Source organism: Floridaenema fluviatile BLCC-F154 (assembly GCF_041929135.1).
In the GTDB taxonomy this organism is placed as follows: Bacteria; Cyanobacteriota; Cyanobacteriia; order Cyanobacteriales; family Aerosakkonemataceae; genus Floridanema; species Floridanema fluviatile.
Genome location: NZ_JBHFNS010000057.1, coordinates 1 through 57671 on the forward strand (window position 1 = coordinate 1; position 57671 = coordinate 57671).

52 protein-coding genes and 1 pseudogene (1 of these 53 running past the window's edge) are annotated in these 57671 nt (G+C 40.9%); 31 read left to right on the forward strand and 22 right to left on the reverse strand.

The genetic code is table 11. The annotated features are described in order from the left end of the window. The first annotated feature begins 223 nt into the window (after positions 1 to 223). The 7 genes from plsX to ACE1B6_RS13660 all read left to right on the forward strand — a co-directional run bounded on the left by plsX (position 224) and on the right by ACE1B6_RS13660 (position 6492). Positions 224 to 1261 (forward strand): phosphate acyltransferase PlsX, encoded by a 1038-nt coding sequence (gene plsX, locus ACE1B6_RS13630; protein ID WP_413257784.1) that lies wholly within the window; start codon positions 224 to 226, stop codon positions 1259 to 1261. Further along, a complete protein-coding gene (locus ACE1B6_RS13635) occupies positions 1261 to 2277 on the forward strand; it encodes a beta-ketoacyl-ACP synthase 3 (protein ID WP_413257785.1) in 1017 nt (338 codons plus the stop codon). The genes plsX and ACE1B6_RS13635 overlap by 1 nt, the downstream gene beginning before the upstream one ends. A 35-nt stretch (positions 2278 to 2312) precedes the next feature. Further along, positions 2313 to 2867: a Uma2 family endonuclease gene (locus ACE1B6_RS13640; protein ID WP_413257786.1), complete on the forward strand. Its 555-nt coding sequence runs from the start codon at positions 2313 to 2315 to the stop codon at positions 2865 to 2867. 88 nt (positions 2868 to 2955) lie between these two features. Beyond that, positions 2956 to 3837, forward strand: a complete 882-nt coding sequence (gene fabD / locus ACE1B6_RS13645; RefSeq protein WP_413257787.1) for an ACP S-malonyltransferase — start codon at positions 2956 to 2958, stop codon at positions 3835 to 3837. Positions 3838 to 4083: 246 nt separating this feature from the next. Beyond that, positions 4084 to 4722 carry a lysophospholipid acyltransferase family protein gene (locus tag ACE1B6_RS13650; RefSeq protein WP_413257788.1) on the forward strand — a complete coding sequence of 213 codons (639 nt, stop codon included), beginning with the start codon at positions 4084 to 4086 and terminating at the stop codon, positions 4720 to 4722. Between the two features lie 242 nt (positions 4723 to 4964). Next, a complete protein-coding gene (locus tag ACE1B6_RS13655) occupies positions 4965 to 5276 on the forward strand; it encodes a DUF2288 domain-containing protein (RefSeq protein WP_413257789.1) in 312 nt (103 codons plus the stop codon). Positions 5277 to 5448: 172 nt separating this feature from the next. Continuing rightward, a complete protein-coding gene (locus ACE1B6_RS13660) occupies positions 5449 to 6492 on the forward strand; it encodes an AI-2E family transporter (RefSeq protein WP_413257790.1) in 1044 nt (347 codons plus the stop codon). 11 nt (positions 6493 to 6503) lie between these two features. Here the strand turns inward: ACE1B6_RS13660 and ACE1B6_RS13665 are convergent, their stop codons facing one another. Further along, a complete protein-coding gene (locus ACE1B6_RS13665; protein WP_413257791.1) occupies positions 6504 to 7136 on the reverse strand; it encodes a YdcF family protein in 633 nt (210 codons plus the stop codon). Positions 7137 to 7689: 553 nt separating this feature from the next. After that, entirely contained in the window at positions 7690 to 8796 is a 1107-nt protein-coding gene (locus ACE1B6_RS13670; RefSeq protein WP_413257792.1) for a tocopherol cyclase family protein, read from the reverse strand. A 127-nt stretch (positions 8797 to 8923) separates the two neighbouring features. Between ACE1B6_RS13670 and ACE1B6_RS13675 the strand changes: the two genes are divergently transcribed. Continuing rightward, complete coding sequence (locus ACE1B6_RS13675) at positions 8924 to 10777, forward strand: protein kinase domain-containing protein (RefSeq protein WP_413257793.1); 1854 nt, start codon at positions 8924 to 8926, stop codon at positions 10775 to 10777. A 211-nt stretch (positions 10778 to 10988) separates the two neighbouring features. Further along, on the forward strand, positions 10989 to 11240 hold the full coding sequence (locus ACE1B6_RS13680) for a type II toxin-antitoxin system MqsA family antitoxin (protein ID WP_413257794.1): 252 nt from the start codon (positions 10989 to 10991) through the stop codon (positions 11238 to 11240). Between the two features lie 110 nt (positions 11241 to 11350). On the opposite strand, the gene gndA is transcribed toward ACE1B6_RS13680, so the two are convergent. Continuing rightward, the gene (gene gndA, locus ACE1B6_RS13685) at positions 11351 to 12856 is read right to left on the reverse strand and encodes an NADP-dependent phosphogluconate dehydrogenase (protein WP_413257795.1); all 1506 of its coding nucleotides are present in this window, start codon (positions 12854 to 12856) and stop codon (positions 11351 to 11353) included. 154 nt (positions 12857 to 13010) lie between these two features. Here gndA and ACE1B6_RS13690 point away from each other — a divergent pair, with 154 nt between their 5' ends. Both ACE1B6_RS13690 and ileS read left to right on the forward strand, forming a co-directional pair. Further along, a complete protein-coding gene (locus ACE1B6_RS13690; RefSeq protein WP_413257796.1) occupies positions 13011 to 13817 on the forward strand; it encodes a Ycf66 family protein in 807 nt (268 codons plus the stop codon). Positions 13818 to 13984: 167 nt separating this feature from the next. Next, entirely contained in the window at positions 13985 to 17350 is a 3366-nt protein-coding gene (gene ileS / locus ACE1B6_RS13695; protein WP_413257797.1) for an isoleucine--tRNA ligase, read from the forward strand. A gap of 201 nt (positions 17351 to 17551) precedes the next feature. Here the strand turns inward: ileS and ACE1B6_RS13700 are convergent, their stop codons facing one another. The 4 genes from ACE1B6_RS13700 to ACE1B6_RS13715 form a co-directional block, all read right to left on the reverse strand. Continuing rightward, complete coding sequence (locus ACE1B6_RS13700; RefSeq protein ID WP_413257798.1) at positions 17552 to 18484, reverse strand: ParA family protein; 933 nt, start codon at positions 18482 to 18484, stop codon at positions 17552 to 17554. A 246-nt stretch (positions 18485 to 18730) separates the two neighbouring features. Next, a complete protein-coding gene (locus ACE1B6_RS13705) occupies positions 18731 to 21241 on the reverse strand; it encodes a DNA translocase FtsK (protein ID WP_413257799.1) in 2511 nt (836 codons plus the stop codon). A gap of 11 nt (positions 21242 to 21252) precedes the next feature. Beyond that, positions 21253 to 23265 carry an ATP-binding protein gene (locus tag ACE1B6_RS13710; protein ID WP_413257800.1) on the reverse strand — a complete coding sequence of 671 codons (2013 nt, stop codon included), beginning with the start codon at positions 23263 to 23265 and terminating at the stop codon, positions 21253 to 21255. A gap of 15 nt (positions 23266 to 23280) precedes the next feature. Beyond that, entirely contained in the window at positions 23281 to 24105 is an 825-nt protein-coding gene (locus tag ACE1B6_RS13715) for a transcription factor RcaD (protein ID WP_413257801.1), read from the reverse strand. Positions 24106 to 24228: 123 nt separating this feature from the next. Here ACE1B6_RS13715 and ACE1B6_RS13720 point away from each other — a divergent pair, with 123 nt between their 5' ends. After that, positions 24229 to 25455, forward strand: coding sequence for a glycosyltransferase family 4 protein (locus ACE1B6_RS13720; RefSeq protein WP_413257802.1), 1227 nt, complete (start codon positions 24229 to 24231; stop codon positions 25453 to 25455). Here ACE1B6_RS13720 and ACE1B6_RS13725 read toward each other — a convergent pair. From ACE1B6_RS13725 to ACE1B6_RS13735, 3 genes are all read right to left on the reverse strand, one after another. Further along, entirely contained in the window at positions 25445 to 25951 is a 507-nt protein-coding gene (locus ACE1B6_RS13725; protein WP_413257803.1) for a hypothetical protein, read from the reverse strand. The genes ACE1B6_RS13720 and ACE1B6_RS13725 overlap by 11 nt on opposite strands. Before the next feature lie 163 nt (positions 25952 to 26114). Then, positions 26115 to 27173, reverse strand: a complete 1059-nt coding sequence (locus tag ACE1B6_RS13730) for a fatty acid desaturase (protein WP_413257804.1) — start codon at positions 27171 to 27173, stop codon at positions 26115 to 26117. A 314-nt stretch (positions 27174 to 27487) separates the two neighbouring features. Further along, positions 27488 to 27745 (reverse strand): hypothetical protein, encoded by a 258-nt coding sequence (locus tag ACE1B6_RS13735; protein ID WP_413257805.1) that lies wholly within the window; start codon positions 27743 to 27745, stop codon positions 27488 to 27490. 424 nt (positions 27746 to 28169) lie between these two features. Here ACE1B6_RS13735 and thrC point away from each other — a divergent pair, with 424 nt between their 5' ends. After that, complete coding sequence (thrC, locus tag ACE1B6_RS13740) at positions 28170 to 29261, forward strand: threonine synthase (RefSeq protein ID WP_413257806.1); 1092 nt, start codon at positions 28170 to 28172, stop codon at positions 29259 to 29261. On the opposite strand, the gene ACE1B6_RS13745 is transcribed toward thrC, so the two are convergent. Then, on the reverse strand, positions 29206 to 29802 hold the full coding sequence (locus tag ACE1B6_RS13745) for a hypothetical protein (protein ID WP_413257807.1): 597 nt from the start codon (positions 29800 to 29802) through the stop codon (positions 29206 to 29208). The two genes, thrC and ACE1B6_RS13745, sit on opposite strands and share 56 nt — an antisense overlap. A gap of 126 nt (positions 29803 to 29928) precedes the next feature. Between ACE1B6_RS13745 and ACE1B6_RS13750 the strand changes: the two genes are divergently transcribed. Beyond that, positions 29929 to 30414, forward strand: a complete 486-nt coding sequence (locus ACE1B6_RS13750) for a DUF4112 domain-containing protein (protein ID WP_413257808.1) — start codon at positions 29929 to 29931, stop codon at positions 30412 to 30414. 18 nt (positions 30415 to 30432) lie between these two features. Further along, positions 30433 to 31374, forward strand: coding sequence for an alpha/beta fold hydrolase (locus ACE1B6_RS13755; protein WP_413257809.1), 942 nt, complete (start codon positions 30433 to 30435; stop codon positions 31372 to 31374). 66 nt (positions 31375 to 31440) lie between these two features. On the opposite strand, the pseudogene ACE1B6_RS30080 reads toward ACE1B6_RS13755, so the two are convergent. Beyond that, a pseudogene (locus ACE1B6_RS30080) lies at positions 31441 to 31734 on the reverse strand (DUF433 domain-containing protein). A 61-nt stretch (positions 31735 to 31795) separates the two neighbouring features. Next, complete coding sequence (locus ACE1B6_RS13765) at positions 31796 to 33496, reverse strand: CBS domain-containing protein (protein WP_413257811.1); 1701 nt, start codon at positions 33494 to 33496, stop codon at positions 31796 to 31798. Between the two features lie 184 nt (positions 33497 to 33680). Here ACE1B6_RS13765 and ACE1B6_RS13770 point away from each other — a divergent pair, with 184 nt between their 5' ends. Then, entirely contained in the window at positions 33681 to 34709 is a 1029-nt protein-coding gene (locus ACE1B6_RS13770) for a hypothetical protein (RefSeq protein ID WP_413257812.1), read from the forward strand. Between the two features lie 115 nt (positions 34710 to 34824). Here the strand turns inward: ACE1B6_RS13770 and ACE1B6_RS13775 are convergent, their stop codons facing one another. Next, a complete protein-coding gene (locus ACE1B6_RS13775; protein WP_413257930.1) occupies positions 34825 to 35637 on the reverse strand; it encodes a carbohydrate ABC transporter permease in 813 nt (270 codons plus the stop codon). Positions 35638 to 35979: 342 nt separating this feature from the next. Between ACE1B6_RS13775 and ACE1B6_RS13780 the strand changes: the two genes are divergently transcribed. The 3 genes from ACE1B6_RS13780 to ACE1B6_RS13790 all read left to right on the forward strand — a co-directional run bounded on the left by ACE1B6_RS13780 (position 35980) and on the right by ACE1B6_RS13790 (position 39766). Continuing rightward, the gene (locus tag ACE1B6_RS13780; protein WP_413257813.1) at positions 35980 to 36675 is read left to right on the forward strand and encodes an aldehyde oxygenase (deformylating); all 696 of its coding nucleotides are present in this window, start codon (positions 35980 to 35982) and stop codon (positions 36673 to 36675) included. Between the two features lie 196 nt (positions 36676 to 36871). Then, complete coding sequence (locus ACE1B6_RS13785; protein ID WP_413257814.1) at positions 36872 to 37894, forward strand: long-chain acyl-[acyl-carrier-protein] reductase; 1023 nt, start codon at positions 36872 to 36874, stop codon at positions 37892 to 37894. 441 nt (positions 37895 to 38335) lie between these two features. After that, positions 38336 to 39766, forward strand: a complete 1431-nt coding sequence (locus ACE1B6_RS13790; protein WP_413257815.1) for a PEP-CTERM sorting domain-containing protein — start codon at positions 38336 to 38338, stop codon at positions 39764 to 39766. 84 nt (positions 39767 to 39850) lie between these two features. Here the strand turns inward: ACE1B6_RS13790 and ACE1B6_RS13795 are convergent, their stop codons facing one another. From ACE1B6_RS13795 to ACE1B6_RS13805, 3 genes are all read right to left on the reverse strand, one after another. Continuing rightward, the gene (locus tag ACE1B6_RS13795; protein ID WP_413257816.1) at positions 39851 to 40882 is read right to left on the reverse strand and encodes a hypothetical protein; all 1032 of its coding nucleotides are present in this window, start codon (positions 40880 to 40882) and stop codon (positions 39851 to 39853) included. A gap of 105 nt (positions 40883 to 40987) precedes the next feature. Then, positions 40988 to 42073 carry a hypothetical protein gene (locus tag ACE1B6_RS13800; protein ID WP_413257817.1) on the reverse strand — a complete coding sequence of 362 codons (1086 nt, stop codon included), beginning with the start codon at positions 42071 to 42073 and terminating at the stop codon, positions 40988 to 40990. Positions 42074 to 42365: 292 nt separating this feature from the next. Beyond that, a complete protein-coding gene (locus tag ACE1B6_RS13805; protein WP_413257818.1) occupies positions 42366 to 43664 on the reverse strand; it encodes a hypothetical protein in 1299 nt (432 codons plus the stop codon). A 445-nt stretch (positions 43665 to 44109) separates the two neighbouring features. Here ACE1B6_RS13805 and ACE1B6_RS13810 point away from each other — a divergent pair, with 445 nt between their 5' ends. The 3 genes from ACE1B6_RS13810 to folE all read left to right on the forward strand — a co-directional run bounded on the left by ACE1B6_RS13810 (position 44110) and on the right by folE (position 46778). Further along, the gene (locus tag ACE1B6_RS13810) at positions 44110 to 45090 is read left to right on the forward strand and encodes an acetyl-CoA carboxylase carboxyltransferase subunit alpha (protein WP_413257819.1); all 981 of its coding nucleotides are present in this window, start codon (positions 44110 to 44112) and stop codon (positions 45088 to 45090) included. A gap of 204 nt (positions 45091 to 45294) precedes the next feature. Next, complete coding sequence (locus ACE1B6_RS13815) at positions 45295 to 46020, forward strand: SDR family oxidoreductase (RefSeq protein ID WP_413257820.1); 726 nt, start codon at positions 45295 to 45297, stop codon at positions 46018 to 46020. A 47-nt stretch (positions 46021 to 46067) separates the two neighbouring features. Further along, positions 46068 to 46778: a GTP cyclohydrolase I FolE gene (folE, locus tag ACE1B6_RS13820; protein WP_413257821.1), complete on the forward strand. Its 711-nt coding sequence runs from the start codon at positions 46068 to 46070 to the stop codon at positions 46776 to 46778. Positions 46779 to 46909: 131 nt separating this feature from the next. Here folE and ACE1B6_RS13825 read toward each other — a convergent pair whose 3' ends face one another. After that, complete coding sequence (locus ACE1B6_RS13825) at positions 46910 to 47572, reverse strand: phosphoribosylanthranilate isomerase (RefSeq protein WP_413257931.1); 663 nt, start codon at positions 47570 to 47572, stop codon at positions 46910 to 46912. Positions 47573 to 47703: 131 nt separating this feature from the next. Here ACE1B6_RS13825 and psaK (ACE1B6_RS13830) point away from each other — a divergent pair, with 131 nt between their 5' ends. The 4 genes from psaK (ACE1B6_RS13830) (at position 47704) to ACE1B6_RS13845 (ending at position 50484) form a co-directional block, all read left to right on the forward strand. Continuing rightward, a complete protein-coding gene (gene psaK, locus ACE1B6_RS13830) occupies positions 47704 to 47982 on the forward strand; it encodes a photosystem I reaction center subunit PsaK (RefSeq protein ID WP_413257932.1) in 279 nt (92 codons plus the stop codon). 147 nt (positions 47983 to 48129) lie between these two features. Further along, on the forward strand, positions 48130 to 48387 hold the full coding sequence (gene psaK, locus ACE1B6_RS13835) for a photosystem I reaction center subunit PsaK (RefSeq protein ID WP_413257822.1): 258 nt from the start codon (positions 48130 to 48132) through the stop codon (positions 48385 to 48387). A gap of 109 nt (positions 48388 to 48496) precedes the next feature. After that, positions 48497 to 49723: a site-2 protease family protein gene (locus tag ACE1B6_RS13840; RefSeq protein WP_413257823.1), complete on the forward strand. Its 1227-nt coding sequence runs from the start codon at positions 48497 to 48499 to the stop codon at positions 49721 to 49723. Positions 49724 to 49974: 251 nt separating this feature from the next. Next, positions 49975 to 50484: a DUF4278 domain-containing protein gene (locus tag ACE1B6_RS13845; protein ID WP_413257824.1), complete on the forward strand. Its 510-nt coding sequence runs from the start codon at positions 49975 to 49977 to the stop codon at positions 50482 to 50484. Positions 50485 to 50558: 74 nt separating this feature from the next. Here the strand turns inward: ACE1B6_RS13845 and ACE1B6_RS13850 are convergent, their stop codons facing one another. From ACE1B6_RS13850 to glnA, 4 genes are all read right to left on the reverse strand, one after another. After that, complete coding sequence (locus ACE1B6_RS13850; RefSeq protein WP_413257825.1) at positions 50559 to 51287, reverse strand: lipoate--protein ligase family protein; 729 nt, start codon at positions 51285 to 51287, stop codon at positions 50559 to 50561. Positions 51288 to 51405: 118 nt separating this feature from the next. Continuing rightward, entirely contained in the window at positions 51406 to 51894 is a 489-nt protein-coding gene (locus tag ACE1B6_RS13855; RefSeq protein WP_413257826.1) for a YbjN domain-containing protein, read from the reverse strand. Between the two features lie 187 nt (positions 51895 to 52081). Next, complete coding sequence (locus tag ACE1B6_RS13860) at positions 52082 to 52981, reverse strand: ferritin-like domain-containing protein (RefSeq protein WP_413257827.1); 900 nt, start codon at positions 52979 to 52981, stop codon at positions 52082 to 52084. A 282-nt stretch (positions 52982 to 53263) separates the two neighbouring features. Further along, complete coding sequence (glnA, locus tag ACE1B6_RS13865) at positions 53264 to 54682, reverse strand: type I glutamate--ammonia ligase (protein WP_413257828.1); 1419 nt, start codon at positions 54680 to 54682, stop codon at positions 53264 to 53266. A 404-nt stretch (positions 54683 to 55086) separates the two neighbouring features. Here glnA and ACE1B6_RS13870 point away from each other — a divergent pair, with 404 nt between their 5' ends. The 5 genes from ACE1B6_RS13870 to ACE1B6_RS13890 form a co-directional block, all read left to right on the forward strand. Beyond that, positions 55087 to 55392 carry a hypothetical protein gene (locus ACE1B6_RS13870; protein ID WP_413257829.1) on the forward strand — a complete coding sequence of 102 codons (306 nt, stop codon included), beginning with the start codon at positions 55087 to 55089 and terminating at the stop codon, positions 55390 to 55392. 238 nt (positions 55393 to 55630) lie between these two features. Next, a complete protein-coding gene (gene apcB, locus ACE1B6_RS13875) occupies positions 55631 to 56140 on the forward strand; it encodes an allophycocyanin subunit beta (protein ID WP_413257830.1) in 510 nt (169 codons plus the stop codon). Positions 56141 to 56334: 194 nt separating this feature from the next. Further along, positions 56335 to 56673 (forward strand): hypothetical protein, encoded by a 339-nt coding sequence (locus ACE1B6_RS13880; protein WP_413257831.1) that lies wholly within the window; start codon positions 56335 to 56337, stop codon positions 56671 to 56673. Positions 56674 to 56768: 95 nt separating this feature from the next. Further along, positions 56769 to 57209, forward strand: coding sequence for a YtxH domain-containing protein (locus tag ACE1B6_RS13885; protein WP_413257832.1), 441 nt, complete (start codon positions 56769 to 56771; stop codon positions 57207 to 57209). 19 nt (positions 57210 to 57228) lie between these two features. Further along, positions 57229 to 57671 carry the 5' portion of a DUF948 domain-containing protein gene (locus ACE1B6_RS13890; protein ID WP_413257833.1) on the forward strand. It continues 61 nt past the right edge of the window, so only the first 443 of its 504 coding nucleotides appear in the window; its start codon is at positions 57229 to 57231; its stop codon lies beyond the right edge, outside the window.

The window sequence follows — 57671 nt, forward strand, 5'->3', positions numbered from 1 at the left end:
CCCCCCCCCCCCCCCCCCCCCCCCCCCCCCCCCCCCCCCCCCCCCCCCCCCCCCCCCCCCCCCCCCCCCCCCCCCCCCCCCCCCCCCCCCCGCCCCCCCTGCCCCTCTGCCCCCCTGCCCCCCACCTACCCATTCTCTAAAACTGAGAACTTTCTTCCGTAAAGGTTGATTTTTCTAGGGAAAGCATCTGGTAAAATTTTTGATGTTTCTATTACATTGATCAATGGGATCAGCTAGGGCACGAATTGCAATAGACGCGATGGGTGGGGATCACGCTCCCGCCGAAATCGTCGCTGGCGCACTTAGAGCAAGAGAAGAATTAGACGTAGAAATTCTACTGGTAGGTGATGCTTCTCAAATTCAGGCGGCTCTAGGTGAACGCGCAAATACATTTCCAGTGGAAATTGTGCCTTCGGAAGGCACGATCGAAATGCACGAAGAACCACTAAGCGGTTTAAAACGCAAGCCGAAAGCTTCCATCAATGTGGCGATGGATTTGGTGAAGCAAAAACGGGCTGATGCAGTGGTTTCCGCAGGGCATTCGGGCGCAGCAATGGCAGCAGCTTTGTTGCGTCTGGGAAGGCTCAAAGGAATCGATCGACCAGCCATCGGCGCGGTTTTACCCACAATCATGGCTGATAAATCAGTGTTACTTCTGGATGTTGGGGCAAATGTCGATTGTCGTCCCAAGTTCTTGGAACAGTTCGCTGTCATGGGATCGATTTATAGCCAGTATGTTCTCGGTGTGGAAAAACCGAAAGTCGGTTTACTCAATATCGGTGAAGAACCTGGGAAAGGTAACGATTTGGCAATTCGCACTCACCAAATGCTCGAAGAGAATAACAAAATTTCTTTTGTGGGCAATGCGGAAGGTCGAGATGTCCTTTCTGGTAACTTTGATGTGGTGGTTTGTGATGGCTTCGTCGGAAATGTCTTGCTGAAATTTGCTGAGGCTGTGGGCGAAGTGATGTTACAAATCCTCAAGGAAGAGTTACCCCAAGGTTTGCATGGTTTATTGGGTGTTGCTTTGCTCAAACCTAATTTAAACCGGATTAAGCAACGGGTAGATCATGCCGAGCATGGCGGTGGGTTGCTTTTAGGTGTCGCCGGAATTTGTATTATTAGTCATGGATCGTCGCAAGCTCCCTCGATTTTTAATGCAATTCGGTTAGCTAAGGAAGCGATCGATCACCAAGTACTAGAAAGAATTACATCAAACTATAACCAACCTGCTGCACCAGCGGCTGAGGTCGAGTCATAATGTTGCAGCAATTAGGAAAAGGTGTTGTTATTACCGGAAGTGGTGCTGCCACACCAACGGTTTCTTTAACTAATCAGGATCTCAGTCAGATTGTCGATACCTCTGACGAATGGATTGCTAGCCGCACAGGGATTCGGGAACGCCGTTTGGCGGTTCCGGGTCAATCTCTGTGTGACTTGGCTAGTATGGCAGGAGAAAGGGCGATCGCAATGGCTGGGATTGCTCCTGAAGATATCGATTTGATTATCCTGGCGACTTCTACCGCAGATGATTTGTTTGGCACTGCTAGTCAAATTCAAGCCAAAATCGGCGCAACTAAAGCTGTAGCATTCGATCTCACAGCTGCTTGTTCGGGATTTGTGTTTGCTTTGGTCACAGGTGCCCAGTTCATCCGCAATGGGGTTTATCGTAACGTACTGTTAATTGGCGGAGATATCCTCTCTCGTTGGGTAGATTGGTCAGATAGACGTACTTGTATTTTGTTTGGCGATGGTGCTGGGGCGGTAGTAATGCAAGCAGTGGAGTCAGATATAGCTGATTGCGATCGCTTATTAGGATTTGAAATCCGCAGCGATGGCACACTCAATCATTATCTCAACCTCAGTTACAAAGGCGAAGCTAAAGAATTAGTTGCAGGAGTTTCCATTAATCAAGGCACTTTTCAACCAATTACCATGAACGGACAAGAAGTATATCGCTTCGCCGTCAAACGAGTCCCAGAAGTCATCGAAAAAGCCCTTTATCGTGCTAATTTAACAGTAGACCAAGTAGATTGGTTAATCTTGCATCAAGCCAACCAAAGAATACTTGATGCAGTAGCGCAAAGATTGAAAATTCCCCCGGAAAAAGTAATCAGTAACCTGGCTAATTATGGCAACACTTCTGCGGCATCAATTGCGATCGCCTTAGATGAAGCAGTCAGAGCAGGTAAAATTAAACCAGGTGACATCATCGCCACCGCTGGTTTTGGCGCAGGATTAACATGGGGTGCAGCAATCTTTCAATGGGGTAAATAAGCTCAAAAAAAGCTACTCATCCCAGGAGTTTTACTATGACTTTCACTGTCCGGGATTTAGAAAAATTCCAAGCGCAACTCTCCCCAGAATTTGAGGATTACCAACTAGAGTTGCAAGAAGGAAACATCGTCGTCATGAGACCATCAGATATCGAATCCAGTGAAATTGGCGCTGAGTTTATTCGGCTTTTAGGTAACTGGATAAAACCGCGAAAACTAGGACAAATTTTCGATTCTAGTGGTGGGTTTATTATGCCAAATACCGACCTCAGAGCGCCAGATGTTTCCTTCGTTTCGCGAGAAAGACTCAGAGAACCTGTAAGAGCCTTCGGCGAATTAGTCCCTGATTTAGTAGTAGAAATTAAATCCAAGACAGACAGAATCAAAAAACTCCAAGACAAAATTCAAATGTTTTTAGAAATGGGAGCCAGAGTAGGAATATTAATCGACCCAGATGAACAAACAATAACAATTTATCGTTCTGGTAGCGAACCAACCGTTTTAAACAATCACCAAACCCTAACTATTCCAGAATTATTTCCTGACTGGGAATTGTCCATAAATGAATTATGGCCTCCCATATTTGATTAAACTAAATTATGCTTTTTGGACTCATTTATTGAGAGAATAGTTACAAATGACCAACGATCAATAATCAATGACAAAAGACAAACAAACAATGACAAAAACTGCATGGGTGTTTCCCGGACAAGGTTCACAAAAAATTGGGATGGGAGGCGACTTATTAGACTTTCTTCATGCCAAAAATAAATTTTTTCAAGCCGAACAAATTTTAGGTTGGTCAGTTCTAGAAATTTGCCAAAGTCAAGAAGAACAACTTTCGCACACCCTTTACACTCAGCCTTGTTTATACGTAGTTGAAAGCATTTTGGCTGAATTAGTTCGAGAAAAAGGACATCAACCAAACTTAGTTGCAGGACATAGTTTAGGCGAATATGTCGCCCTGCAAGCTGCTGGCGTATTTGACTTTGAAACAGGTTTGCGCCTAGTCAAAAAACGGGCAGAATTAATGGATAGCGCCGCCGGAGGAATGATGGCAGCATTAATTGGGTTTGACGAAAAACAGTTAAGAGAAGTAATTGAAAAAACCCCAGACTTAGTATTGGCAAATGACAATAGTTCTGCCCAAGTAGTAATTTCTGGAACTCCCGAAGCAGTAGAAAGTGCATTATCTCAAATTAAAGCAAAGAAGTCAGTTAAATTAAACGTTTCTGGTGCTTTTCACTCCCCATTAATGGCATCAGCAGCAGCAGAGTTTCAAGAAATTTTAGATGCTGTTACTTTCAACGATGCCCAAGTTCCAGTAATGTCAAATGTTGACCCAACACCAACAACAGAAGCAGCGGTTTTAAAACAACGCCTTGCCCAACAAATGACAGGTTCAGTACGTTGGCGAGAAATTTGTTTAGCTTTACCAGAAACAGGCGTAGAAAAAGTAGTAGAAATTGGTCCCGGAAAAGTTCTCACAGGTTTAATTAAACGTACCTGTCCTAATTTAAACTTAGAAAATATTACTAGCGCCGCCGATTTGCCAACCTAGTAAGGTAGAGGCAGAGAGTTTTGAGTTGTAGGGGCGGGTTTAGTAGACAATTTAGTAATCACAGCAGAAAAACTAACAACAAAACCCGCCCCTACTTATTCCCCCTGCCCCCCTGCCCCTACTTATTCCCCCTGCCCCCCTGCCCCTACTTATTCCCCCTGCCCCCCTGCCCCTCTGCCCCTCTGCCCCCCTGCCCCTCTGCCCCTCTGCCCCCCTGCCCCCCTGCGACCTTAAAATTAAGATATTATGCCGAGAAACCGGGAACCTTTGGTTAGTTTAATGCTTTACCACGCCTTTAAATGGTCAGTGGTGAGTCCGATGTTACACCTCTATTTTCGGGGGAAAATTTATGGTGCGGAACAGGTGCCGAAGGAAGGGCCATTATTAGTAGTGAGCAATCATGCGAGTAATTTTGACCCACCGATTGTTTCTTGTTCTGTGCGCCGTCCGGTAGCTTTTATGGCGAAAGAAGAGTTGTTTGCTGTACCAGTTTTGGGTCAAGCAATTCGATGGTATGGTGCTTATCCGGTGAATCGGTTATCTGCCGATCGCAGTGCCATTCGTTCTGCCCTAGAATATTTAGAACAAGGATGGGCGACAGGCTTATTTTTGCAGGGTACTCGCACTCTCGATGGCAAGATTACTGAACCAAAATTAGGTGCAGCTTTAATTGCTGCCAAAGCAAAAGCACCTCTATTGCCAGTCAGTTTGTGGGGCACGGAAAAAATTGAGCAAAAAGGCGCAAAATTCCCGCAAACTGTGCCTGTCAGCGTGCGAATAGGTGAATTAATTGCCCCTCCCAGTTCTAGCAGTAAAGATGAATTGGTAGCTGTCACCCAAAAATGCGCTACTGTCATTAATGAATTACATGATTTAGGTCGCTAAATTAGGGGAAAGCTCCAAGGCAGAAGGAAATATTGGGTAAAAGGTAAATTTCTCAACATCTCTCCAACCTCCCCATTCCAAGTATGTAGTCAGAGAGAGTTTTCTTTCGGGAATAGCGAGTTAGAATAAACCATAATTAACTGTACTAGTCATTGGTCAACAGTCATGGGTCATTTATTATTTAGACCAATGACAAATGACAAATGACAAATGACAAATCAATCAAGCAATACTTTTAACAGATGCAGGATTTAAAAGCAGAATTAACAGCATCCTTAGATGAAGCAGAATGGCAATGGTTATTGCCTCATCTGAGCCGTGATTCTTTGATTGTTGTTACTCCTGAACTTAATATAGTCGATGTGGGAGTAGCGATCGCAAATAATAACGTTCCTTTAGTCCAAAACTGGATTAGTCAAGAACTGATTCATAAACCCTCTTTAAATCAAATGGCAGACTGGCAAAACAACCTGAACAAAAAATTCCAGGCGCTAATAGTTCAGCCCTTTGTATTAATCCAAGAACCAGCAACAACTAACCAAAATTCTCCTTAAGTCAGGGAAAAAAATACTTGCAGAGATAGAAAATATTTAGTTTAAAAGCTGGTGGGCATTTAACTAGCATATAGGGAAAAATTCTGAAAAAACTTTATTCCTAATTCCTTGACCCCCTCCTCCCCTGCTCCCCTGCTCCCCTGCTCCCAATGGGCATCTAACTTGAAAAAATATGAGTGAACCACCTGCACATAATTTCTGGGAGCGACTTAATAATTTAGTTTTAGTTCGCTTTTTATTACTGTTTGCTTCCGGCTGGGCTTTAGTACAATGTTTAGCATACTTTGAAGCAATCATCGTTATTTTTAGTTTAGCCGCAGTTGTCGCTTTTCTCCTCAGCTATCCGGTAAACTGGCTCAAACGTTTCTTACCTCATGGAGTAGCTGTTAGTTTAGTTTTTTTGTCGAGTTTAGTAATTTTTGGATGGTTTACTGTTACTGTCGGATTAGCAATTGTTTCTCAAGGACAACAACTTCTGGATACTTTACCTGATTTTGTTAACTCCTTCACTCCTATAGTAGGACAATTAGAAAGTTATCTACGTTCTCGGCATTTGCAAGTTGATTTTAGTAGAGTGGAAGAATCGTTGCGAGATCAATTACCCACCTTTATTAATGCTAGTTTTACCACTTCGCAAATCGTTTTAGACTACTTTATAAAGTTGATTTTAATTGAAGTTGTCGCTTTTTTCATGTTATTAGATGGCGAACAACTTTGGTCTTTTGTTTTGCGAGTTATTCCTAAGCATTCAAGGACAAGGTTCACAACTATAGTTAAACGCAATTTTTTGGGATTTTTCCGTGGACAACTATTGCTAAGTTTATTTTTTACCATTGCCGCTTTTATCGCATTTTTAGTACTGCAAGTACCATTAGCTTTAATCTTAGCCGTAATTGTGGGATTGCTTCAGTTAATTCCCGGAATTGGAGCAACTTTAGGCATTGGTTTAGTTTGTTTAATTTTATTACCTAAAAGTGTGGCTTTAGCATTTAATGTCTTGGTAACTTGTATTATACTTCAGCAAATTAAGGACAATTTATTAGCTCCAAGAATCATGCAAAATTCGCTAAATATTAACCCAGTAATCGGCTTTTTTGCCCTATTAGTTGGTTATCGCATAGCTGGGTTACTGGGGATTTTTCTGGCAACTCCGATTGCAGGAGTAGTCCTAAGTTGGTTTGGCATTGAGAACAAAAAAAGAATCAATTGGGATTAAATCGAGAATAGCTATCGAGAAAAATAGCGGCTGAAACTTTCCCCGGTACTCCCAGTAATTACCCATAGTATAGCTCTAGCTCCATCGCGGATTGCTTTTTCAACTGGTTCGGGTGATTTTCGAGAAGGAACTGCAACAGTTTTAAACACAATCCCTCGACTTCCTAAAACTATTTCCCCGATAACTTGCGCCCGACGAATATGATAATCAGAGGTAATTAAATAAACACTAGTCACGCCTCTAGCCTTTAATTCATCTACTAAAGTTGTAAAATTTGTTACTGTATCTACAGCTTGCTCATCAAAATGAATTTTTTCTAAGTTAATACCCGCTTTAATAAAAATTCTCCTAACATAATTATTATATTTTCCCGAACCACCGGAAGAAATCCAAATATCTAAATTCTCTAAATCCGGGTGTTCACTGACGAATTTTGCAGTAAACTTTTCGCGTTCCAAGGCAGAGGTTGAACCACCTAACATTAAAACTGCTTGAGGTGTTTCCCAACTTCTAATTTGTTTGTAGCTAAACCAAAATAATAAGGGAGAAATTAACGTCAGTAACTTTAAGCTGGTGTTGAAATTACGAGAAGATTTACCTCGTAATTTCTTTCTGCGGCTGGTGGGTTGAATCTTTAGAACCATGAATCGATACAATAATATGCTAAGTTTTCGCAATCACGCAGCAGATGATACCCCACTCAAGGTTTAGCTTCAACCCTAGATGCAATCTGCTGAAAAAGTATGATTCGAGAGTATCAGACATGGGACGTTTTCTAGATACCTGACTTCTTGAAGAAGTCGGGTATCTAAATCTAGAAAATCTAAAATTGAAAACGGGACTGATGGGATTTGAACCCATGACCTAGCGCTTCAGATTTGTGTGAGTTTCCCCACTCTCTGGACTATACCTTCACCATCAGCTAAAAGCTATTAGGTGGTGGCCGTCTTGTCTCTACACCTTCCTGACTCGAACCTCTTTTTTATAGTTTGTCGGAGGGAGTCAGGCTTGGCTCGGTATTGCCATGAAGTGTAAAAAGATTAAACAATTCGATAAGCTTCTTTTCACTTTTTAGGTTTCACCGACTTTGACCACATTCACGCATAGAGTTTCCTGCTATGGTGCCCGATATTTCAGGAGGCGCTCGCTCTATCCAGCTGAGCCACAGCCCCAAACACAAAGCCATGATAGCAAAAATTAATCGGATTTAGACATCCAGGGTTGTTCCCAAGGACTACCGCCAATTTCTAATCCACAAAGGGAACTGCTAGCTTTTAAGATTGTTTGGGATTTTTCGCGCAATTCTAAGGTGAGATTTCCCAGCATGGTATCTCGACAAACAAATTGCATTCCGTCAAGTGTTGGGGCACGCAAGGGTGTTCCGGGTAAGTCGGTAGTTCCGATTAATTCGACTTCGTATTGGGAGTTTTTGGCTTGCATTTGCCATTTTCCCCAAGGTTCGATTTGCCAACTGACTTGGGAGTTCCAGGGAACGAATTCGTAAAATTTGCCTTGGTAATGAATTCCTACCATTGCGACTGACTCCATCCACCAGAGAATGCCACGTCTACCGCCTCCGGCTGTTAAGGCGAGGTCGGGTTGGTCGTCGAAGCAATTACAATTTAGCCAAAACCATTTTTGGGGAAATGCGCCACCCCAGTTTTTTTCGGCGTAAGCTGGGGCGTTGGTGAATTGGTAGCGTTTGCTATTCCACTCTATCCAGCCTGTGGCTAAACCGTGTGCCATTAAGATTTGCCATCCGGGTTCAAATATTTGCAGGAAGGAGAAGAAGCCTGCGGTTGATTGTTGCGGTTGTCCGGGGTTTCCCCAACCGTAAATGGGTTGGATCTCGTATTGCCAATGGGCTGTGTGACCTGTGCCGGGGTCGTGAAGGCTTCCTTGGTGGAATTTTGCTGTTCCTTGGTATCCTTGCTGGATGTGGCGTGTAAAGTCTTCTGGTGGGAGAAGGCGGGGTTTTAAGAGATCTCCCTCTTGTCCCTTTTCAAAGTTCGTTTTTCCCCAATGTCCTAGTCCTAAGCTGTCTCGCCATGCCCAAAATTTGTTCATGTTGGGGAAACTGCGGCAAATGTATTGGTCGTTGGGGCCGAGGATTTGGGCGCTACCTCCACTGTGCAGTTTACCTCCCTTGGGATCTTCGATCGAATACATGAAGGCGAATGTTTGGCGATGTTGGGGTAGGGTAACTCGATAATACCAGCCTTCAAAAAAACGCCTTTCGCTTCCGTCCCAATGATAGCCACTGTGAGGTGTTTGTAGAGTTTTGTCAACCGGGGATTTGAACATAAGCTTTGGCAGCAGAATTAGAAGATAATTAAGGAATCAGAATTGGGAATTAGGAGGAATTATTTAACGATCGAGATCAATTTTCCGGATCTATTTTGTCCTAATTTTTTATTCCCCTGTTTCTAGTATGAGCTATTGTCTTAATCCTCAGTGCCAGCACTTGGTTAATCCTGCTGAGACAAAATTTTGTCTTTCCTGTGGTTCGAGGCTGCTTTTGGGCGATCGCTATCGGGCGATAAAGCCTTTAAGTCATGGTGGTTTTGGCAGAACTTTTTTGGCTGTAGATGAGTTTAAGCCTTCTCGACCTTATTGTGTGATTAAACAGTTTTTTCCGCAATCCCAAAATGCGGAAACTGCTCAGAAAGCGGCCCAGATGTTTCACAATGAAGCTAGACATTTGGAGGAATTGGGCAATCATCCCCAAATAGCGGAATTGTTGGCGTATTTTGACCAAGATAATCATCAGTATTTGGTGCAAGAGTTTATTGAGGGAAAAAATCTTGAGCAGGAATTAGCTGAAAATGGGGTTTTTACTGAAAGGCAAATTTGGGAATTACTCAACGATCTGTTGTTGGTGTTGCGGTTTGTTCACGATCGCCAGGTAATTCACCGAGATATTAAACCTGCTAATATTATTCGTTGTAGTCGCGATCGCCAATTAGTTCTAGTCGATTTTGGGGCGGCTAAGTTAATGACTGGTTTAGCTTTAGAATTAACGGGGACTGTAATTGGTAGTGCTGGTTATATTGCGCCAGAACAAGTTTTAGGTAGGGCGATTTTTGCTAGCGATTTATATAGTTTAGGTGTGACTTGTCTTCATCTGCTAACGCAAGTTCATCCGCTGCAATTGTACGATACTGGTGAGGCGGTTTGGGTTTGGCGGAACTATCTTAAAAATCCGATTAGTGATGAGTTAGGCAAAGTTTTAGATAAGTTATTGGAAACGGCGACGGCAAAACGTTATCAATTTGCTGAAGAAGTCCTTAAAGATTTAAATTCTCATCTATTTGCCGCCGATACAAAATTTTTAGTTCCCACTATTAGTTTGCTGCCGAATTCTCCATCTTTAAGTCGAAATTGGAAATATATTGGTACTATATTTGGGCATTCTACAAGGGTGCTTTCTCTGGCGTTTAGTCCTGATGGGAAAACTCTGGCTAGTAGCAGCGAAAATGGTAGGATTAAGCGGTGGTCTTTGGATGCGGGAAAAATTCAAGCTGGGTCAATTTCTGTGCCATCGCAAACTTTTTTTGGGGGGACGGGTGCAATTAATACGATCGCTTTTACTCCCGATGGCAGGTTTCTGATTAGTGGCGATCGAGGGGGTAGAATTGAATTTTGGAATTTAGAAACTGGGGAGTTAAATAATAGTTTTTGCGGACATTCGGCGGCGGTTAAGCTGATTAAAATCAGTGATGATGGTTATTTTCTTGCTAGTACGGGTGAGGATAAAAATGTTAAAATTTGGCAGTTTACTAATCAAGAATTAGTTTACAGTTTTGGGGAAAAGAGCAATATGAATGCGATCGCTTTTTGCCCCAAGTGTCCGATAATTGCTAGTGCTGGGGAAAGCCAAGAAATTAAATTATGGAGTTTAAGAACTGGGAAGTTAATTCAAAGTTTAGGATGGTCTTCTGGTGCAGTTTATGATTTGGCTTTTAGTCCAGATGGTAAAATTTTAGCTGTTGGTGGTTATGGGAGAACAATTCGGATTTGGAATTGGGAAACTGGGGAATTAGTTAATAGTTTGAAAAGTAATTTGTACTCGGTGCGATCGCTTTGTTTTAGCCCAGATGGACAAACTCTTGCTAGTGGTGGAGAAGACACGACAATTAAAATTTGGGATTGGCAAAATGAGAGATTAATTGCTTCTTTTCCCCATCATTTACAGTTAGTTTCCTGTTTAGCTTTTAGTCTTGATGGAGAGTTTTTAGTTAGTGGTTCTCATGATAAAAGTATTAAGTTTTGGCAAGGGATTTGAACCGCGAAGACGCGAAGGACGCAAAGGAAGAAAGCGAAGGGGTTATCTGTTAGTATCAACCATTTTTGGGGAACACTAAAAATGTCGTTCAATTTACTTTAAAGTTAACCATGCAAGACTTAATCTTTGTAGACTCTCTCGAAGGTCATTCTTCTACTTTACATTCCCAGTCCACCAAATTTTATTGACCCTAGAACCAGAGGATAAACTAATGAGAGAAATTCAATGTAATACTTGTGGTAGTCATGAGTATGAAAAACGCCGAATTAACTATCTTTACAGTCATCAAGGCAAATATTTATTAGTTCCTAATACTCCAGTAGAAATTTGTATTGATTGCGGAATGGTTTATTACGATGCAGCAGTTCTTAAAGAAATCGAGCAACATTTTTTCGCTATTCATCAGCAGAATGAAGAACCTGATGCTTACATTCAAATGCCAACAAAAAGTTACACCAATTAGGGAACATACAGCATTTTTAAATGGTTACGCACCAGAAGACGAAGGACTTTATGATGATTATCCGTTGCAATAATAAAAAATCAGGGTGGGAATCACCCACCCATGATTAATTATTCTGCTGCGCCTGCGGAAGTGTGGGCAACTTTTTCGGGTTCTTGTGCTTGTAAAGGTCGGGGTGTAGAAGTTTGTACCGACTCTTCAGAAAACTTAGTCCATTCTGTGTGGAAGAAGCCTGATTTATCGACTCTTTCGTAAGTGTGTGCGCCGAAATAGTCGCGTTGTGCTTGAGTGAGGTTTTGGGGTAGACGATCGCGCCGATAGCTGTCAAAATAATCCAAAGAAGCACTAAACGCCGGAACCGGAATACCCAACAGCGCCGCCTGAGACAACACCTCTCGCCACGCACCTTGACGATCCAAAATTGTCTGTTTAAACTCAGGAGCTAACAGCAAATTCGGTAACTCAGGATTATCATTAAACGCTGACTTAATCTTATTCAAAAATCCCGCCCGAATAATACAGCCACCTTTCCAAATCCGCGAGATTTCACTCAAATTCAACTCGTAAGAATAAGCCTTCGATGCCGAACTCAAAAGCGCCATACCTTGAGCATAAGAGCAAATTTTGGAACAGTAAAGCGCATCCCGAATTTGCGTCACAAAAGTGCTAACATCCCCGGTAAATTTAGCAGTTGGACCAGTCAAAACTTCCGAAGCAGCAACCCTTTCCTGCTTGTAAGATGACATAATCCGGGCATTCACCGCTGCCGTAATTGTGGGAATACAAACACCCAATTCTAAAGCACTTTGCACAGTCCAGCGACCAGTACCTTTTTGTCCCGCCGCATCCAAAATCATTTCCACCAAAGCTTTATCTGTATCTGGGTCAATGTATTTGAAAATATCAGCGGTAATCTCAATCAAATAAGAATTGAGTTCGTCAGTAGTATTCCATTCCGTAAATACTTCTTGCAGCTGTTGACTATTTAAACCTGCCGCATTTTTGAGTAGGTCATAAGCTTCCGCAATCAGCTGCATATCACCATACTCAATGCCATTGTGAACCATTTTTACATAGTGACCAGCACCACCGGGGCCAATATAAGTTACACAAGCACCATCATCTACCTGGGCCGCAATTTTGGTAAAAATTGGTTCGAGATATTCGTAGGAACTAGTAGTCCCACCAGGCATTAAACTGGGGCCATTTAATGCCCCTTCTTCACCACCGCTAACACCCATACCAATGAAGCGAAAACCTTCAGGTTCTAACTCACGGGTGCGACGTGCGGTATCTTCATACAAAGAGTTACCACCATCGATGATGATATCTCCTTCTTCCAAGAAAGGTTTCAATTCTTGAATTACTGCATCCACAGGCGCACCAGCTTTCACCATAATCAAGATTCGGCGGGGACGTTCCAAGGACGCAACAAAGTCTTTAATGGTGTAGGTTGCTACGACATTTTTACCTTGGGCGCGTGTCTGCATAAACGCATCTGTTTTTTCGGAGGTGCGGTTATACACAGAAATGGGAAAACCATTACGTTCTACGTTTAAAGCTAGGTTTTCACCCATTACTGCTAAACCGATTACACCAAAACTCTGTAGTGCCATAGGACTTATTACTTAATTCTGCTATGCTTGCGAAAGTTTTCTCCTTCAGGTTAGCGGTAACTTTCTATGTTGTCCTGGAAGAAGAAATTAAGACTGCGATCGAAAAGGTAAAATTAGCGGGTAGAAGCCGTTAAACTAGACGGGAGAAGAGCTTATGCTCGCATACATTTTGGCATTAGTTGTCGGTACAGGTAGTCTTGGTATTTACCTTGCCGCATTTTTCTTACCAGAAATCCACCGCAAGAGTGATTTTTATTGGAGTGGAGTTGGACTGTTTTACGCTTTAGTTTTGTGGATTTGTGCTGGCAGAATTACAGGTGGAGTTTTGCTAGGACAAGTTGCCAGCGTCGCCCTTTTAGGTTGGTTTGGTTGGCAAACCCTGACATTACGCCGAGAACTCATCCCCAAAGCACAACAAACTGAGTTACCCAGTACCGAAGAAGCAACCGAAAAAGTTTTAACTCAAGCAAAAGACCTCACCGAAAACCTGAAATCTCAAGCTTCCAAGGTATCCTTACCAGGAGGAGTTGCCCAACTACCCCAAAAACTCACAGGGTTATTTACTAACCTCAAAGGGAAAGCAGGTGCAAAAGCGAAAACTGCAAAAGCGTCCAAAGTTCCACCAACAGTTGCTAAACCAGCGGAAACTGTAACTCCTCCCGTAATAACCGAGACAACTGGCGACACAACTATTGTCTCAGCAACTTCTTTCGATGAAGACTTTCCCGAACAACTGGCATTAGAAACCGAAACCCCAGAAGCGACAGCAGAAAAATCGTCAGAAGTGGAAGTAACTTTAAATGTTGAAGTAGTTCCCCCAAAAGAAACTACCGACGCAACTCCCCCCAATCCTCCAGATTCTAAACTGGTGGAAGAAGCAGTTGCAGACGCAGAAGACAAAAATCTGCCCAGTTCACCCCCAGAAAGTCCGTTTAACAAAATTGAAAAGTCAGGGAGTTGAGGGCAGAGGGGCAGAGGGGCAGAGGGGCAGAGGAGATAAATATATTTGCCCTTTGACCTTTACCCTTTTCCCAATGACCAATGATTTTTCCCTAATTTTGATACATTGGAAAAACGTAATTCCAAAAATTGCCTCATACTCATAATTGTTTTTCCGGCATTCCGACCGTGACAGAAACTAAAAGCTACAAAGACACCGTTAATTTGCCCAAAACTAAGTTTGATATGCGTGCGAATGCAATCAAGCGAGAACCAGAAATCCAAAAGTTTTGGGCAGAAAATCAGATTTACGAAAGATTGTCCCAAAACAATCCGGGCGATATATTTGTGTTGCACGATGGGCCACCTTATGCCAATGGTTCGCTACACATTGGTCATGCCCTAAATAAGATTCTCAAGGATATTATTAATCGTTACCAGTTGCTCAAAGGGCGCAAGGTGCGCTATGTTCCTGGTTGGGATTGCCACGGTTTGCCCATTGAACTGAAGGTTTTGCAGCAAATGAAACCGGAGGAACGGAAAAATCTCACGCCTTTGGAACTTCGCCAAAAAGCGCAGGATTTTGCTTTGAAAACTGTGGACGAACAACGTCGCAGCTTTATGCGTTACGGTGTTTGGGGAGATTGGGAAAATCCTTATCTGACTTTAAAACCGGAGTACGAAGCGGCGCAAATTGGGGTTTTCGGGCAAATGGTTTTGAAGGGTTACATCTACCGAGGTGTAAAACCTGTTCACTGGAGTCCGAGTTCTAAAACTGCTTTGGCAGAGGCGGAGTTGGAATATCCTGAAGATGATAAGGGCAACCCGACTCATGTTTCGCGGAGTCTTTACGCTGCTTTCCCGGTGGTCAGCGTTGCAGATGATTTAAAGGAAGCTTTAGAACCTTATTTGCCAGAGTTGGGTGTTGCGGTTTGGACTACTACGCCTTGGACTATTCCGGCGAATATGGCGGTAGCGGTAAATCCTGAGTTACTTTACGCTGTGGTAGAACTTGACCAAAAAGGGGAAAAACTCTGCAAGTTTAAGTATTTAATTGTTGCTGCTGATTTGGTGGAACGTTTATCTACTACTTTGGGCGTAAATTTGACGGTTCGTGCGGTGGGCACTGGTAAGTCTTTTGAAAATTGTACTTACAAGCATCCACTTTACGATCGCACCAGTCCCATAGTCATCGGTGGTGACTACATTACTACTGATTCCGGTACGGGTTTGGTACATACTGCACCGGGACATGGGGATGAGGATTTTCAAGTCGGCAAACGTTACAATTTACCTGCATTTTCTCCGGTTGATGCTGATGGGAATTTCACCGAAGAAGCAGGTCAATTTGCAGGTTTGAATGTTCTGGATAAGGGTAACGCCGCTGTTGTTGAGGCGTTGGCGAAGGAAAATGTGTTGCTGAAGGAAGAACCTTATCGACATAAATATCCTTATGATTGGCGGACGAAAAAACCGACAATTTATCGGGCGACTGAACAATGGTTTGCTTCGGTTGCTGGTTTCCGCGAAGCTGCTTTAGAAGCAATTTCGGAAGTAAAATGGATTCCCGCCCAAGGGGAAAATCGGATTACGCCAATGGTAGCGGAACGTTCTGATTGGTGTATTTCTCGTCAGCGTAGTTGGGGTGTACCAATTCCGGTTTTTTATGATGAAAAAACTGGGGAACCGCTGTTAACTGAAGAGACGATTTCTCACGTTCAAACTATTGTTGCTGAAAAGGGTTCTAATGCTTGGTGGGAACTTCCAGTTGAGGAACTTTTGCCGAAAAAATATCGCAAGGATGCGAAGAAGTATCGGAAGGGAACTGACACGATGGATGTGTGGTTTGATTCTGGTTCTTCTTGGGCAGCTGTGGCAAAACAACGCCCGGAATTATGTTATCCAGCGGACATTTATTTGGAAGGGTCCGATCAACATCGGGGTTGGTTTCAATCTAGTTTATTAACTAGTGTGGCAAGTAATGGTATTTCCCCTTATAAAACGGTTTTGACTCATGGTTTTGTTTTGGATGAACAGAACCGGAAAATGAGTAAGTCTTTGGGGAATGTTGTCGATCCAAGTATTGTGATTGAAGGTGGAAAAAATCAGAAGGAAGAACCGCCTTATGGTGCTGATGTTTTGCGGTTGTGGGTGTCGTCGGTAGATTATTCGACTGATGTGCCTTTGGGAAAAAATCTGCTGAAACAAATGGGTGATATCCGCAATAAAATCCGCAATACGGCGCGGTTTTTGTTGGGGAATTTGCATGATTTTGACCCGCAAAAGGATGCGATTCCATATAACGAATTGCCGGAGTTGGATCGTTATATGTTGCATCGAATGACGGAAGTTTTTTCTGAAGTGGAAGCTGCTTTTGAGAGTTTCCAATTTTTCCGATTTTTCCAAACGGTGCAAAATTTCTGTGTGGTTGATTTGTCTAATTTCTATTTGGATGTGGCGAAGGATCGGTTGTATATTAGTGCGCCTGATGCTTTCCGTCGTCGCAGCTGTCAAACGGTTTTAGCGATCGCCCTAGAAAATTTAGCAAAAGCGATCGCTCCCGTATTATGCCACACTGCCGAAGATATCTGGCAATTTATCCCTTATGCAACTCCTTACAAATCTGTGTTTGAAGCAGGTTGGATTAAGGTAGATGAAAAGTGGAAAGATCCGAAGTTGGCAACGAAATGGCAACAATTAAGACAACTGCGCCAAGAAGTTAATAAAGTGATGGAACAGGCGCGGAGTGAAAAGACGATCGGTTCTTCTTTAGAAGCGAAAGTTTTACTTTATGTTGCTGATGAAAACCTGCGGGAACAATTGGCGGAATTAAACCCGGAAATTGTTGAGTTATTAGCAGAAAAACCAGAGGAAACAAAGGTAATTGATGCTGAACCTTACACGACACCTGGGGAAATTGTTAGTACTAAAAAGTACCCGGTTCTGCAAGAATTAAATGTGAATTTTGGAGAATTTATCCGCAATTACAATCAACCTTTAATCACGGTTGGTTTAATTTTGGCAACAGCGATCTCTATCTATGTAATTGGGGGAACTTTAGGGGTAATTAACCGAGTTCCGCTGTTAGAACCATTTTTTACAACTGTGGGAGTTCTTTACTCGCTGTGGTATGCGCGAAGCTATTTACTATTTGCGAAAGACCGGGAAAAATGGGTAGAACAAATTAGCAGTTACAAGTCCGAAATTGTGGGTAAAACTGCGGAAATTGTTGAGCAAAAACTGCTCCCAGAAGCGAGTGAACCTGAAGCAATTACTTTAGAAGTGGAAAGTCTTCCTGAAAATTCAGGAATGATTAAAGGTGTGGATGAATTGCGCTATTTGTTCATTTCTTCTCAAGTGGAATTGTTGGATTCACCTGATGCTTTAGCTGATTTGCAATATAAGTTGCAAACTGATAAGTTGGGAATTGGGATTGTGAATGCTGATGGGGAAAAGTGCGATCGGTGTTGGAATTACTCGATCAATGTAGGTAAATCTTTATCAGATCCCCTACTTTGTGAACGTTGCATTCCGGCGTTACAAGGCAAGTTTTAGAGACTGGGAATTGGGGACTGGGGACTGGGGACTGGGAAATAGTTTTAGGATGAAAATTCCTTTTTCCTGTTTTCAGGTTTCCAATCTTTAAATCACCGCTTCTCCTATTTGTAGGGTGCGTTACGTTAGCACTAAATCACCCTACAAATAGAGGTGAAAAATTCCCCAGTACCTAGTACCCAGTACCTAGTCCCTAGTCCCTTATTCACCAAAATCAATCTTCGCTGGATTCTGTTTCATATTAGAGACAACACTAATTTTTTGGAGAAATTCTTGAGTTAATTGGGTAAAAGCTTTACCTCCTGGTGATTGGGGATTGCACAAAACTACAGGCATAAAAGTATCTACTGCTTTGGAAACATTCACATCAACGGGAATGCGAGTTTTAAACAATTTAGTAGCACTGTAATCTTCATTAACTCTTCGCATTACTTGATTGTAGTATCTGCCTGTTAATAAATTAGTTGACATAGTAAAGACAATTCCTAACATTTGAATTTTCACATCACTATGATTTCGGTGAACTTCTTTTTGTTGAGCAATGCGTCTTTCTAGTAGCTGAATACCAATCACAGATAAAGGTTCGGGTCTAGCTGGTAAAACGTAAAAATCGCTAGCAAGTAAACCGCTACGAGTCAAAAGATTGTAACCTGGGGCGCAGTCAAGAATGATGAAATCATAATCTTTAACCACAGGTTTGAGAATATTTCTTACCAAGTCTCTTTCAAAGTCAATCCAAATTTGCTCAAAGTTACTGCTACCTGCACGAACTGCTTTTTCATAAAGCATTTCCGATACTAAAAATTCATCATATAAATCCAAATCACCTGGTAATAAATCCAATCCTTTGACTGAACAAATATATGGATTGATTACATCTGCGATCGGAATTGAAAGCTTAATATCCGGTTTAATCGCTTTATTTACTAAATGCCTTAATGTCCGTTTATCCCGTCGCCGCTTAGAAAAATCTTGGGGAGACATTAAACTCAAGGTGGCACTAATTTGGTTATCCAAATCTACTACCAAAACTTTTTTGCCGAAATCTTTCACTAATGAAGCCGCTAAATTTACGGTGAGGGTTGTTTTACCCACTCCGCCTTTCATATTTGCAGTTGAAATGATTAATCCCATTCGTTCTAGTCCTCTCAAAATTTTCGCCCTGTGTAAGAAGGCAGAAGGCAGAAGGCAGAAGGAAAGCTTTTGGGTTAGCTTTTTACCTTTTTTCAACTAACTGGTGATTTCTGCCATACTCCTAGATAACACATCGATCGATACGCTTGAATAAATTTAATATGTTTGCCGTGCAAAAGGGCGTTAACTGCGGAAAGTTTCCCCTAAAGATAGACGAGTCAACGAACGATGATTTTCCCATGAACCTTAGCTTTTAGGCAACTGGATTATTGTAGCCAATAAGCTCTGTAATCTTTGCAATTTTGCGCCAACTTGGTACAGCAAGTCTCCTTTCCCCAACAGATAAGCAGCATTTTTTCTGTCGCCGCCTAAAACAATCACTGAATCTGCTTCGCTGGCGGTGCGTAATGCTACTCTTCCTGGTAAGTTCGATCGAATCAAAGGTGTCACAACTTTCGCTTCGGGGCGTTGAGTGGCGATAATTAAATGAATGCCCGCTGCTCTTGCCATTGCGCCAAGTCGTTTGATGCTAAATTCTAAGGTATCTCGGATTTCTTTTTCAGTCATAAAGTCGGCATATTCGTCAAAGATGCAGACTAAGCGAGGTAATGGTTTGTTGCTTTGATTGTAGGCTTTAATGTCACCGCATTTCGCTTTCTCAAATAATTGGTAACGATGTTCCATTTGTGAAACTAATTTTGCCATTAGTTCGATCGCACTTTCCCCATCTTTCACTACAGGAGAATATAACCAAGGTATCTGCTCAAATTCGGGAAATGTTACCCGTTTGGGATCGACTAAGGCAATTTTTAAATGTTCGGGAGAATGGCGATAAAGCAAACTTAAAAGTAAGCTTCTTAAAAATTCGCTTTTGCCACTTCCAGTTGTTCCACCCACTAAGAAATGACAAGTATTTGGATCGGATAAGTCTGCTTCGACTAGTTTTCCGTCTAAGTCAACTCCAATGGCAATTTTTACTGCTGCGGTAGGGGGGAGTTTTGCGCTTTGAATGTAGTCGGTGAAGTGGGCGATTTGGCGATCGCTTCTTGGCAAATCTACGCTAACATATCCTGCTTTCGGTTCAATTAATGGCGGATTTTCTAATCCTAATTGTACTTGCAAATCGTCGGATCTATTTAATATGGAAACTACTTTTACGCCTAAATTTGGTTTCAGTTTAACTCGAATGAATGCAGGTCCGATCGCCGCCCCTTGATAGTCTACATCAATTTTGAACGATCGCAAAATTTCTCTTAAATTTTGAGCAATTTCATCGATCTTGATTTGCGGTTTTTCAGTTCTTGAATCGCTCGGAGACTCAGGATTAGAGGTGTTAAAATAAGTTTGGCACTTCTCTTTTTGTGGGCAAATTTCACATAAATCTGGTTGTGTTGTCAGTGGCGGAATGTTAGGTTTTCCAGGTTCCCATTTTAGCCATTCCTGCATTTGTTGTAGTTTATGAGGAATTACTTGATTAACTGTTTCTTCTAGTTTTTCCCAATCATAATAATATTGGATAAATCTTGGTAAGACGCAGTAAACCGCCGAGTCAACAGGCAAGTTTTTTTTCGCTTTTACTATATAGCTATAAAGTGCAACTTGGGCTAATTGTGCTGAAGGATCGGCAGGAATATAGGTTTTATATTCAACTACACAAAGGCGGCGTTTTTCTGCATCAAAAAGTACGCTATCTAGTCTCCCAGTTATTTTTTGTTGCGTGCCATCTGGTAAAGTTAATGTATCTTCTAAATCAATTTCTCCACTAACTAAAGTCTTACTAACTACGGTTTCTGCGCTAAAATAACGGCGATTTTTAACTAATAATTCCGCCCAATTCCGAATCAGCTTAATTAATCCTTGCCAAATTTGATAAAGTGCTGCTGCTTTGCTAGAATCTTCTTTTTCTAAATAAGGATAAAAGCCTAATTCATAAAACAATTCTTGCATTTGCGCCGCTACAGTTTCTACTTTTAGCTGAGAAAATGAAGGCTTAAATATAGCTTGAAAGTTTGGTTCTTGTTTAGCCAAATTAATAAAACTTTCGGCTAAATGGTGAAAAGCACTACCAATTCCCCCTTCCAGTTCTGGAGGCAAAAACAAAGTTTTACCACCAAACTTTTGATACAAATAAAATAAACGCGGACATTCAAAGGCAATTCTAACTTTAGTAGCATTCAAAGCTATTTGTTCAGAATTATCTATTTTAGATCGGTAATTTAGATTAGTTATTGATAACAAATATTGATGGACATAAGCTAAATAAACCGTGTCCATTTTGGCATATTGTAACTGTTTTTCAGTTAGCGGTCGCTGTCCCCAATCGCTTGCTTGTTCTTCTTGATCTACATTGGTAAATTTGCAGAGTTCTGCGGCTAAAGTCTTTAACTTTAGGTTAGTTACTTTCAGACGTTCTTTACCGATTTTTTGCGATAACTTCCAAGTACAAGTTACATTTTTAGATTCTTTCTTTCCCAAATACTTTAAATCAAAACCTGCATTATGAAAAACTTTTTCAATTTGGGAATCAACCATAATTTGATTCACAAAGTATGTAACTAAATCCGGTTTATCCAATACATCTAACACATAAGCAGCATCACCATTACGATTATTTGCATCTGCTAATACTTGGATTAAAGATAACCTTTTAAAATGAGTATTATAGTCAGCTATTTCTGTATCAGCCCAAAGTATTTTAGCTGTCTTTAAACTATCAATAGCTGCTTTTATTTCATCATCTTTGGTTAAATAGAACATGACTTTTCAACTTATGCTTTCGGAACAAAACAAACTAAGTGATTTTGTGGTTGATCGCTGGGATTAACAACTTTCACTTTTCTTTCCCAAATTAACTGCTGAATTAAATGATCGACTCTCTGATAATTGATTTGGGGAAATTGGGATAATGTATTTTGAATTAAAACATCTTTGCCCATTAAACCTTGAGTTTTAATTAAGTTTAGTAAAAACTCTTTCACTTCTTTGAGATCGTCGGGTTTTTCGTAAGTGAGTTGCCGTTTCTTGGCAATTCCTAAATCTTGTAAAACCTGACATTCATCTAAAACATTAGATTCCTGAATTAAAGCTTCTAAGTTTTCCCTATTAATTGTTTTTCCAGCAATTACTAATTCATTAGCTAAGGCAGAATTTAGTAAACTGTGATAAGTAGCCATGTAGTGAATTGCAGACAAATTTGGTTTAATATGCAAGTTAGGGGAATTGATGAAAATTGAGTTATAAATTTTATTTCCTGCAAGTTGTTTCCCTCCTAGATCTGCCGCCCGAATTAAGTAAAACTTTTGACAAATATTATTGTCAATTGCTTTTTTGCAAGCATTCATCGCACTGAAAAAACTTCTCATATTCGAGTCTTCTGTCCAAATTACTCCTACTTTCCCTTTTTGATTTTGTGCTTGATAACTCAAGGAATAACTAGCAAAATGACCTGTTAACAATTTAGTTTTGACCGCATTTACTTGTAAAGCTTTTACGCTTTCTGCTAACATTTGAATTAATTCCGGTGCAGATAATAAAGTGATTTTATGAATTCTTGCCTGGATTTTTTGGAATTCATCTTGCCATAATAGTTGAAAAGCTGCTAATAAGTTAGTTTCTAAGCTGGGTTTCTTATTACTATCAATGATTTGTTCTTTGTAGCTTTGAAACAGTCTCCGACCTAAATCAAGAACATTTCTAGGGTCGGTTTTACCACCGGGAAATTTTTGTTCTAAGTCTTTTTTGGTTAAGGGGAAAATTGGAGAATTTGGGCGGGGATTGGCTTGAATATGAATCGGATGTAATCGAAAACCCCATAAAGCTTCGGCTTGTTCTAAACTAATCCGTTTTAACAGGATTATTTTGTAAATTCCTGCTTTGTCTGACTGATGAATGCGATTAGAATTTTGTCGCCAAATGTCAGTGGTGATACTAATAATTATTAAAAAGTTGTTCCATTTTTCATTTTGAATTTTTGAATTAACGCTGAATAATGCTTGTAAATCTAAAGTTCCATCGGGTAAACGGGCGATCGCCTCTAATTGATCGAAACATAATACAATTGGTTGAGTTTCCGTGGAAATTCTGCCAAAATTCGATAAAATCTCACAAGCTGCTTCTTCAGTTTCGATCGACCTTTTCACCTTTAAAACTTGCAAAGATTCATCACTTAAATCCTCTCCTCGTAACCATTCACAAGCTAAAGCATAAAGTTCTGGATCGATTAAATCATGCAACACCCCAAAAAAACTATCAGCATTATAAATCCCCGTTTCTCTATAAGTTTGCTTGAAATGTCTGATAAAATTTTGCCGATCGCTACGTAACAAATCCCAAACATTATCATCAAAAATTCGCTGTTTTAAACTCCGCTTTGTAAAAGCTGATAAACTTTTTAACCATAACATTAATTGCGATTCTTTTTGACCCTCCGGCACATACATTAAACTATCAACTGTATAGCGCAAAATATGCCGCCAAATCCCATCACTATCGGGCCAAGGACTAATATAAGCAAAAAAAGCTTTGGCATTTAGATCGGCTTTCAAGCGACCCAAAAAATAAGTTTTTCCCGATCCCGAATCGCCCGCTAACATCACAGTTCGACTACAATGATCTTGAGTGATTTTATCAACAGTCTCTTCAACTTCTAATAATGCTTCTTGATGAATTGACTCAACTTTAAAAGCGGAAACTTGCTTTTCGCGCCAAAAGTGTCCCTGCTTAAAAGTTGTCGGATCGAAAGGATTAACTTCACGTTTAATAATATCGTCGATAGATGCCATGATAAATTTTCCGTACTAAATAACAGAGATAAAAAACAGTACACCACCAATACCTTGAGGAATTCCACTATCAATTTGTTCTGAAGTATAAGGCATTGTATCTACTAAAGAACTTAACTCAATTTGGTCGTCACGTTGTAAGCGATAAAGTACCCGATCTAATTCTTCCCTAATTAAAGGCGGTTGTAACTTCTGCCGTAAATGAAAAATTGGCAAATAATTTTCTGTCCCTAATTCTTGGTCTAATTGCTGAATAACTTGTAAAATGTCTGCATCACTTAGCTGAGTTTCAACTTTATCTGTTGTTGCTACCTTATCTGTTTCAACTAATCGTGATTTCCGCAAAAAACGCAAATAATTAGTTAATAAATCTAAACTAATAATTGGATGAGTACCCTTGGCAGTAAATTCGTCGCGCAAATATTCTTGTCCTCGCTGGGTTAACCAAACTTCTGCTTTCTTTTTTTGCAGTTGAGTTTCTACTTCCACTAGTCCCCGTTTCGCTAAATTTTGCAGTATCTCTTCACGTTCAGCGGCTTTAACTAGGGTGATTTCACTCAGTTTAACTTTTCCAGAGGTTTTGCTAATTTTTTCTAAGACTTTTAGTTCTATTTCCCCGATCGGCAATTGAGAAGCGTCCATTTTCAACAATGCACGACCGGGGGGTAAAATCTTTACAGAGGCAATTTCGCGAGAGTAGTCTATCAGTTCCCGATCGCCTAACACCCGACAAATCTTATCTTTCCCCTTAAAGCTTTTCCAGCTAGCAGCAGCTAATGGCGATCGGTAATTTTGACAACCTAGCAACTTCAAAAGGAACTTTAGCTCATTAGAATCCATAGATAATTTTTTGTTAATCAGTAAGCTGGAAATTTTTCCCATCAGCTTACTCAAGGCTACAATTCTAATGGTAATTGCGATCGTCAAAATGCGAATCTGTAAAATTAATTAAAATTAATCTCTATGAACATCCTCATGCTTTCCTCCACCTTCCCCTACCCACCAACTCGCGGGGGAACCGAAATTAGAACCTTTAATTTACTTAAGTATCTACAACAACGTCATCAAATCACCCTCGTTACTCAGCGTCACTCAGGAGTCACTGACACCGAAGTAGCAGAACTCCGAGAATGGGTGAAAGAATTAGTGATTTTTCCCCTACCACCTGAACCAAAACAGCTAAGTGGAATTAAAGGATTAATTGGTAAAGTTTCTCGCTTTTCGGAATCTTTAATTAAAGCAACACCGCCAAATGTTTTATATCGTTATTCTCCCGAAATTCAAGCTTGGGTAGATGGCTTTGTGAAGGCGGAAAAATGCGATGTCATCACCTGCGAACATAGCGTTAATGAAATTTATGTCCGTCCTGAATTTAAAAATTCAGTTAAAACTATTGTTGATATTCATAGTTCGGTTTATGGTTGGATACGCGATCATTTGGATATGGGTGCTTCACCGAATGCGGTGCGCGATCGCCTTTACCTCAACCTACTTTTAGAACGCTACGAAAAACGCTATTCCAGCAAATTTAATTACTTAGTTGTCACCACCGAAGACGACAAACAACAATTTCTTAAATACCGTTCCGATGCCAAAATTCCCGTAATTCCCAACGGTGTAGACTTAGAATTATTCCCTTATCGAAATAGCGATCCCGGAGGATATAAACTAGCATTTGTCGGCGCAATGGACGCATCACACAACATCGACGCAGTGCGATTTTTCGCCTTAGAAGTGTTACCAGAATTGCAAAAAAATTACCCCGAAACTACTTTTAGTATTGTCGGCGCACGTCCCACCCCCGAAGTTTTAGCACTCGCAGAAACCAAAGGAGTTATTGTTACGGGAAAAGTGCCATCAATGGTAGAATATCTCCACGAAAGTGCAATTTGTGTAGTACCTTTGCGTGCAGGTTATGGGATTAAAAATAAAACCTTAGAAGCAATGGCAGCGGGATCTCCGGTTGTCGGTAGCGATCGCGGATTAGAAGGATTAGCCGTTGACACTCCCAATGTACCATTAAGAGCATTAAGAGCTAACAGCATCCCAGAATATATTAACGCCATCACTCGCTTATTTGAAAATCCAGAATTGCGGCAAGAGTTATCGAAAAACGGGCGAGATTTAGTAGAAACCGAATACACCTGGCAACGCGCCGGAAAACTTTACGAACAAGTAATCACCGATTAAGCCAATTGCGAATTTTGACTTTTACATAAGTATAAAATGGCAATTGGTAACTTTCTGCTAACAGCCAAAGTACCAAAATTAAATGAGATAAAAAAGTCAAACCCAGCCAAACTAAAGGAAAAGCAGATTGACTACTTCCTTCTTCCGGTGGGAAAATATAAGTAGAAACTCCCACAATTAAAGTTGGGAAAATTACTAAAGCCATTCCCAACAGCCACACCACAAAAGATAACTCCGAATCTTTTTGATTTGCTATTTTCCAATTTCTACCAGTCCACCGCCAAGCCATTGGTGGTGTACTATCTGCCATAATCAAAACTTGTTCTTCAATGTTAGCCGTAAAAATATGGCGACAAAAATCACAAGCAAAAGCTTCCGTGAGAGTCAAAACCGAAATATGACCATAGCGACAAACCGGACAACTATAAGCATCATGGTAGTTAAGTTTTCTGCTCTCAAGAACTGGTTTACTCGAATGCTTTGGTATATTCATCATCCCAACTAAGGATTCTCAACCTTTAAAAAGTCTTATTCGCATAGTTTAGCGATTGATGCGGTAATGTCGCTACTCCCAAGTTCGTAGTAGCGACTTCAGTCGTTACCTTGCTTGATAGTACGACTGAAGTCGCCACTACGAACTTTGACGACTGAAGTCGCTACTACGAATCAGTTTCTTTAGCGTGATGATTTTGAAATGATTCGTAGCATTTTTCAGGATCGTACAAGTGACATTCGTCGGTGATTTGTTTCATTAATGACCAAGAAAAACGATATTCTCGGACATACTCTCCCCAATTTTCCTTTAAACTGCGATGCGCTAAACGCAAATTATAAGCAGGAATAGCAGTACAAACATGGTGGGGAATATGAACGTTGATATCGTGACAGAGAAATTCCACCCAGCGAGGATAGTCACAATGAACGCTTCCGGCTAACTGCGCCATTGCTTCGTTCCATTCTGCTTCTGGTTTAAAAGGAATATCAGAATATGTGTGGTGTACCAAAGTAAAGGTACTCATCCAGAAATGGTAAACCAACCAAGGCATTAACCAAAATTTGACAAAACCCCAAATCCCAGTTGTAGCGATTAATGTGGGAAATGCGATCGCCCCAAACCCCAAAACCAATAATACAGAAAATCTTACCTGTTCCCGCTGTTTACCTTCAAATTGGTTCCAATCAAAGTGTAAAACTGCCCAGTGCGCGATCGATCCTACCCACCAAAAACGACCTCGGATCGCTCGATAACCCGATTTTTTTAATGTATCCAAACTATCGTAATACTCTGGTTTAAAAGGTTGCCAAGCATTATCCACATCTAACTTATTTGTATGAGTGTGGTGGTAATTGTGGAGAATCCGCCAACTATGAAAAGGATAAATCAAAGGCAACATCATGACATGACCCAGCAGATCGTTCACCCAACGACGGTTAGCAAATGAACGATGTCCACAGTCATGACCAATAACAAAAAAACCAGTCAGCGCCGTCCCCGTAAAAATCCAGGCGAATGGTAACAAAAACCCAGGAGAAAACACAATGCTGGCATAGCCTAAACCAACCAGCAACACATTAATTATCACCGAAGTCCAAGCTTTGCGGCGATTTTTCAGGAAAACTTCTTTTGGTAAAGTCTGCAAAATATCTCTGAGGCGGAGATTAGGAGAAACTTCAAGGGTAGATTCTAAATCTTCAGGTTTGACAAATGATAGAGTCATGAATTATTTAACTTCAACTTTTTGCGTAACCGTACAGTGCGTAGCAAAATAGACACAGAAAATTAGCCTAGTAGAAATAAATGAGTAATAGGCAATAGAGGAAAATCGTTTCCTTTTTGCTAACTCTAACTAGTAGTCAGGCTGAGGAACAATACTGGTTTTTCCGAAGAAAATACAGAGTTGCCCGTAGCGAAACTTTTCTGTTTATACCATGAGTTAAACCCGCTGGCTAGTTATGAAAAATTAGCCTGAGCCAAAATCAGAGCCAGAGTGTTCATCTATGTATCGCAGAGGAATGACAGTACTGATTTTTACTATCCTTGATGATCCTGATCGCTGATTTCAGAATCTTCTTCTGTCAAACGCTGTTGCTTGAGATTTTGTAGCTGTTGCAACAAAGTTTCTACTTCCGCTTGCAGATTTAACAGCTTAAGTTGCTGATCGGCTTGATACACCGACTTCATTTTTTCCATCATGCGGACTTGATTGCTTAGAGCTACAGACATATTGCTCACTTCTTGAACAGCGATCGCTGGACGTTGAATAGTTGATGCAGATAAACCAGTTGACATTTTCGTTGCTTAGTTATATTTGCTTACTCACACCATCTCGTAAATTCTACCCTGTAACGTTAAGCAAAGTTAAGTTTTTGAAATATTAAATTTTTCTAAAATTGGCGATCGGGGACTGGGGACTGGGGATTGGGGATTAGGGACTGGGGACTGGGGAGGTGGGGAGAAAGTTTTGAGTTTTGAGTTTTGAGCTAAAAATTCCCCTCTGCCCCTTGTCCCCTCTGCCCCTTGTCCCCTCTGCCCCTTGTCCCCTCTGCCCCTTGTCCCCTCTGCCCCTTGTCCCCTCTGCCCCTTGTCCCCTCTGCCCCCCTGCCCCCTGCCCCTCTGCCCCTCTGCCCCCCTGCCCCCCTGCCCCCCTGCCCCCCTGCCCAGAAGGAACCTTACAGGGTAAACTGAGTGTATATTTCGGAGTTATGTTGTATCTGTGAGTGTTAGTCTTTCCCTTGCTGACTCTAAGCTAAAAAGCTGGCCTGGTCTGATAGAAGCTTATCGTCCTTATTTGCCAGTGACATCGGACACGCCTGTAGTGACTTTGTTAGAAGGCAATACGCCGCTGATTCCGGTTCCGGCGATCGCTTCTCGCATCGGCAGACAAGTCCGCGTGTTCGTAAAGTATGACGGACTCAATCCCACGGGAAGTTTCAAAGACCGCGGCATGACTTTGGCAATCTCGAAAGCCAAAGAAGCTGGTGCTAAAGCCGTTATTTGTGCTAGCACTGGTAACACCTCCGCTGCTGCTGCTGCTTATGCGCGACGGGGTGGGATGCGAGCTTTTGTATTAATTCCCGATGGTTACGTTGCTTTGGGTAAATTAGCCCAAGCTTTACTGTATGGCGCAGAAGTGCTGGCAATTAAAGGTAACTTTGATGACGCACTGAAAATCGTTCGGGATATGGCCCAAAGCTATCCCGTCACCTTGGTTAACTCGGTTAACCCTTTTCGGTTAGAAGGGCAAAAAACTGGGGCTTTTGAAGTAGTCGATGCTTTAGGTAATGCGCCTGATTGGTTGTGTATCCCTGTGGGAAATGCGGGAAATATCACAGCATATTGGATGGGTTTTTGTCAATACCATCAGGAAGGAAAATGCGATCGCCTACCGAAAATGATGGGATTTCAAGCAGCGGGAGCCGCACCCATCGTTACAGGTAAACCAGTCGCTCATCCCGACACCCTAGCCACCGCCATTCGCATTGGCAACCCAGCGAGTTGGGAAAAAGCCATAGCCGCACAACAAGCTAGCCAAGGCGCATTCAATGCCGTTACCGACGAGGAAATTTTAGCCGCTTATCGGTTACTGGCTTCCGAAGAAGGAATTTTCTGTGAACCAGCTAGTGCTGCTTCGGTTGCCGGAATGCTGAAAGTTCAAGATCAAATTCCCAACGGTGCAACAGTAGTTTGTGTCCTCACGGGAAATGGACTAAAAGACCCAGATACAGCGATTAAACACTGTGAAAACCAATTTAAGAACGGGGTGGAGCCGGTCTTGTCGGCGGTAGCTGAAGTGATGGGCTTTTAGTTTTAATTGGTAATTGTACAGGTTGTTTAGTTGATGCGGGCAACTTGGCAGGTTCCGGTTGCTTCTCCTCACTTTTAAGTTTTGGTGTAGCTTCTTTAGTTTCGCCACCATGCTTAGTGAGGAGATCTACCATATCGCTTAAAGCCGTAGTTAGACTTTGACGAGTGTTGGCGTGGTTTTCTTGTTCGGTTTTTAAGGCTTTAATTAATTTCTCGCGTTCGATCGCCACTTCCAGCAATTTTCGCTGCAACTCCCCTACACCTTGTAGCTGTTCTACCTCTTGAGAAATAGCCGTTACATCCAGAGAATCATCCGTTTCTAAGGTAATACCAGTCTTTAGTTGCTGGATTTCTGCCTTCAGCGTCTTTATCATTTCCTGTGATAGCTTGGCTTCCGTGCGGCGTTGTTCTGCTTCCGTGTTGTAAAGCTCACTCCACTTAGTCGCAGTTTCTAAAGCTGTGTCGCGATCGCGTTGTGCTTGCGCCACCTGTTCCCGCAAAGCCTGAATTTCCGCTATCCACTGACTAACCTCTTGACTCATATCTTTATTTTTTTCTTATTAGCAGCTGCTTATATTAAAGACACAATGCCCATTTAGCTTTAAATATACTGGATTTTCCCAAACTAAAACTTATTAAATTTAACCTTCTCTTATTTTACTGTCGCTATGATTACAAAATCCCAACGTCAAGCATCCACCCTCAAACGCCTACGGAGGATTAGTCATGTATTAGATAACGCCATTCCCATTCCCGGAACAAAATTTCGTTTTGGTATCGATCCAATTTTAGGATTAATTCCTGGTGGAGGCGACACAGTATCAGCATTCTTTGCCGCTTACATTGTTTGGGAATCAGCAATGTTAGGATTACCAAAACAAATTTTAATGCGAATGTTTTCTAACATTCTCTTTGATACCTTTGCGGGAAGCGTACCCGTAGCTGGAGATTTATTTGATGTTGCTTGGAAAGCTAATGCCAAAAATGTTGCATTGCTAGAAGAGTACTTAAAATTACCAGAGTCAAATGAAAAACCAGATAAATGGTTTTTGTTTCTCTTGCTAATTGGGTTAATTTTGTTCGTTGCAGTTGTCGGTACGATTAGCATTTTAATAGTTAGTTTCTTTTTTAGCCTGATTACAGGTAACAGATAAATAGTGAGGAGTGAGGAAATGCAAGATTGGTGGTCAAAAACCTTTCCCAAAGGTCGGCAAACTGTTACAATTACCGACGCTAATGGTTATCCCGTGAAAATTGCTTATGGGGAAAAAGGTAAAGGCAAACCTTTATTTTTAGTACATGGAATTGGTAGCTGGAGTTATGGTTGGCGACATAATATCGATCGCCTTTCCCAACACTTTCGCGTGATTTGTTTTGATGCCAAAGGTCATGGATTTTCCGATCGACCATTATACACAGAACAAGTAGGACATCAAATCATTGAAATCAAGCGAATTATTGAAGCTTTAAGCGATGAACCTGCGATCGTTGTCGCCATTTCTTTAGGCGCATTAGTCACATTAGGTGCAGCAACTTCATACCCGGAATTATTCGCTGGTTTAGTAGTCATAAATGTACCCATTTTTCCCGAAAGATTACCCAACCGCGCCATGAGATTGCTATCTTATTTACCAATGGACTTAGTGCGAACTGTAGATAACTTAAGACTAACTAAACTCTTTGCGCCAATGGTACAAAGAATCATTGAAATTGAACGACGGGAAGTAGTAGTTAATCCAGAATCCATCACTTCCGAAGAAGTTTACTGGATTTCTTACCCCTATATCAACTTTACCAATGCGATCGCCAAATATGCCGAAGAATTGCGAAACTCTGCCAGAGAGATCGATCGTTTACTAAATAAAGAACCAAATATTATCAGCAAAATTCAAGAAAACTTACCCAAAATTCATTGTCCAACTTTGATTTTGTGGGGAGAACAAGACCGCTGGTTTGATGTTAGTAATGGAAAAAAATTACAACTACGTTTACCCGGTTCTCAATTAAAAATTTTACCAGATTGTGGACACGATCCTTCCGCCAGTTGCCCAGAAGTTGTGAACGAGGCAATTTTAGACTTTTTGCGAGATACTGATTTAGTGAGTGTCAAATAAAGGTTTATTTTCTGAAATCTAATGCTCCTCTGAGTGTGTCTTCATCCAGATACAAACGAATTTGGCTCATTTCTGCTGACTCGCAATATATTCTGCTTCCAATCGTTCATACTCGGCTTTTTCTGCTGCTAAATATGCCTCTATTTCATCAGTATTTGCATGATAATAAGCTAAGGCAGCCTAAACTTGAGCTAAATTTATAAAGCCATATTCTTGAACTATTTCTTTTGGAGTCAGTCCTTGTTTCGTTAAAACAGCTATTTGCGCCACAGAAATTCTAGTTCCGGCAATTCTGGGACGATTTCCACAGGTTTCTGGCGTGCGGATAATGAGAGTTCCAATATCAATATTTGTAGTCATATTTAACTCCTTCTAACTAATTCATATTTTAGTAGTTACATCTAAAAATAGCTATGTTTTTTCAAGCATTTAATGGCAAAATTAGAGTAAAAGTTGTGCCTACACCAATTTCACTGGTGAAACTAATTTGACCTTTGAGTAAGTTTACATAATTTTTGACAATAGCTAATCCTAAGCCAGAACCGGAAATTTTATGGGCATTTTGCCCTCGATAAAACGGTTCAAATAAATTTAATTGATCTTGGGGGAGAATACCAATTCCCCGATCGATAATTTGAAAAATCGCCTGGTCTGTATCAATAGAAAGGCGCAATTTTACAGTAGTACCTGGGGGAGAATATTTCAGGGCATTAGATAATAAGTTGGAGAGAATATAACGCAACCATTGTTCGTCAAAATTAAAAAATGAATCTTGTTTGCCTTGACAAGTAAAACTGAAATCGTGTCCCCTTTCATCAGAAATTTGTAACTCGGCTAATAATTGTTGACAAAAATATGCTAGATTTATCGGTACAGGATTAGCTTGCACTTTCCCTGGCTCAGTTCTGCCTATTACTAAAAGATCTTCAATTAGTCTGAGCATTTGTTGAGCCGAATCTTGGATTTGTTCCAAAAACTTACTTTTTCTCGCTTCTGAAAGTCGATCGTCATGAATTTGTATAGTTTGCGCCGACATAATAATCGCACTTAGCGGGTTACGAAATTCATGGAAAACCATTGAAATAAATTGTGATTTTAGCTTGTTAAGTTCTTGTTCTTTTTCTAAAGCATGATACATTTCTTCTGTTTGCTGACGTAGTTGTTGATTAGCTTGAACTAATTCGGTTGTTTGATTTTCTACTACTTGTTGTAGGGTTTCAACAACGTTGTATAATTCGATCGGGTCGAGCGATCGCAAAATATTACTTTGAGTGAGAATTCCCAACAGTTCCCCAGCAGTATCAACAACTACTAAACGGCGCACTAACCGTTGTTGCATTTGTTGATGTGCTAACCACAAAGAATCTTCTGGATGCAGACAAAATAAAGGCTGACTCATCACAGTTTCCGCCCATGTCTCCGCTAAATCGCCACCGAGAATTTGCAATTGTACAATGTCTCTTTCAGTGACTATTCCCACAGGAATAAACTGGTGATAATTTTGTTGAGAGGTAATAACTATTGAACTTACTTGATGCTGATTCATTAACTGAGCTAAATGCAAAATTGAAGTGCTAGCAGCAGCATGAATCACTTTTTTTGTCATCACATCACCAACGCGGCGCATTGCCAATAAACTGGCAGGTTGTAAAAGGCGACGAATCGTTCCTGGCGTGACAATACCAATTAATTTTTCCTGGTTATCTACAATTGGTAAATGGCGAATTCGATGTTGCCGCAATAGTGTTAAAGCGTCAAAAACATCTTTAAATTCAGATAAAGATAAAGTGGTAAGTTTTTGTGTCATAATTGCGGAAACAGGCACATTTAAGTTTTGCCCTGTTGCCACTAATTTCACAATGTCTCTTTCGGTAACTATTCCTTTGAGATAATCTTCTACAACTACTAAAACGCAACTATTTACTTCATGTTCGGCTAAATCAGAGGACAAAGCAACATCTGGTAAAGTCGAATCTTTACAATTAGTTTCTGTTTGATGATGTAAGATACTGTTTCTACCTCGAACCTGGTTCATCAATGACAGCATTTCTAGTAATGATGTGTTAGGCGATACAGTTAACGGCTGGCAGTCAATGGCTTGTTCTGGGTTCGGAAAGTCCATAGAGGAAGGAATCTCTTAGCACTGGAGTCACTTATACTAGAGTAGCTAAATTTACCTAGCAAGAATTTAAAGAATTAAAGATCTTTTGGGTACTAGGAAAATAAGAAATTCTTTAGTAGTTCACTGCATCTCTCGGTTAATCGTGCAATAATGATCCTTCTGTGACCTAACCGATCGCGCTTCCATGCCTGAATATTCACTGTCCCAAGAAGACCTCGCATCTGCCTTAGAAGGTATCAGCGATATCAACTTTCAACTCCCCGATCCCGAAGACGAACAAATTCCCGACGATCAGTTTCAAGAACAGTTAGATACCGCTTGGCAAGTTTGCGATCGCTTCGATCTGCTAACGGAAATTTGGCGAGGACGCATTTTAAGGGCAATCCGCGACAGAGAGAAGAAACGCGGCGAAGGTAGAGGTAGCGGCTTTTTAAACTGGCTAAAAGACCGAGAAATTAGCAAAAGTCAGGCATATTCTTTAATTGAACTCGCTAATAGCGCCGATACTTTACTGGAAGAAGGAAAACTCGACCCAAATGCGATTAGAAACTTCAGCAAACGCGCTTTTGTGGAAACAGCTAAATCTTCTCCAGAAGTACAACAAATGGTCACAGAAGCGGCACAAAAAGGCGATCGCATTACTAGGCGCGAAGTTCGTCAATTAACTGATGAATGGACAGCAATGAGTTCCGATCTCGTCCCGGAAGAAGTGAAAGCCAAAGTTGCCGATCGCACCCTTCCTTCCCGTTACTTAACACCTTTGGTAAAAGAATTAGGTAAGTTACCCGAATCTCATGTTAGTTTCCTCCAAGAAGAAGTAGCCGAAGAACCAACAGTAGATAAATTAAAACAGGCAACTTCTGATGCCCGGAATTTAGCAAAATATCTTCATGCTGCTGCTCAAGTGCAAGCAATTAATCAATCATCAATTGATGTGGAATTAGCATTAGAAGATGCCTTGCGAGTTGGTTGTTTAAATACGGCTTCTGACTTAGTAAAACAAGCTTCCCAATTAGAACAAACGATCGCTAAATTCTTCACAACTTGGAAACGTTTAGGCAGTTTAGCCGATCGACTTTACGTAGACACAGGCGCGAGTACTCCACATTTGCGATCGCTCCTCTCCTGCATCGAACGTCTCTCCGGCGAAGTCATCGAAGTCTCCTTAGACGACGAAGGACAGCAAATTGTTCGCCTGAGAATTCTTAGTTAAGCAAGAGGGCAGAGGGGCAGAGGGGCAGAGGGGCAGGGGGGCAGGGGGGCAGGGGGAAAAATTAACTATATCTAAGACTCCTCGCCATCTCGCCATCTCGCCATCTCCGCAGTCCTTAATTCTTAATTCCAGTAGTGGCGATACCGCGAATAAATTGCTTTTGACCGATCGCGAATAAAACAACTACTGGCACAGTAGCAATGATGACAGCAGCCATTAACAAAGGCCAATTATTTGTAAATTGTTCTTGAAACTCTGCCAAAGCTAATTGTACAGTTCTCAATTCTGGTCGAGTAGTAAAAACCAAAGGTTTAAATAAATCGTTCCACTCACCAATAAAAGTGAACAAAAACAGAGTTACCAAAGCTGGACGAGATAAAGGAATCATGAGATTCCAGAGAATTTGTAACCTATTTGCTCCATCTAAAGCAGCAGCTTCTTCCAGTTCCACAGGTATAGTTAGAAAATATTGACGCATTAAGAAGATGCTAAAACCGTTAGCAGCAGTCGGTAAAATTAGCGCCCAATAAGTGTTAATTAGATGTCCCCATTTCAGCACCAAAAAGATAGGAATTACTAATAGCTGAAAGGGAATTACTAAAGTAGCCAAAATAAGTAGTAGCAAAGCCTGACGACCACGAAATCGCAATCTAGCTAAAGCGTAACCTGCCAAAGCCGAGGTAACAACCTGAAACGCCGTCACTGCCAAAGCTACCAAAGTAGAATTAGCGAAAGCTAGTAAAAAATTACCCCGTTGCCAAGCTTCCTGGTAGTTTTCAAAAGTCAAATTTGCTGTTAAGCCGCTAGAAAGCGTCCCAGGAGGAGCAAAGGAGGTGAAGAAGACGACTAGCAAGGGTAGTAAGACTAAAGCAGCACCAAACACCAACAAAACTGGATTTAACCATGCCAGGAGAGAGCGATCGAACATCGGTGTAGTATTTGGCTGATTCATAAGTTAAGTCAGTAGAGAAACTTCTTTTAGGTATCGATTTTCTAAACATTGAGCAAAGAAGTGAATAGTTGCCTACAATAACAGACTAGGTATTAACTCCAGTGATCATGCTCAGGCTAGATATCAGTCTGGCAGATTACAGTTAATGATAAAGTAAGTCGAATGAGATGACTTGGCAAGAAAAATCAGTGATTTCTGGTGATTCTGGTAAATTGTATCTAATAATGCAGGGTAGCTTTTTTACCCTAAAATCTCAGACCAGTGTCGATTTTTGCTCGACCAATATCTACCAAATAACGTTGAGGAGACAAGTTACTTATGCCGCAGCTTGAAGCCAGTGCAGCACTAGACTTCCACAGCGAGAAATACAAAGACGCTTACAGTCGCATTAATGCGATCGTGATTGAAGGCGAACAAGAAGCCCACGAAAATTACATTCAACTGGCTAAACTGCTACCGGAGCACGAGGAAGAATTAATTCGCCTTTCCAAAATGGAAAGTCGCCACAAGAAAGGATTTGAAGCTTGTGGTCGTAATCTTCAAGTGACACCGGACATGGTATTTGCCCGTCAGTTCTTCGCCAAACTGCATCAAAATTTCCAAGATGCACTAGCCGAAGGCAAAGTGGTTACTTGTTTGCTGATTCAATCTCTGGTGATTGAGTGTTTTGCGATCGCTGCATACAACATCTACATTCCCGTAGCTGACCCCTTTGCCCGTAAAATTACCGAAGGTGTAGTCAAAGACGAATATTCACACCTCAACTTTGGCGAAGTTTGGCTGAAAGCAAACTTTGCCGCATCAAAAGCAGAATTAGAAGCAGCAAATCGGCAAAACTTACCCATAGTTTGGCAAATGCTCAATCAAGTTGCAGATGATGCTCATGTTTTGGCAATGGAAAAAGAAGCTTTAGTCGAAGATTTCATGATCGCTTACGGCGAAGCTTTAAGTAATATTGGCTTTACCACTGGCGAAATTATGCGGATGTCAGCTTACGGACTGGCAGCTGCCTAATCAATGGCTAAAACTTATCCTAAAAGCTCTCAAACAACCCGTGCTGATAGGAAAAGCAGGCAAAATCAATACTAATGCCGATTAGCTAATCATTCTTCTAATCGGCAATTTTGTGTAAGATTTTTTAACTGCAAATAATTTGATTTCATTTTCACCTCTATTTCAGGCTAAATAATAGGTCTGCTTAAAAGAATTCATGTTTGGTCTCATTGGTCACCTTACCAGTTTAGAACACGCCCAATTAGTAGCAAGAGACTTGGGCTACCCAGAATATGCCGATCAAGGCTTGGATTTTTGGTGTTCTGCTCCACCCCAGATTGTTGATGAAATTACAGTCACCAGCATTACAGGTCAAAAGATTAAAGGACAATATGTTGAATCTTGCTTTTTGCCAGAAATGTTGGCAAATAGAAGGATTAAAGCAGCAACACGCAAAATTGTAAATGCAATGGCTCATGCTCAAAAGCATGGGATTAACATTACTGCTTTAGGTGGTTTTTCTTCGATTATTTTTGAAAATTTCAATCTTAATCAAATCACTCAAGTTCGCAATATTAAATTAGAATTTGAGCGTTTTACTACAGGCAATACTCACACAGCTTACATTATTTGTCGGCAAGTAGAAGAAGCCTCGAAAAAATTGGGGATTGAACTGTCGAAGGCAACAGTAGCCATTTGTGGCGCAACAGGCGATATCGGTAGTGCAGTTTGCCGCTGGCTCAATGGGCGAACTGATGTGGCAGAGTTGTTGTTGATTGCTCGCGATCGCGATCGCTTACAATCCTTACAAGAAGAACTAGGTCGGGGCAAAATCATGGGATTAGAAGAAGCCCTACCCCTAGCCGATATCGTTGTTTGGGTCGCCAGTATGCCCAAAGGCGTAGAAATCGATCCGACTAGCTTAAAACAACCTTGTTTGTTAATTGATGGCGGCTATCCGAAAAACTTAGGCACAAAAATTCAGCATCCCGGTGTCTACGTCCTCAATGGCGGTATCGTAGAACATTCCCTCGATATTGATTGGAAAATCATGAAAATCGTGAATATGGACGTACCAACACGCCAATTATTTGCCTGTTTTGCTGAATCAATGCTACTCGAATTTGAAAAGTGGTACACCAACTTTTCTTGGGGCAGAAATCAAATTACAGTCGCCAAAATGGAACAAATCGGCGAAGTTTCACTGAAGCACGGATTTCGACCATTACTGTCATTTTGATGATGACTTAGCCTTTTTCTATCTGTAGGTTTGGGTTAATAAATATTTAACCCAACCTACGGCTCTCCGGCTCTCCCGTACTCATAGCGATACTCATCGGTAATTACGGAATAAATTCAAGTTATACAGACTAAATTAAATTCTTAGCTAAAAGAAAAATTCAAGTCTTACGTACTATACCTAAAAAACTTGGGTTTTAGGAAAATATTTAAAGACGATTATTGAGATTTATGTTTTATAAATTATGCAAATCCCTAGTGAGAATTAAGTTTCAAGAAACTCCTTAACGTACTCAGTTTTCTCCGAAAATTTACCGAAAGAACCTACAGAAAATTCACATCATTAACAAGTACTTTCCCTCTTAGCTATTGAGATTTTATTTCGTATCTTGGGATCAGATCGGCAATTTTCTTATCTTGAACTCAAAGGAGAGTAAATACTATGAAATCTCGTTTTTACGTTAAATCTTTATTGGCTGTAACTACTACTCTAATTAGTGTTTTAAGTTTCAACAGTCAAGCCAAAGCCGCAGATTTTGGTAATGCAACTCTCTCTATTGGTTTTGAATGCAATAATGATGTAACAACTTTGATTCTTGGTCAACAACCACTAGGAACTTGGCAATATTCTCATGATGCAGTAGGCGATGGAACAGGTGGTAATCATTACGATTTATATGGCATGGGTTTTATGGAAGATGCCAAATACACCTACTTTGCCATTAATACTTACAATATGGGAATAGACGCAGGTATAGACACCGTAAATGACAAAGGAAAAACCGTATACAACATCGGTTGGGGTGATTTATTAATTAACACGACTGGAAAAAATGTAGCTGAAGCGAACGGTAATCTTTTTGGTGTTCACTTTGGCGGTAACACTAGTGGAGTTTCCCAAGTTGGCTTATACGGTAATGTTGTAGGAGCCAGTGTAGCAGGTTTACATACAAGCGGAGTTCACGAAAACTTATCTGCTTATGCTAACAATTTTGCTCAATCTAAACCGATTCCAACATTAGCAGAATACCAGCAATGGAGTTTGGAAACATACGTGAGTTATCAACCAGATAGCACACAACAAGCGTTTATAAATGTGAATTTCAGTTTGGATGATTATGTACAAACTCAATCAGCTAGCGTGCAAAAAGCTTTTAAAGATGTTAATTTAAGTTTTGAAAATTACTTACAACAGCAAAACAATAGTACTAAACAAGCTTTTGTGGATGTTAATTTAAGTTTTGAAGATTACTTGAATCGACAATCCCCAACGACTAAAACCAAGTATCATGATGGTCACTCAAGCACAGTTCAAAGTGTCAATAATAATTATCAGAAATTATTGACCAATGCTCAAACTAAAGTAAATCAGACTCAAAATAATTATGCAACGTTGATTGAAAAGGCGCAAACAACAGTCAACAGTACTACAACCAAATATGAGGAGTTTATTGTTAAAGCTCAAGAGACTGTCAGCAAAACCCAAGAAAATTACACCAAAGATCTAAGTGCAGCTAACGTCAATAACAGTTACAGCAGCTTGGTTAGTAAATACACTAAAATCAACACTCTGAACGATAAAATGTTTGGCAGTTTGTCTCGTGAAGAAGGATTAGCTTACTTTGACCAAAAAGGTGCAAACGTAATTGGTTCGGGAAATTGGTTAGGACAGATTGAAATGCTCAATCTCGATCAATTAACCGCAGCTGGTTACAATAAATCATTATTCCAAGGCGGACAAACGATCGCTTTTCGGATCGAACGTTCCGCATTTGATCCAGAGTCAGTTCCCGAACCTGCAACTTTACTTGGTTTAGCTACTGTTGGTTTAGCTTTGGTTAATCGTAAACGTTTTTGCAAGTCGGTAAACTAATTGCGATCGACAATGATTTAACTTTTTTGCTACCTGTAGGTTGGGTTAAATATTGGTTAACCCAACCTACTATTTTTTAATTTGTTATATTATTGCTCCACTCTCAAATCGCAATTGGCTCTCAATTTGACTTAAAGATGTTACTCCCTCAACGCTGGCAATTAAATCAGAACGGTCTATAGCTTTGATATAACTAAATATATTCAAACTATCACCAGATTGAACAAAATTATAATCACTTGTTGCCCCTGCTAACAGAATTTCATCTTTGCCAATTTCATAATTTTTAATTAGGGCATAATCAGCATCTCCGCCCAATCGATAAAAAGGCAAAGCATAAACTGGAGCATTTGGCAGGTTCGTCAACGGAAGAGATTGACCCAAAACAAAAGTATCTTGTCCATTGCCACCAACAAGGACATCAACTTGGCCAAACCCCTCGCCAAAAAGTAAACGTTGACCTCCAGTGAGAGTACCATTTATTACTTCTGGCACAATATATGTGTCTACTCCATACAGTTTAGTTAATTGGCCAAAAGCAGTAACAGTATCGTTGCCTTTCGTGCCACTAAAAATACCGACTCTGCCCTCAAATTGTCCCTGTGTAATGTAATGTTCTAAACTAGAAGCAAACAAACCAGCTTTTACAGCTGCTTCTACATCCGCATTGACTTTTTCACTAGTAGATAGCCCAAAATAAGCAAATTCATTAAAATTAGTTCCCGAACTTTTTGCCGATTTTCCTATTTTTAAGTAATGGTCTAAACCAGAACTATATCTACCAACTGTGACCGCCGCCTGGACTGATGGATTATTCCGAAAATAAAACTGTTGATCGAACAGTAAACTAGCTTGCCGATCTTCAGTTTCACCAACGAAAATAAAGTGCTGTAATCCAGAACTTAACATCCCAGTAGTAACTGCTGTCGCTACATCAGGATTTTTCTGTAAATAGTAATTTTCGTCATAGAAAGGTGAAACTGAAACTCGTCCCTCTGTCAAACCAAATTTTTGAAAATGTTCTAAACCAGATGAGAAAAATCCGGCATTGATAGCTGCTTGCACATCAGGATTATGGGCGAGGTAAAAAGATTCGTTAAATACTGAGAAGCTCATATTTGACTCCAAAAAAGAGAATACCGTTCTCGTCAACTAGATTTTTTACGTCTGTAGGTCAGGAGGAATAAATTTTTTCTAAACCCACTATTTTGGAATCTTTAATTACACCATTTGCCCACCTGTAAATTGCAATTTATATTGAATTTCATTTAGAGATATTACTCCCTCAACCCTGGCAACTAAATCAGGATTTTCCAAACGCACGAGAGAAGAATTATTACCAACATTAACGCCACTGAGATATATATTCAAATTATCGCCAGATTGAACAAAATCATAATTCCATACTGCCCCAGCTAAGACAATTTCATCTTTGCCGATTTCATAATTTCTAATCCAGGCATAATCAGCATCTCCATTTCCTTGATAAAATGGCACAGCGATCGAATAACTTTCGCTGGGAAAAGATCCGGTAGTAATAGTTTGCCCTAAAACAAAAGTATCTTGTCCATTACCACCAAAAAGAACATCAGCTTCGTTAACTCCAAAGCCTAAATGTAAAGCTTGACCTCCAGTGGGAGTAGCACCCCTTAATTCTGGCCCAATATTTGCATCTACTCCGTAAAGTGTATCTATTTGTCCAAAAGCAACAACTGTATCGTTGCCTGTTGTGCCATTAAAAGTACCACCTCCTCTGTCCTCAAATTGTCCGAATTTAATGTAATGTTCTAAAGTCGAAGCAAATAAACCAGCTTGTACGGCTGCTTCTACATCTGGATTGACTTTTTCTAAATTCAATGTTTCAGGAGATAGCTTAGTTATCCCACTATAAGCAAATTCGTTAAAACTGGTTCCAGAGCGATTTTCCGATTGTCCAAATTGTAAGTAATGAGTTAAACCAGAACTAAGATTACCCGATGTTACTGCTGCTGCCACATCGGGATTTTTCCGCGAATAAAATTGTTCATCAAACAGCAAACTAGCTCGCCGACCTTCAGTTTCACCAGCTAAGATAAAGTGTTCTAAACCAGAACGTAAAAATCCAGAGGTAACTGCTGTACCTACGTCAGGATTTTTTCGCAAATAGTACTGTTCGTCATAGAAAGGTGAGACGTTAACTCGTCCTTCTGCTAATCCGAATTTTTGGAAATGTTCTAGACCAGAAGCGAAATTTCCTGCATTGACAGCTGCTTGCACATCAGGGTTATGTGCTAGGTAAAAAGATTCGTTAAATACTGAAAAGCTCATATTCTTTTATCAAGTAGAACACTTCAATAATACCTTTGATTTAAGAGATATTCCTGATTTTTTTCTGTAAATAATTATCAAGTTATTTGTCCGATCGCCAAAGAAGAATACCATCAATATTAGTTAAAAAATCTGGTAAATTTCCAGCGCAAACTTTACCCGCTAGAGTGGAAAAATTGACTGAGTTTACTGGCAGCAAAGATGGCGATCGCTGCTGTAATTTTGTACCTAAATTAGTCTTTTTTCCATCTCTAGATTGGGTTAATAAATATTTAAGCTCAACTTACTATTTTTACCACATAAATCCCCCCGCAAATTGTAACTTACTCTCAATTTGACTTAGAGAAGTTACTCCCTCAACTTGAGCAATTAAATCAGGAGTAGTTAATGGTTGATTCTCATAACTAGAACGACTGATAATTATATTCAAACTATCGCCAGACTGCACAAAATCATAATTACTTGCTGCCCCAGCTAACACAATTTCATCTTTGCCAATTTCATAATTTTCAATTCTGGCATAATCAGCATCTCCATTTCCTCGATAAAAGGGGCTAGCACTAGAACTCCCTCTGCCCACAATCGCTCGTCCCAAAACAAAAGTATCTTGTCCATTACCACCAACAAGGACATCAACTTCGTTAATTCCATTGCCAAAATATAAAGCTTGACCTCCAATGAGAGTACCAGCCTCTTCTGCTTGACGGATAGTTGTACCTACTCCATAAATTGCACTTATTTGACCGAAACCAGTAACAGTATCGTTGCCGTTTGTGCCATTAAAAATAGCTCTTCGACCTTCAAATTGTCCATATTGAATGTAATGCTCCAAAGCCGAAGCAAAATAACCAGCTTTTATGGCTTCTTCTACATCTGGATTGACTTTTGTATTAGTAGATAGCCCAATATAACCAAATTCGTTAAAATTGGTTCCTGAAAGATATATTGCTTGTCCAACTTGTAAGTAATGCGCTAAACCAGAACTAAATCTACCATTTGCTACCTGCGTCGCTACATCGGGATTATTCCGAAAATAAAACTCTCCATCAAATAGTAAACTAGCTCGCCGACCTTCGGTTTCACCAGCTAAGATAAAATGTTGTAAACCAGAACGCAAAGTTCCCGAAGCAACTGCCGTTTCTACATCTGGATTTTTTTGCAAATAGTACTGTTCGTCATAAAAAGGTGAGATGAAAACTCGGTTTTCTGCTTCACCTGCGGCAAAAAAGTGTTGTATACCAGAACGGAAGTTTCCAGAGGCAACTGCTGTGGCTACATCTGGATTTTTCTGTAAGTAGAACCGTTCGTCATAGAAAGGTGAGACGGAAACCCTTCCTTCTGCTTCACCAGTTAAGATAAATTGTTCTAAACCAGAATGATATGTCCCGAAGGCAACGTCTGTGGCGACATCAGAATTTTTTCGTAAATAGTACTTTTCGTCATAGAAGGGTGAGACGGAAACCCGTCCTTCTGCCAAACCAAATTTTTGAAAATGTTCAAGTCCAGAGGAGAAATATCCGGCATTGATAGCTGTTTGGACATCAGGATTATGGGCTAGGTAAAAAGATTCGTTAAATACTGAAAAGCTCATATTCTTTTGTCAAGTATAATAATTCAATAATACCTTTGGGTTGAGAGATATTCCTGAAATTTTTCGGTAAAGAATTATTAAAATATTTGTTCGATCGCCAAAGAAGAATCCCGTCAATATTAGTTGAAAAATCTAGTAACTTTTCAGTGTAACCCTTACCCGCTAAAATGGAAAAAATTGACCGGATTTATTGTCAAGATGGCGATCGTCCTTAACCCAGATTAACCTTTTTTCTATCTCTAGATTCGGTTAATAAATATTTAAATAAAATTTAATAGTTTGAAAATAAAAATTAGATCGAAAATTCGTATATGTTAGCCTAAGCAAATCTTTATTGAATTTATAGCTTGACTTTGATATATATTCTTCAAGCTTGGTGATAAAGAATTGTCAAGAAAGGTGTACGATCAGAAAGGCACATTATAGTTAGTAGTAATTGAGCAAAGTGGTAACTTCCGAGCGCAAACCTTACCTATTAGATTTTGAAAAGCCCCTGGCTGAGTTAGAAAATCGGATCGAGCAGATCCGCGAGCTAGCTACAGAAAACGGAGTTGATGTCACCGATCAGATTCGCCAGCTGGAATCACGAGCTTTAGAACTGCGTCACGAAATTTTTAGTAATCTGTCTCCCGCCCAAAAGTTACAGTTGGCGCGTCATCCCCGTCGCCCTAGTACTTTGGATTATATTCAAGCGATTAGTGATGAGTGGATGGAGTTACATGGCGATCGCAATGGTAGCGATGACCCCGCTTTAGTGGGCGGTGTCGGTAGTATCGCAGGTCGTCCGGTGGTAATGTTGGGACATCAAAAAGGTCGCGATACTAAAGATAACGTTCAACGGCGCTTTGGGATGGCTTCTCCGGGAGGTTATCGCAAAGCAATGCGATTAATGGAACACGCCGATCGCTTCAGTATGCCAATTATTACTTTTATTGATACTCCCGGTGCTTGGGCTGGTGTGGAAGCGGAACAGTTAGGGCAAGGAGAAGCGATCGCTTACAATCTCAGAGAAATGTTTCGCTTAGAAGTACCGATTATTTGTACTGTGATCGGTGAAGGTGGTTCCGGTGGCGCTTTGGGAATTGGAGTGGGCGATCGACTTTTAATGTTTGAACACTCGGTTTACACTGTCGCTAGTCCCGAAGCCTGCGCTTCTATCCTCTGGAAAGATGCCGCTAAAGCTCCCCAAGCCGCGGAAGCTCTGAAAATTACCGCCTTAGATTTGAAAAATTTGGGAATTTTAGACGACTTATTAGTAGAACCGATCGGCGGCGCTCACTCCGATCCCCTGAAAACAGCTGCTATCCTAAAACAAGCACTGTTACATCACTTAACAGAACTTTGCCAACTCAACAATAGCGAACGTCGGGAATTACGTTATCAAAAGTTCCGTCGTATCGGCGTATTTATGGAATTGTCAGCTTGAAATCTTTTCTTTTAGTTTCAAGTCTGTAACAAATGGTATAATCAAAACGTAACATTTGTTTACACGAACTCTCATACTCAGCAAGCTCTAGGTAAGCTCAGTCTTCGAGAGTACCATCAAAAATTTTGGGAATATCAACTTGTCCCTTGGCAGTTGCCCGGAAGCGATGGGTGTGAAAAGCAAATTTCAAGACAATTCGACTCCATGAGTGCTTCCACTGAAAGACGCGCACTGATTACAGGAGCCAGCAGTGGCATTGGTAAGGCGACCGCTTTAGCATTTGCTGACGCTGGGATTCATGTAGGATTATTAAGTCGCTCTCAAGAAAAATTAGCGACTGTGGTTCAAGAAGCGGCAAAAGCTGGGGTAACAGCGAAAGCTTATCCCATCGACTTAGCTGAAATTGACCAGGTAAAAGCAAAAATCCAAGCGATCGCGGCAGATTTTGGCCCGATCGACATCCTCGTAAACAATGCCGGGATGGGATACACCAAAAACATTCTCGATACACCGCTTTCTGACTGGCAAAAGGTAATTGACCTGAATCTTACCAGTGTATTCCAGTGTATTCAAGGTATATTGCCTCAAATGCGCGATCGCCAAAGCGGAACCATTATTAACGTGATCTCAATCGCAGGTCAACAAGTTTTTCCTGGTTGGGGCCCGTACTGCGTCAGCAAATTTGGCTTGATGGCACTTTCCAAAACTGTAGCAGCTGAAGAACGAGCTCACGGCATTCGAGTAAGTGCGATCTGTCCGGGTGTAGTGAATACGCCAATTTGGGACACAGAAACGGTTGATGCAGATTTCGATCGAAAAGCCATGCTCAACCCAGAAACCGTAGCTCACTCAATTCTAGTCGCTGCACTGCTACCACAAGAAGCAGCGATCGAAGAATTAACCCTGATGCCTAGTGCTGGCAAATTCTAAGGACTTACCCTCCTGAGTTCACTAATTCTCTAAACTTAAGGCTAATCATGACTATCGCTTCCTCCAACGGTTCTAACGGATCTCAATCTCGTCCTGTCAACACTAATACCACAATTAATGTTTCTTCTCGACCCGATCGCAACACCTTAAATGGTCAAGAAGCAAAGTTGCATTCTCCTTCCGAAGAAAGCAACCAAGCAATGATGGATGCTGTACGGACAATGCTTTTGGGAGTAGGAGAAGATCCCGAACGAGAAGGATTGCTGAAAACTCCGAAGCGAGTTGCAGAGGCGATGCGCTTCCTCACCAGTGGCTACAATCAGTCTCTTGAAGAACTGGTAAACAATGCCATTTTTGATGAAGGTCACAACGAAATGGTACTCGTTAGAGATATCAATTTCTTTAGCCTTTGCGAACACCATATGCTACCTTTCATGGGTAGAGCGCACGTTGCTTATATCCCCAACCAAAAAGTAGTGGGATTGAGCAAATTAGCCAGAATTGTGGAAATGTATTCTCGCCGTTTGCAAGTTCAAGAACGTTTAACTCGCCAAATTGCCGAAGCAATTCAAACTATTTTAGAACCACAAGGCGTAGCTGTAGTTATGGAAGCTAGCCACATGTGTATGGTGATGCGAGGTGTCCAAAAACCCGGTTCTTGGACTGTTACTAGTGCAATGGTCGGAGTATTCCAAGATGAACAAAAAACTCGGGAAGAATTTCTCAATTTAATTCGTCACCAACCCGCATTCTTCTAAGAAATTTTTATTTTAGATTTGAGATTTTCACTTGATTGAAACTCAAATCTAAAATTATCTTAATTAATCAAAATCCTTTCGTTGTAATGACTTTAGTCAGATTGCCTAGCTAAAAATTAGGACTGAAGTCCTTACAACGAACTGCTTGTATTTAACAATAACTGTTCTGTTTGCTGTAGTTTGGTAAATAGTTGGGCGACTTTATCTAAGTCTTTGTCTCCTGGCGATCGCTCTACACCACTGGATAAATCAATGCCATTAGGTTTTACTAAACTTAAAGCATTCATAATATTATCTGGTGTTAATCCACCTGCGAGTAACCAAGGCAAACAAGGTTTATATTCTTGTAGTCTCAACCAATCTAAAGTTTTACCCGTACCACCTAATTGAGTCGGATCATAAGCATCTAGCAATAATAGATCTACAGAATCAGCATAGATTTCGGAATTAGTTAAACATTCATTAGTTTTGACTCGTAAAGCTTTGATAATTTCGATTCCTGGTAAGCACTGGCGCAACTCTTGGCAAAATTCTGGGGATTCATTGCCGTGTAACTGAACTCCAGTTAATTTTGTGGCACTTACTGTTTGACAAATTTCCGCCACAGTGGTATTAGCAAATACACCAATGCAGTCAACTTGGTGCGATAGTCTTTGGATAATCGCGGAAATTCCTGCTGCACTAAGGTAGCGGGGGGAGGAGGGGACGCAGATGAATCCTAAAGCTGTCGCACCCATTTGAGCGATCGCATCACCTTGTTCCAGTTTAGTAATCCCGCAAATCTTTACCCGCATATTTTCTCTAATCTCCATCAACTGTCTAGATTTGTATCAAAATTTTGCGACAATGTTAACTCTTAAAACAAAAATCGGTTTTTGGATCGGAGCTTTTTATAATTCTTGATGAAGTTCTGTAATGGAGACGCATCTTGATTAACTCAATTTTACTCGGAGTTGAGTATACTGCTCCCACCACAGCCAGTTGGAGCCCCGCTGTAGGCGTAGTTATGATCCTCTGTAACTTGCTCGCTATTGCCATTGGGCGCTTTGCAATTCAAAATCCCGGACAAAGCCCAGATCTTCCTGTAGATAAACCCGCACTATTCCGTAATTTTACTTTGGCTGAATTGCTGGCAACCATGAGTTTTGGTCATATCCTGGGGGCTGGCGTAATTCTCGGTTTGGGTAATGCAGGTGTCCTTTAATCAATAATTCAGGAAACAGAACCCAGAAGATAGTAAGGATGATTTTTTTTCCTATCTCCTGTCTTCGATCGTCTGAATTGTTCATCAACTGCTAGCTCTCCGTCATATAATCCATCTATTCAGTTTCTCGAAATAGGAGAAAGAATTTTGATCCACTCACTTTTATTAGCCGCACAAGTCCTGAATGTTCGCTCCGAAAATTGGTCTTTGCAGATAGGAGCAATCATGATTGTTTGCAATATTCTGGCACTTTTAATTGTTCGCTATGCTACACAAGATCGAGGCAGCAAACCAGCTTCACCTGTACCCGGATTTGGTTTACCACAACTGATTGCAGGTGCTTGCTTTGGTCACATTTTGGGCGCTGGCGTAATTTTGGGACTAACTAACTCTGGAGTCCTCTAGTTAACTGGATCTTAGAGATCCCCGACTTCTTGAAGAAGTCGGGGATCTGTTCGTCAGAAATTGAATCATACCTTAAATTTAAAGTAGGGAAAGTTCAAGGAAGTTTGTTATGCAGTCAGGTTGGCGAATCGGGTCTATATTCGGTATTCCATTGTACATTGACCCATCGTGGCTAATTATTTTAGCCTTTTTTAGTTTCGCCAATGGAATCAATTTACAACAAGATTATCCGGGTTGGTCTTCGGGAACGGCTTGGTTAATTGGTTTTTTTATGGCACTACTGCTGTTTCTTTCCGTATTATTGCATGAGTTGGGTCATAGTTTAGTTGCTCGATCGCAAGGGATTAAAGTTAGCTCGATTACTTTATTTTTGTTTGGTGGAATTGCCGCGATCGATCGGGAATCAAAAACACCAGGTTTATCTTTTCAAGTAGCGATCGCAGGCCCTACAGTTAGCTTCTGTTTGTTTATATTATTAACTTCGATCGCTCTGCCATTGCCAGAGTTGAGTCCCTTTGGTGTATTAGTCAAAAGTTTAGCAGAAATTAATTTGATTTTGGCTTTATTTAATTTAATTCCCGGATTACCTTTAGATGGAGGACAAATTTTAAAGGCTGCGGTGTGGAAGGTGACAGGCGATCGTTTTAAAGCGATTTATTGGGCAGCTAAATCAGGAAAATTAATCGGTTGGACAGGAATTCTTGGTGGTGTAATTTTTAGTTTCTGGATACCTGGTTTATTATGGATTTCTTTACTTGGTTGGTTTATCTTGCGAAATGCTAACGCTTACGAACAAGTTACCAACGTACAGCAAACTTTATTGAATTTGACTGCTGCTGACGCAATGACTAGAGAATTTCGCGTCATTGATGCCAATATGAATTTACAACAATTTGCTAACGATCACCTGCTCAGGGCTAATCAAACAGAAGTTTATTTTGCCGCTTCTGAAGGTCGATATCGTGGTTTAGTTTCGATTGATGATTTGCGATCGATTGAAAGGAGTCAATGGGAAACCCAAACAGTTCATAGCATAGCTAAACCTCTGCCAGAAATTAACCATGTAGATGAAAAAACTTTGTTGGTAGATGTAATTAACCGTTTAGAAACTGATAACTTACCAAGAATTACGGTACTTTCTCCAGCTGGCGCTGTGTCTGGATTGATCGATCGAGGCGATATTGTCAGAGCTTTAGCCCAAAAGCTAAACGTGATGATTCCTGAAGCCCAAATTAAACAAATTAAAGCAGAAGGTAGCTATCCTCCAGGCTTACAAATTGCCACACTAGCTCAACAAGCCGCAGAAACGCGATCGATAGAGAATAATCAATCTTAAACCTCAAAAGCCTTAGTTTTAACCACCTAATCTTGACAACCAAAGCATAGGTGGCTCATTTTATATTGAGAGTGACGTTATCGTTAAAATTGCAGAAGATTGACAAATCCAACTAAGAATTAAAGATTGTCAAGAAAGGTTAATATTCTATTCTAAATTCCCCATTGTAACAAGTTATAATAATAGGTTAAGAGCTTAAAACCTAAAAAGTTAATCAGCTGAGGCTGACTCATTCAAGAGGTAATAAAAGTATGAACTTCACTTTCATGATTCCACTAACAATTTTCATAGTGGCTACTTACTTTGTCAAAAAATCGTCGGATGAAATAGTTTACCTTTGTGGTCTAATCGCCATAGTAGGTTTGCTTTTGAGCTTGATATTAGCCCCTTGGCAAATTCAGCTTTTCTTATTAGTGATTGCTGGACTTTCGACGCTAAAATTGCGCCAACCAAATCAAACAGTATTAGAGATAGAACCAACCAACAAACTATCTCTACTTTATCGGGGAAGTAACTACGAGCATAGCTCTGTAAGTAATAACCACGAAGTTGCCGAAACGGATTTAACCGGAAAATATCGCGGTCAAGTTTGGCAAAATCACCATTCGGAAGCAGCTAAAATTCCCCAAATTTTCCATCTGAGATATAGAGGTGCGAATCTAGACTGTCAAAAATATGTTGCGCCTTCCGATCGAGAAAAAACTGTGATTCAAGTAAAAGTAGATATAAATTCAGCAACTCCTATTAATCATCAAACTTGAATTATTTATTTAGACTGGTTACTGGCTATAGTTAAGGATTTCCAAGAAATTGATGAACCGTAATCTAAATGAAGTTAAGCCTGAATTGATTGCCATTCTAAATCAGTTAAAGGGTGCATTACTAATTGAGTATTAAAGCAAGTCTCGGCAGCTGAAATTAGTGCTTGCATTACAGTTTCAATTAAACTTTCTCCCTGTTGATTAACAGATAAATTAATCATTGGTGGTGGAGTTTCAGGAAAAACTTGAGAGAACAGAGATCGATCGGGCTGTAAACGCATTGAACCATGTTGCAAAATCGCACCATCTCGATAAACTTGAGCACTACCAATCAGTTTAGAACCATTTTCTAACAATAAATCTGCACCTGTAGCCGTAGCAAAACAATTAGGATTGTGAATGTAACCGCGCCCAGTCGTACCATAGTGTAAGTTTACGCCGAGCGATCGCCAACCCGCAATTAAAAACTCGCATAACTTTTGATAAACTTGGATTCGACTACCAGTAATTCCCGAAGTAATTATCGCATAAGTCAAATCACCTTGATGTAAAACCGCCCTTCCCCCCGTCGGACGACGCACCAAATCTAATCGAGAATTTTCCCAACTTAAATTTTCCCAAAAATCCGGCCAACGTCGCTGATGATATCCTAAAGAAATCGCTGCTGGCGACCAAGTATAAAAACGTAAAGTAGGCGGATGTAAACCCAGTCGATGCTGTTCCAAAAGCCAAGCATCAATAGCCATTTGCACCTTACCGGAAGCCGACAGCAGCGGAATTAAACGGAACTTGTTATTAGTCATATCATGTCCAGTTAAATTGTTTGTAGTTGCGACTTCAGTCGGATATTTTTACAGGAAAAACACTGAAGTGTTTACAACAAACCAGTTTTACCACAAGCGATCGAAGATGATATAACTACTAACAAAACTCTTCTGGCAAAGCTTCATCATTATTATCAGCAATTGTGGCAACAATAGTAATAGCACGAGAGATTTCCCCTGGAGAAAGTTCCGCCACAGTGCGAGTCGTAATCACCACTACTTGATCTTCAATAATCGCAAAACGAGACTCAAAAGTTTCCGTTCCATTCATCTGCAAAAGTTTTCGCATTAACCCTAATTCATCTTTTGCAGGTAGTTTTAGCACCGAAGACCAAACGGTAAAGCTATCATTCTCTGTAGATCCAGTGAGTTGGACAAATACTTCAACAGTACCGTATTTAAACTTCCACAGATGACCCGCCTCAGTAATACTCACCATTGCCGTATCATCTTGTTCCAAGCTGGAGATTACAGTTTCAATCACATCTTGGTAATTAACTGTTTCTTCCACCAACTCATCAGTTAGTTCCTTGCTAGACAAATCTTGAGTCGCAACCGTTTCTGCATCCGGCTGAAAGGTAGTCATACAAATTTCCCTTTATCTTCTGTTGAGGTACTAGACCAACACTATCGTTTCTTGGCACTTTTGTGGAAGTCGTGCCAGTTAATGCCTTTAGATCAAAAATATCCAACTGCTTTTTGTGGGGCAGTTATCTTGCTAGCCATTGTTCCTGGCAGGCAGGATGCCCACCCCACAAAATGAGATTATTTAACTAAACAGTGGCTTTTTTCTGCTTGTCAACAGTGCTCTTCAAGCCATTAAGAAACATCGGCACAAATTTTTCCATAAATGCTTGCGGATCGCGGTTCCAAGCTTTTTGAGCTATTTGAATTCGAGTCATCTGCAATTGAGGTGCTAGCAACGCTTGGGGGAGACGTTCCATCAAGTACTGGGGACGTTCCCACAAAGGCATAGTGTTGGCAACTTCCAGTAAGTTATCTAAGCGGCGCAGTTCTGCACCCAAGGTAATATCCATACCAGATTCATAAGCTGCTTGTTCGATCGCCGCATACTTGCGCTTAGCTTGTTCCACCTTCTGCCGATGTTGCGGGCTTTTTTTGGCAATTTCCGCTAACCAACGATTTCCCCAACGAACGTGCCCAGCTTCTTCAGGAAAAATGCGTTCGATCGTTTCGCGAATCTTAATATTTTCTTCAGTTTGTGGCGCTTCTTTCAAAGCGTAAATATGCGCCGCAAAATATTCACAACCCCGTTTTTCCGTAACGTTAATTGCCGCTAAAGCCGAAATAATTCCATCTTCTAGCTTACTTTCTGAGTTAAAGGAATCTTTATCTAAAAGGCGATCGAATTCGTCAATGTAAGAATTTCCCGGTGGCGTACCAACATCTTCTCCCATATCGACCAACAAATCAGTCAACCACATGGCGTGACGCGCTTCGTCAGCAATGTGATGGGAGAGATCCCGGATCAATCTTGGTTCTTTGCCATTTAGTGATTCAATGACTTCTGTCAGATCTTTACAGCTGCGTTGTTCGCTGTAACGGTAGCGGTTGAGGGTGATGATGTGGATTTCGCGATCAGCAACCACCTGCTTCAAGATTTCCCTTGCACCAATAGAGTTTTGTAATTTCCTTGGGTAAGCAACAGTCATAATTGTTGAGTTTTGTAAAGAGATCTCACAAATTAGATTTTAATACTTATTCCAAAATCAGTGTGGCAGCAGTTCTGAACCAATACTGCTCGGTTAAGAGTAGGGGCGAAGCATTCGGGCGACAATTTATGACTCAAACCCTAGATTTTCTGTCCGAATGCTTCGCCCCTACAAAGGCAAAAAATGCTTAACCGAGAAGTATTGAGTTCTGAACTCACTAACAAAGCACAAAAAAAGCCACCAATTAAGGTGGCTAAATGTTAATTAAACAACAACTGTTTTTTAGCAGTCGTAGTAGAGGGCATACTCGTAAGGATGAGGACGTAACCGCATCGGGTTAACTTCCTTATCAATCTTGTAAGAAATCCAAGTTTGGATAAAGTCTTCCGTGAATACACCACTTTCAGTCAAGAAAGCATGATCTTTTTCCAAAGCTTCCAAAGCACCTTCCAAAGAACCCGGAGTAGAAGGAACCTTACTCAACTCTTCAGGACTCAGTTCGTAAATATCCACATCCAGAGGTTCACCTGGATCGATTTGATTCTTAATCCCATCAATACCCGCACAAAGCATCGCCGCAAAAGCCAGATACGGATTACAAGTAGCATCAGGACAACGGAATTCTAACCGCTTAGCTTTGGGATTACCACCAGACAGCGGAATCCGAATCGAAGCCGAACGATTGCCTTGAGAATAAGCCAAGTTCACAGGCGCTTCAAAACCAGGCACCAACCGCTTGTAAGAGTTGGTCGTCGGGTTAGTCAAAGCCAACAGCGCAGGCGCGTGCTTCAAAATACCACCGATATAATAAAGCGCCATTTGACTCAAACCAGCATATTTGTCACCAGCAAACAAAGGCTGACCATCTTTCCAGATCGACTGGTGAGTGTGCATCCCAGAACCATTGTCATTAAACACTGGCTTGGGCATAAAGGTAACGGTTTTACCGTATTTCTTCGCAACGTTCTTAATTACATACTTGTAAGTCATCAAGTCATCTGCTGCCTTGATTAACTTATTGAAGCGAATACCTAGTTCGCACTGACCCCCGGAAGCAACTTCATGGTGATGCTTTTCGATCGGTACACCGCACTCTGCCATAGTTAGCAGCATCTCTGTCCGCATATCTTGGGAAGTATCGGTCGGGGAAACTGGGAAGTAACCTTCTTTATAGCGAGGTTTGTAGCCCAAGTTTGGCCCTTCGTTTTTCCCTGTATTCCAACGACCTTCAACAGAGTCTACGTAATAGTAGCCTTCGTGTTCGTTTTGGTCGAAGCGAACATCATCGAAAATAAAGAATTCCGCTTCTGGGCCGATGAATACTGTGTCGCCAATACCTGTAGAAATTAGATAATCAACTGCTTTTTGGGCAATTGTCCGCGGGTCACGGCTGTAAGGTTGACCTGTGCGGGGTTCGATAATGCTACAGATAACACTGAGGGTGGGTTCTTTCATGAAGGGGTCAATCCAGGCGGTGGTGGGATCGAGCACCATTGCCATGTCTGACTCATTGATGGCTTTCCAACCCCTGATACTGGAACCATCAAAGGCTACACCTTCGCTGAAACTGCTTTCATCGATTTGGTCATGGTACATCGACAAGTGTTGCCAAATACCAGGCATATCGATGAATTTGAGGTCAATGATTTGGATGTTCTTTTCTTTAACGTAGTTTAAGAACTCTTGCGGGGTCTGGAACATGAATTACTCCGTAACTTTTGATCTCGTAAAGTCTGGATATAGATAATCAGCTGTGGTGAAGGTTCAGGTCAAGGGGCAGAAAACCTAGATTTGAGAGAATTTTACTGGGTGTGCCTGTCTTTTTTGATCTGACACCTAATGCTACTGCCTGGATCTCTCATCATTGTTACTCTGGGATGTCCAGACAGATTTGATTCAAATTAAATAGCCGATTTTGCCGACTCAATAGTATACCTGCATCATCCTAGAGATAGGTTTCAGGATCTTTTGTATTCAGCTTTACAGAATATCCTTGTCTTGGTACGCGATCGCCTAAAGAAAAGGTTAAAAAATGTAGCAACTTTGACAGAAAGCTTGGGCAGCTTAACTTTACTCCGGTAAAATCGTAGCAATAACTACAGTTTATGGCTGCGATAACAATGGCTTTTAAATTCCAGACCGATTTAACAACACAGGAAGCACAGCAATATCGTGCGGGATTGCGGGTTGAGTTAAAACAGCGTCCAGGGGTGGTGGATGTAATTGCCGAGTATGACCCGATGATGGTGCCGCCAATTTGGTTGGTGGGCGATCCCCAGCCTCGCTATCCTGAAGAGTTAATTTTGTTGTCTGAGCCGTTGACAGACTGGTTTAAATCAGCTATTAATTTCCAGCCGGAATATCCTTCTTGTCACTTAAAAAATCGCCCCAAACAAGAAGTTTTAGTTTAATGTTTCTCTCCGATTACAAAAGCTGTCAAAGGTAACTTTTGGGGCATGATTTTGTTGTAAACTACAATCGGCTATCTACGCCACAGGTAAAGGTTTGTGTTTCTTGGTTAAACTTTGTTAACTTGAGTTTTAACCTAGAAGCAGGTGTCTCTGTCCGATGTTGTCATGCGGATGAGATGCAACCAGATTTCAGCAATAGTAAAACCCCAATAGTAACATTCACTGGGAGAGCAATTTCATGCGGGACGCAGTTACAAATTTAATTAGAAATTACGATGTTAGTGGTCGTTATTTAGACCGGAATGCTGTTGATGCGCTGAAAGCCTATTTTGAAACGGGTACGGCTAGAGTAGCTGCTGCTGCGGTGATTAATGCTAATGCAGCGGAGATCGTTAGACAGGCTGGATCGCAATTGTTTGATGAGTTGCCAGAATTGATTCGCCCGGGTGGAAATGCTTATACGACTCGTCGTTATGCGGCTTGTCTAAGGGATATGGATTATTATCTCCGTTATGCTAGCTATGCGCTGGTGGCTGGGGATAATTATGTTTTGGATGAGCGGGTGTTACAAGGGTTGCGGGAGACTTATAATTCTCTGGGTGTACCCATTGGGCCAACTGTGCGTGGTATCCAAATTATGAAGGATATTGTTAAGGAACAAGTGGAAGCAGCTGGGATTCAGAATGCTTCTTTTTTAGATCAGCCTTTCGATCATTTGACTCGCGACTTTAGCGAACAAAATGTTTAGATTAGACGGTTGAAATTGTAGTTAGAAAAATTAGCGATCGCACTTTTTCCCTAATTTGCTGAAAGGGGGGGAGGTGCGATCGCTATTCTATATTCGGATCTTGAATTTAAAATTTCGATCGCACTTTTAACCGCTATCATTAAAGCCAGCAACTATTTTATTAAGTAGATGAGTTTGTTGGGAGCTATACAAAAATGATCGTAATTGTTGTCACAATCAACATACTCATCGCCCTATTCAACTTTTACCTAGCTTGGCAAATTTGGAAAATCCGTAGGTCGATCGCAGGTGCAACAAAAGCGATCGTGGTCGCGGAACGAAATACTTACAACGTACTGCATAGCGCCCCAGACACAATCATTTTAGGACAAAAAGGTTCTAAGACCCTGCGGGAAAAATACCGAAATCTAGAATTCCAATTGGAAAAACTGGGACGACTCTTAGGAATACTCAACTTTAGCCAACAATTTTGGCGCAAACGCACCAGACGTAGTAGACCTTTGAAACAAATGAAGAAGCCGCTAGCAAAATAGATGCTAACGGTGCAAGCTAAGCGATACCCGCGATCGCATATCATACCAATCAGGAAAACCCGCCTAAAATGAGTAAAAGGATAAAATAGCAAAAAATGTCTGAGAATCGTTCAGGATCTTCGGGATCGTTTATTGGTGGTATGCTACTGGGAGCAGCTTTGGGAACTATTACAGGTTTGCTCTTAGCACCCCGCACTGGGAAAGAAACTCGCCATCTGCTGAAAAAATCTGCCGACGCACTCCCAGAGTTGGCAGAAGACATTTCTAGTAGTGTACAGCTGCAAGCCGATCGGCTTTCGGAATCAGCACTGCGAAATTGGGATAGTACCTTAACACGACTCAAAGAAGCGATCGCAGCTGGAGTGGAAGCAACTGCTCAAGAACAGGAAAATATCCAACGGCAAGAAACTACTTCCGCCTCCGAGCAAACTTTAGTTCAAGATTCTCTGACAGAGGTATACTCCAATTCTTATGCCTCTGAAACTACAGTAGTCAAAGCCGATCCTCAATCAACAGCGATCGAACCAGAATCATAATATTTAAACTCAAACTTTTGTGATTGACCCGTTATTTTGGCTGGGATTTTCTATTCTACTAGTTGCCGTTAGTCTGGCGGCTGTTCTAGTAGCACTTCTACCAGCTGTTCAAGAAATTGCCCGTGCTGCTCGCAGTATCGAAAAGTTAGCTGATACTTTAAATAGAGAACTACCACCAACTTTAGAATCTATTCGCCTCACCGGAATCGAAATTACTGAGTTAACCGATGATGTCAGTGAAGGCGTAAAAAGTGCCAGTCAAGTAGTAAAAAATGTCGATAAAAGTATTGATGGCGCTAAAACTCAAGCGAAAAAAGTCCAAGTTAGTACTCGTAGTTTACTCACAGGTGTAAAAGCCGCCTGGAAAACTTTTAATCGTTCTAATAATACTAATAATAATTTTCCTCCCAGCGGACACCGTTCTGTCGATCGTCTCCCACCTGGACAAAGAATGCCTTTGGA

Bases quoted from the DNA above. Each gene is read 5' to 3' on its own strand.
- ACE1B6_RS13750 (WP_413257808.1), top strand. From the start codon at position 29,929: ATGATTACAAAATCCCAACGTCAAGCATCCACCCTCAAACGCCTACGG.
- ACE1B6_RS13735 (WP_413257805.1), bottom strand. From the start codon at position 27,745: ATGTCAACTGGTTTATCTGCATCAACTATTCAACGTCCAGCGATCGCT.
- ACE1B6_RS13805 (WP_413257818.1), bottom strand. From the start codon at position 43,664: ATGAGCTTTTCAGTATTTAACGAATCTTTTTACCTAGCCCATAATCCT.
- ACE1B6_RS13840 (WP_413257823.1), top strand. From the start codon at position 48,497: ATGCAGTCAGGTTGGCGAATCGGGTCTATATTCGGTATTCCATTGTAC.
- ACE1B6_RS13790 (WP_413257815.1), top strand. From the start codon at position 38,336: ATGAAATCTCGTTTTTACGTTAAATCTTTATTGGCTGTAACTACTACT.
- ACE1B6_RS13845 (WP_413257824.1), top strand. From the start codon at position 49,975: ATGAACTTCACTTTCATGATTCCACTAACAATTTTCATAGTGGCTACT.
- ACE1B6_RS13850 (WP_413257825.1), bottom strand. From the start codon at position 51,287: ATGACTAATAACAAGTTCCGTTTAATTCCGCTGCTGTCGGCTTCCGGT.
- ACE1B6_RS13715 (WP_413257801.1), bottom strand. From the start codon at position 24,105: ATGGATTCTAATGAGCTAAAGTTCCTTTTGAAGTTGCTAGGTTGTCAA.
- ACE1B6_RS13755 (WP_413257809.1), top strand. From the start codon at position 30,433: ATGCAAGATTGGTGGTCAAAAACCTTTCCCAAAGGTCGGCAAACTGTT.
- ACE1B6_RS13640 (WP_413257786.1), top strand. From the start codon at position 2,313: ATGACTTTCACTGTCCGGGATTTAGAAAAATTCCAAGCGCAACTCTCC.
- ACE1B6_RS13690 (WP_413257796.1), top strand. From the start codon at position 13,011: ATGCTCGCATACATTTTGGCATTAGTTGTCGGTACAGGTAGTCTTGGT.
- ACE1B6_RS13725 (WP_413257803.1), bottom strand. From the start codon at position 25,951: ATGATGAATATACCAAAGCATTCGAGTAAACCAGTTCTTGAGAGCAGA.
- ACE1B6_RS13870 (WP_413257829.1), top strand. From the start codon at position 55,087: ATGGCTGCGATAACAATGGCTTTTAAATTCCAGACCGATTTAACAACA.
- ACE1B6_RS13665 (WP_413257791.1), bottom strand. From the start codon at position 7,136: ATGGTTCTAAAGATTCAACCCACCAGCCGCAGAAAGAAATTACGAGGT.
- ACE1B6_RS13765 (WP_413257811.1), bottom strand. From the start codon at position 33,496: ATGGACTTTCCGAACCCAGAACAAGCCATTGACTGCCAGCCGTTAACT.
- ACE1B6_RS13680 (WP_413257794.1), top strand. From the start codon at position 10,989: ATGAGAGAAATTCAATGTAATACTTGTGGTAGTCATGAGTATGAAAAA.
- ACE1B6_RS13770 (WP_413257812.1), top strand. From the start codon at position 33,681: ATGCCTGAATATTCACTGTCCCAAGAAGACCTCGCATCTGCCTTAGAA.
- ACE1B6_RS13650 (WP_413257788.1), top strand. From the start codon at position 4,084: ATGCCGAGAAACCGGGAACCTTTGGTTAGTTTAATGCTTTACCACGCC.
- ACE1B6_RS13795 (WP_413257816.1), bottom strand. From the start codon at position 40,882: ATGAGCTTCTCAGTATTTAACGAATCTTTTTACCTCGCCCATAATCCT.
- ACE1B6_RS13720 (WP_413257802.1), top strand. From the start codon at position 24,229: ATGAACATCCTCATGCTTTCCTCCACCTTCCCCTACCCACCAACTCGC.
- ACE1B6_RS13780 (WP_413257813.1), top strand. From the start codon at position 35,980: ATGCCGCAGCTTGAAGCCAGTGCAGCACTAGACTTCCACAGCGAGAAA.
- ACE1B6_RS13675 (WP_413257793.1), top strand. From the start codon at position 8,924: ATGAGCTATTGTCTTAATCCTCAGTGCCAGCACTTGGTTAATCCTGCT.
- ACE1B6_RS13705 (WP_413257799.1), bottom strand. From the start codon at position 21,241: ATGTTCTATTTAACCAAAGATGATGAAATAAAAGCAGCTATTGATAGT.
- ACE1B6_RS13710 (WP_413257800.1), bottom strand. From the start codon at position 23,265: ATGGCATCTATCGACGATATTATTAAACGTGAAGTTAATCCTTTCGAT.
- ACE1B6_RS13885 (WP_413257832.1), top strand. From the start codon at position 56,769: ATGTCTGAGAATCGTTCAGGATCTTCGGGATCGTTTATTGGTGGTATG.
- ACE1B6_RS13800 (WP_413257817.1), bottom strand. From the start codon at position 42,073: ATGAGCTTTTCAGTATTTAACGAATCTTTTTACCTAGCACATAACCCT.
- ACE1B6_RS13700 (WP_413257798.1), bottom strand. From the start codon at position 18,484: ATGGGATTAATCATTTCAACTGCAAATATGAAAGGCGGAGTGGGTAAA.
- folE (WP_413257821.1), top strand. From the start codon at position 46,068: ATGACTATCGCTTCCTCCAACGGTTCTAACGGATCTCAATCTCGTCCT.
- plsX (WP_413257784.1), top strand. From the start codon at position 224: ATGGGATCAGCTAGGGCACGAATTGCAATAGACGCGATGGGTGGGGAT.
- gndA (WP_413257795.1), bottom strand. From the start codon at position 12,856: ATGGCACTACAGAGTTTTGGTGTAATCGGTTTAGCAGTAATGGGTGAA.
- ACE1B6_RS13825 (WP_413257931.1), bottom strand. From the start codon at position 47,572: ATGCGGGTAAAGATTTGCGGGATTACTAAACTGGAACAAGGTGATGCG.
- apcB (WP_413257830.1), top strand. From the start codon at position 55,631: ATGCGGGACGCAGTTACAAATTTAATTAGAAATTACGATGTTAGTGGT.
- ACE1B6_RS13855 (WP_413257826.1), bottom strand. From the start codon at position 51,894: ATGACTACCTTTCAGCCGGATGCAGAAACGGTTGCGACTCAAGATTTG.
- fabD (WP_413257787.1), top strand. From the start codon at position 2,956: ATGACAAAAACTGCATGGGTGTTTCCCGGACAAGGTTCACAAAAAATT.
- ACE1B6_RS13785 (WP_413257814.1), top strand. From the start codon at position 36,872: ATGTTTGGTCTCATTGGTCACCTTACCAGTTTAGAACACGCCCAATTA.
- ACE1B6_RS13655 (WP_413257789.1), top strand. From the start codon at position 4,965: ATGCAGGATTTAAAAGCAGAATTAACAGCATCCTTAGATGAAGCAGAA.
- ACE1B6_RS13880 (WP_413257831.1), top strand. From the start codon at position 56,335: ATGATCGTAATTGTTGTCACAATCAACATACTCATCGCCCTATTCAAC.
- ACE1B6_RS13670 (WP_413257792.1), bottom strand. From the start codon at position 8,796: ATGTTCAAATCCCCGGTTGACAAAACTCTACAAACACCTCACAGTGGC.
- glnA (WP_413257828.1), bottom strand. From the start codon at position 54,682: ATGTTCCAGACCCCGCAAGAGTTCTTAAACTACGTTAAAGAAAAGAAC.
- ACE1B6_RS13730 (WP_413257804.1), bottom strand. From the start codon at position 27,173: ATGACTCTATCATTTGTCAAACCTGAAGATTTAGAATCTACCCTTGAA.
- ACE1B6_RS13815 (WP_413257820.1), top strand. From the start codon at position 45,295: ATGAGTGCTTCCACTGAAAGACGCGCACTGATTACAGGAGCCAGCAGT.
- ACE1B6_RS13860 (WP_413257827.1), bottom strand. From the start codon at position 52,981: ATGACTGTTGCTTACCCAAGGAAATTACAAAACTCTATTGGTGCAAGG.
- ACE1B6_RS13775 (WP_413257930.1), bottom strand. From the start codon at position 35,637: ATGTTCGATCGCTCTCTCCTGGCATGGTTAAATCCAGTTTTGTTGGTG.
- ACE1B6_RS13745 (WP_413257807.1), bottom strand. From the start codon at position 29,802: ATGAGTCAAGAGGTTAGTCAGTGGATAGCGGAAATTCAGGCTTTGCGG.
- ACE1B6_RS13660 (WP_413257790.1), top strand. From the start codon at position 5,449: ATGAGTGAACCACCTGCACATAATTTCTGGGAGCGACTTAATAATTTA.
- ACE1B6_RS13635 (WP_413257785.1), top strand. From the start codon at position 1,261: ATGTTGCAGCAATTAGGAAAAGGTGTTGTTATTACCGGAAGTGGTGCT.